26 protein-coding genes, 1 tRNA gene, 1 pseudogene and 1 other annotated feature are annotated in these 41,109 nt (G+C 45.8%); of the genes and pseudogenes, 21 read left to right on the top strand and 7 right to left on the bottom strand.

Annotation, left to right across the window (positions count from 1 at the left end):
- Nucleotides 1-581 precede the first annotated feature (581 nt).
- The 3 genes from QT996_RS16045 to QT996_RS16035 are packed head-to-tail and all read left to right on the top strand — an operon-like array spanning nt 582 to nt 3,640.
- Entirely contained in the window at nt 582-1,634 is a 1,053-nt protein-coding gene (locus QT996_RS16045) for an ABC transporter substrate-binding protein (protein WP_333047698.1), read from the top strand.
- Nucleotides 1,631-3,379 carry an ATP-binding protein gene (locus tag QT996_RS16040; RefSeq protein WP_333047697.1) on the top strand — a complete coding sequence of 583 codons (1,749 nt, stop codon included), beginning with the start codon at nt 1,631-1,633 and terminating at the stop codon, nt 3,377-3,379. The genes QT996_RS16045 and QT996_RS16040 overlap by 4 nt, the downstream gene beginning before the upstream one ends.
- Before the next feature lie 57 nt (nt 3,380-3,436).
- Nucleotides 3,437-3,640, top strand: coding sequence for a hypothetical protein (locus tag QT996_RS16035; protein WP_333047696.1), 204 nt, complete (start codon nt 3,437-3,439; stop codon nt 3,638-3,640).
- On the opposite strand, the gene QT996_RS16030 is transcribed toward QT996_RS16035, so the two are convergent.
- The gene (locus tag QT996_RS16030; RefSeq protein WP_333047695.1) at nt 3,610-9,297 is read right to left on the bottom strand and encodes an AAA family ATPase; all 5,688 of its coding nucleotides are present in this window, start codon (nt 9,295-9,297) and stop codon (nt 3,610-3,612) included. The genes QT996_RS16035 and QT996_RS16030 overlap by 31 nt on opposite strands.
- Before the next feature lie 489 nt (nt 9,298-9,786).
- Between QT996_RS16030 and QT996_RS16025 the strand changes: the two genes are divergently transcribed.
- The 3 genes from QT996_RS16025 to QT996_RS16015 all read left to right on the top strand — a co-directional run bounded on the left by QT996_RS16025 (nt 9,787) and on the right by QT996_RS16015 (nt 13,308).
- Nucleotides 9,787-9,954 (top strand): hypothetical protein, encoded by a 168-nt coding sequence (locus tag QT996_RS16025; RefSeq protein ID WP_333047694.1) that lies wholly within the window; start codon nt 9,787-9,789, stop codon nt 9,952-9,954.
- 386 nt (nt 9,955-10,340) lie between these two features.
- On the top strand, nt 10,341-10,826 hold the full coding sequence (locus tag QT996_RS16020; protein ID WP_333047693.1) for an ester cyclase: 486 nt from the start codon (nt 10,341-10,343) through the stop codon (nt 10,824-10,826).
- A 451-nt stretch (nt 10,827-11,277) separates the two neighbouring features.
- Nucleotides 11,278-13,308 carry a bifunctional serine/threonine-protein kinase/formylglycine-generating enzyme family protein gene (locus QT996_RS16015; RefSeq protein ID WP_333047692.1) on the top strand — a complete coding sequence of 677 codons (2,031 nt, stop codon included), beginning with the start codon at nt 11,278-11,280 and terminating at the stop codon, nt 13,306-13,308.
- A gap of 24 nt (nt 13,309-13,332) precedes the next feature.
- Here QT996_RS16015 and QT996_RS16010 read toward each other — a convergent pair whose 3' ends face one another.
- Both QT996_RS16010 and QT996_RS16005 read right to left on the bottom strand, forming a co-directional pair.
- Nucleotides 13,333-13,893 (bottom strand): Uma2 family endonuclease, encoded by a 561-nt coding sequence (locus QT996_RS16010; protein WP_333047691.1) that lies wholly within the window; start codon nt 13,891-13,893, stop codon nt 13,333-13,335.
- A 107-nt stretch (nt 13,894-14,000) separates the two neighbouring features.
- Nucleotides 14,001-15,779, bottom strand: a complete 1,779-nt coding sequence (locus QT996_RS16005) for an EamA family transporter (RefSeq protein ID WP_333047690.1) — start codon at nt 15,777-15,779, stop codon at nt 14,001-14,003.
- Nucleotides 15,780-16,317: 538 nt separating this feature from the next.
- Here QT996_RS16005 and QT996_RS16000 point away from each other — a divergent pair.
- From QT996_RS16000 to QT996_RS15985, 4 genes are all read left to right on the top strand, one after another.
- Entirely contained in the window at nt 16,318-19,653 is a 3,336-nt protein-coding gene (locus tag QT996_RS16000; protein ID WP_333047689.1) for an amino acid adenylation domain-containing protein, read from the top strand.
- A gap of 32 nt (nt 19,654-19,685) precedes the next feature.
- Nucleotides 19,686-19,865, top strand: coding sequence for a hypothetical protein (locus tag QT996_RS15995; RefSeq protein WP_333047688.1), 180 nt, complete (start codon nt 19,686-19,688; stop codon nt 19,863-19,865).
- A gap of 443 nt (nt 19,866-20,308) precedes the next feature.
- The gene (locus QT996_RS15990; RefSeq protein ID WP_333047687.1) at nt 20,309-20,581 is read left to right on the top strand and encodes a hypothetical protein; all 273 of its coding nucleotides are present in this window, start codon (nt 20,309-20,311) and stop codon (nt 20,579-20,581) included.
- Between the two features lie 354 nt (nt 20,582-20,935).
- Nucleotides 20,936-22,036 (top strand): HAMP domain-containing sensor histidine kinase, encoded by a 1,101-nt coding sequence (locus tag QT996_RS15985; RefSeq protein ID WP_333047686.1) that lies wholly within the window; start codon nt 20,936-20,938, stop codon nt 22,034-22,036.
- Nucleotides 22,037-22,376: 340 nt separating this feature from the next.
- Here QT996_RS15985 and QT996_RS15980 read toward each other — a convergent pair whose 3' ends face one another.
- The gene (locus QT996_RS15980; protein WP_333047685.1) at nt 22,377-23,477 is read right to left on the bottom strand and encodes an alpha/beta hydrolase; all 1,101 of its coding nucleotides are present in this window, start codon (nt 23,475-23,477) and stop codon (nt 22,377-22,379) included.
- A 163-nt stretch (nt 23,478-23,640) separates the two neighbouring features.
- On the opposite strand from QT996_RS15980, the gene QT996_RS15975 reads away from it, so the two are divergent.
- Together QT996_RS15975 and QT996_RS15970 are read left to right on the top strand one after the other, a co-directional pair.
- Nucleotides 23,641-28,449, top strand: a complete 4,809-nt coding sequence (locus tag QT996_RS15975; RefSeq protein WP_333047684.1) for an amino acid adenylation domain-containing protein — start codon at nt 23,641-23,643, stop codon at nt 28,447-28,449.
- Between the two features lie 38 nt (nt 28,450-28,487).
- The gene (locus QT996_RS15970; RefSeq protein WP_333047683.1) at nt 28,488-32,561 is read left to right on the top strand and encodes an amino acid adenylation domain-containing protein; all 4,074 of its coding nucleotides are present in this window, start codon (nt 28,488-28,490) and stop codon (nt 32,559-32,561) included.
- A gap of 206 nt (nt 32,562-32,767) precedes the next feature.
- On the opposite strand, the gene QT996_RS15965 is transcribed toward QT996_RS15970, so the two are convergent.
- Entirely contained in the window at nt 32,768-34,141 is a 1,374-nt protein-coding gene (locus QT996_RS15965) for an inorganic phosphate transporter (protein WP_333047682.1), read from the bottom strand.
- 67 nt (nt 34,142-34,208) lie between these two features.
- Between QT996_RS15965 and rplS the strand changes: the two genes are divergently transcribed.
- The 9 genes from rplS to rplL all read left to right on the top strand — a co-directional run bounded on the left by rplS (nt 34,209) and on the right by rplL (nt 38,821).
- Nucleotides 34,209-34,592 (top strand): 50S ribosomal protein L19, encoded by a 384-nt coding sequence (rplS, locus tag QT996_RS15960; protein WP_333047681.1) that lies wholly within the window; start codon nt 34,209-34,211, stop codon nt 34,590-34,592.
- A gap of 134 nt (nt 34,593-34,726) precedes the next feature.
- A tRNA-Trp gene (locus QT996_RS15955) sits at nt 34,727-34,799 on the top strand.
- Entirely contained in the window at nt 34,770-34,979 is a 210-nt protein-coding gene (locus tag QT996_RS15950; RefSeq protein ID WP_333047680.1) for a hypothetical protein, read from the top strand. The genes QT996_RS15955 and QT996_RS15950 overlap by 30 nt, the downstream gene beginning before the upstream one ends.
- 144 nt (nt 34,980-35,123) lie before the next feature.
- Complete coding sequence (gene secE / locus QT996_RS15945; protein WP_332980948.1) at nt 35,124-35,357, top strand: preprotein translocase subunit SecE; 234 nt, start codon at nt 35,124-35,126, stop codon at nt 35,355-35,357.
- A complete protein-coding gene (gene nusG / locus QT996_RS15940; RefSeq protein ID WP_015174942.1) occupies nt 35,354-35,992 on the top strand; it encodes a transcription termination/antitermination protein NusG in 639 nt (212 codons plus the stop codon). Before secE ends, nusG begins: the two co-directional genes overlap by 4 nt.
- A 3-nt stretch (nt 35,993-35,995) precedes the next feature.
- Complete coding sequence (rplK, locus tag QT996_RS15935; RefSeq protein WP_006635588.1) at nt 35,996-36,421, top strand: 50S ribosomal protein L11; 426 nt, start codon at nt 35,996-35,998, stop codon at nt 36,419-36,421.
- 219 nt (nt 36,422-36,640) lie between these two features.
- Complete coding sequence (gene rplA / locus QT996_RS15930) at nt 36,641-37,354, top strand: 50S ribosomal protein L1 (protein ID WP_333047679.1); 714 nt, start codon at nt 36,641-36,643, stop codon at nt 37,352-37,354.
- 108 nt (nt 37,355-37,462) lie between these two features.
- Nucleotides 37,463-37,601: a sequence feature (ribosomal protein L10 leader region), on the top strand.
- A gap of 63 nt (nt 37,602-37,664) precedes the next feature.
- Complete coding sequence (rplJ, locus tag QT996_RS15925) at nt 37,665-38,291, top strand: 50S ribosomal protein L10 (RefSeq protein WP_333047678.1); 627 nt, start codon at nt 37,665-37,667, stop codon at nt 38,289-38,291.
- A gap of 137 nt (nt 38,292-38,428) precedes the next feature.
- A complete protein-coding gene (gene rplL, locus QT996_RS15920; protein WP_333047677.1) occupies nt 38,429-38,821 on the top strand; it encodes a 50S ribosomal protein L7/L12 in 393 nt (130 codons plus the stop codon).
- 155 nt (nt 38,822-38,976) lie between these two features.
- Here the strand turns inward: rplL and QT996_RS15915 are convergent, their stop codons facing one another.
- Nucleotides 38,977-40,593, bottom strand: a complete 1,617-nt coding sequence (locus QT996_RS15915; protein WP_333047676.1) for an FAD-dependent oxidoreductase — start codon at nt 40,591-40,593, stop codon at nt 38,977-38,979.
- 182 nt (nt 40,594-40,775) lie between these two features.
- Nucleotides 40,776-41,109 (bottom strand): annotated as a pseudogene (locus tag QT996_RS15910) (CopG family transcriptional regulator); the annotation flags it as partial.

Here is a 41,109-nt window from a genome sequence, read left to right as displayed (position 1 = left end):
GTTTTTAGCTGGCATTTTTGTAGAGATTGACTAAACTCATTTTTTATTATACCCTATTTAAAGGCACAACAGCTTACCGAGAGTGCGATCTTTGGAAAGGGCGATCGCGCCGAGCAAGTTTTGATTGGATCGCGCTCTAATAGGCAAAAAAGATAGCAAGAAAACCCCCCAATCCAGTTTAAAAATGGGGTTGGGGGGAATTCGTTGAGGCTGGCAAGCATACTCATCCGGCTGATATCGTTACCGATCGCAATATTGGACGGAATTTTCCTCTGTGAATAAACTGTTGATTGCAGCGTCCCCAGAACCGCCAGAGCAACGAACCCCTCAACTCCCGGAAGCGATTCGCATCGTAATATCGGCCTTGTGTAGAAGTTCTAACTATATTTGCCGACAGATGAATCGGGGAATTCTTATGTGCGGGAATCAGTGACGATTTCTTGATTTTGGTTGGATTTGGTAATGAATTATAAGCGAGGAGAAGAGTTTTATTTTACATTTGTTTTAGGCGTTTTTTCAGGGAATGAGATCCAGAAAAGTTTTTGCTATCATCGAGGAACAAGAGCGTTGAGGCTACATAGATGACTGGCAAAGCTCAGACCGGCACTAGACAATTATTGCGTAGGTATTGGTTGACCTTAACGAAATGGCGATCGCTCAGTGTCCTCTGCGTTTTGACACTGGCGGTTAGCCTGATTATGAATGCTTGTAGCCTTGCACCACAGCCACTAGCTCCTTTGCGCGTTGGCATCACCAGTTGGGCAGGATTTGATATTGTACTTTATGCTCAGGAAGCAGGCTTATTCAAACAGCGCGGATTGGACGTGCAACTCATTCGATTTGAGAATCAACAAGATTCGACTCGCGCCATGCTGCGCGGTACTCTAGACGCGACTTTTGTCTCTTTGTGGGATGTGGTGCAGTCTGATTCGGGTAGTGACAAGCCTGCGGTGCTGATGGTAACAAATATTTCTCATGGGGCTGATGGTATTGTTGCTCAACCTGCAATCAAGTCAGTGGCAAACCTTCGCGGTAAAAGAGTCGGAGCGAAACTCGGAACAGTGAATCATCTGATTTTATTAGAAGCCCTCAAGTTGCACCAGATTAAACCCGAAGAGGTCAAGATAGAAGATATTTCTAACGAAACAGCGGTTGATTTGATGCAGCAGAAACGTTTAGATGCCGCCGTTATCTGGCAACCGCTTCTAGGCGAAACTGCCCAAGCAATCAAGGGGAATATTATTTTTACCACTCAGGAAGTTGATAGTTTAGTTATTGATACGTTGGTTTCTAGCTCAACTATTATTCCCAATAAAAAAGCTGAACTGAAGCAATTTATTATGGCTTGGTTTGATATTATGAGTGCCGTGGAAACAAAGTCTAAGGTCGTGTTTCAAAAAGTTGCTCAAAACCTGGGACAGAAGGGTGAGGCTTTTGCTAAAGATTACGCTGGTCTGAAAAAGGGTGACATTACCATGCAGCAGAAGATGTTTCTGTCTGGTAGGTTGTCAGAGGCGATCGCTCAAATGGCTGAACTATTAAAATCTGACCCCCGTGCCGGACGGATACCGCGTCAGGATGTGGAGATTAATACTGAGCTGGTAACTACAGCGATCAAGGAGTGGCAATTATGACCAAATGGTTGCGTCCCCATAGTTTGTCCCAGCGCTTGCTAGTTAGCGTTGGGTTGTCGATCGCCACTGTTGGACTGGCAACCCTCGGACTCAACTATCGGCTGATGCAGTCTGACTTAGAAACGCAAGTTCATAACCGGGCTCAATCGATTACACAATCTCTGGAGTTTTCTACAGAAGGCTTACTAGAGTTAGAGAATAAAAGCATTCTGCGACGGGTTGTGCAAAATTTTGCCACGATGCCGGGTGTGCTGGAAATTGCGATTGTCGATCCATCTGGAATGGCGATCGCCCGCAGTCCTCAGAATACGACTAATGGGCCATACACTTCGATCTATCCGCAACTGGCGCAAGCGATCGACCAAGCGGCAACCACAAGCGTCGAAGTCACCTACGATATCGTACTAGATGGCAAGCCTGCGATCGCACAAATTCTGCCTTTTAGCAGTACCTTATTTGGCACATCTCAACGACGGGGAGTGGCGATCGCGCTACTCGATCTCAACCAAATGAAGCAAGCTGCCCACAGAACTTTCATTACCTCAACATTGTTATTGCTAGTTGGCATCATCACAATTTTGTTAATCATGGGGATACTCCTTCAGAAGAATGTATTGCAACCTTTGCGGGATTTGACAGAAGCAGTTTCCCACAGTAAAAAAACTGGCATCTTTCCTATGCCAAAGACGATTCCCGCTAACGAAATTCAATTTTTGGCTAGCACATTTGAAGAAGTATTCCGACAATTGGAAATCCACGCGCAACTCACCGCAGAAATAGCTCAACGGAAACAAATAGAAGTCACCTTACGCGATAGCGAAGCCAGAGAACGAGACAAATCTCAGCAGCTTGAGCAGGCAATTGAGACTTTAAAACGAACGCAAACCCAACTGATTCAGACAGAAAAAATCTCATCCTTGGGGCAATTAGTTGCAGGAGTAGCCCATGAAATTAACAATCCGGTCGGGTTCATTCATAGCAATCTAATTCATGTACAATATTATGCTGACACTATATTAAATTTGGTACACTTATATCAAAAGCATTATCCAAACCCAATTGGCGAAATTGAGAAAGAAGCAGAAAATATTGACCTGGATTTTTTGCAAGATGATTTACCTAAAATTTTGAGTTCAATGAGAATTGGTACCGATCGCATTCGCCAGATTGTGCTGTCACTCCGCAATTTTTCCCGAATGGATGAGTCAGATTTTAAAGAAGTTGATATCCATGAAGGAATTGATAGCACGCTGTTAATTTTGCAACATCGTCTCAAAGCGCGACTAGAACATCCAGAAATTAAAGTCATTCGAGACTATGGTGATTTACCGCTAGTTGAGTGTTATGCCGGACAACTTAACCAAGTATTTATGAATGTTTTGGCAAACGCTATTGATGCACTGGAAGAAATAAATATTCAACGGGTAGCTTGCTCGATCGAGAAGCACCCATGTTGTATTACCATTTGTACCTCGGTGGTATATTCGCAGTGGGTTAAAATTGCGATCGCCGATAATGGCAATGGAATTCCAGAATCAATTCAAACACAGATATTCAATCCATTTTTTACAACAAAGCCTGTAGGGAAGGGAACCGGAATGGGAATGGCGATTAGTTATCAGATTATTACTGAAAAACATGGTGGGACGCTGAGGTGTTTTTCAACGCCAGAAAAAGGGACCGAGTTTGAGATTTGTATTCCTGTTAAGCAGCAGGAGTTGACGATGGGGAAAGTTTCGGTATAATTAATCCTTCTAATACTGTAAAATGAAATCGTAAGTTGTCATTTTAGCCAAATATTGATGAAAGTAAAACTCAAAAATCTTGGTGTTTTAAAGCAAGCAGAATTGACCCTTGGCGACCTAACAATTATTTGTGGTGGCCATACTACTGGTAAAACCTACGCTACTTACAGCGGGAACCGCTGTATCATTATCTCTTTAGGACTACAAGAAATACCAACAAAAACTACTCATCAGGTTTGGCTTTGCAAAGCCAATTTTTGATAGTCCTGTCGAATAGGAATCTGAATGATGAACTCTGCCCCCTGACCGGGATGAGAAACACACTTCAACTGTCCGCGGTGTTTTTCTACCACAATCTGGTAGCTGATTGACAGCCCCAAACCGGTGCCCTTCCCTACGGGTTTCGTCGTGAAGAAGGGGTCGAACACCCGTCCCTTCACTTCCTCTGTCATACCCGGGCCATTGTCGCAAATGCGAATCACAACAAATTGGGCAGCTTTCCGGGGGGCGAGGTTGTGGGAATCCACCTCAGCCGAAGAAACTGTAGAGCTTTCCGCAAGGGGGGGATTGGAAATCGGGGATTTTTCTTCTTCCCCATACCCCACTGAGGTGCGAATTGCGATCGTCCGCGGCCCCCTTTGGTCATGGAGAGTGTCAATCGCATTCGCCAGTAAATTTACAAACACCTGGTTCAGTTGGCCGGCATAGCACTCCACCAGCGGCAGCGGGCCATACTCTTTAATTATTTGAATAGCAGACTGGTCTAATTTGGCTTGCAGTCGATGCTGCAAAATCAATAGGGTGTTATCAATCCCCTCATGGATATCGACCTCTTTCATTTCCGCTTCATCCAACCGGGAGAAGTTTCGCAGAGAGAGGACTATTTCGCGAATTCGGTCTGCCCCCAGCTTCATCGAATCGAGCACTTTGGGTAAGTCTTCCATCAAAAACTCTAATTCGATTTCCTCAATATCCTCAACAATCGTTGCTGTGGGATGGGGGTATTGTTCCTGATAGAGTTTCACCAGTCCTAGTATGTTTTCACTGTATGTCCTGACGTGAGTCAGGTTGCCATATATGAAGTTAATAGGGTTATTGATTTCGTGGGCCACTCCAGCCACCATCTGTCCCAGGGAGGACATTTTCTCAGTCTGAATGAGCTGGGTCTGGGTGCGCTTGAGCTCTTGGAAAGAAAGCTCTAGTTGTTCGGCTTGTTTTTTTAATAGCGCTTCTGATTGTCGCAGAGCTTGCTCTATCTGCACGCGATCGCGAATTTCCTGGCTCAGCAGCAGATTTTTTTCCTGTAATTCCTGCGTCCTCTCTTCCACTTTATGTTCTAAAGTCCGGCTGTAATCTTCTAATTGCTCATTGGCTTGTTTCAGGTTGTCAGTCGCCTCAGACAAATTGGCATAGAGTCGAGCATTTTCCAGGGAAATCGCCGCTTGAGAACAGAGTACAGTTAAAACTTCCAGGCGATCGTCCGTAAACGCACTCGTTGTCAGATTATTTTCCAAGTAAAGCAGACCAATGAGCTTTCCTTTATGGACAACAGGCATACATAAAATCGACTTCGGTTGGGCGTTAACGATATAGCTATCCCTGGTAAAAATCCCCTCCTGACTTGCATCATTTAAAACCACATTTTTTTGAGTTCTAGCCACATAATTGAGGAGAGATAAGGGCAGTTTATGACTCGTTTCTCTCGGCGTGGATTGCAGCACTACTACCTCATTATTATCTATGCTTGCCGTGCCTTCTACCACCAGTTGACCATCTTTTTCTAAAATGAAGTAACTTTTTTCAGCCCCAGCATTCTCGATCGCAATTTTCAATAACTTAGAAAGCAGGCTTTCCAGAACAATTTCGCCAGAAATAGCTTGAGAAGATTTCATCACAGAGGCGAAATCCAGTGCTGCAAAACTCCCCGTAGTCGTCGCGCTAGTTGTCCGTGATACGTCGATGCTGGGGGCTTCTTTAGCCAGTAGTCGCCAGAAGAATTCAGGATATTCTTCTGATAAATCTTTCACTTTTGCTTTCGCTCCCCAGCGAATATAGCCATAGTAAGCATCCGTCAAATAAATCTCCGCTATCTTATCCCGACCGCGAGAGAAATAAAACTCGGCTGCGCGTTCATTAGCTAGGGCTTCTTCCTGAATGTATCCCTGTTCTCGGGCTCCTTGAATGCTGGCGTCATAATACTCCATCGCTTTGCCAATTTTTCCCAAGACTCGCGCTTTCTCTGCCTCCACTAACTCGTACTTGTGTTGATAATTCATCGGCCCATGTATAGCCCATTCCTGCATTTTTTCCTGATTTTTAGCCACTTGCTTCAAGAATTCTTCTTGTTCGCTGCTGGAAACTTGGGGATATTGACCAAGGAGGGCCAGAGAATAGTAGAAATTGTGTTCCGCACCACTCATCAGCCCAGGTACACCTTCTTTGTATTTTTCTGATTCGCGGGCGCTTTTCACTGACTGAGCGTAATCTTTGAACAGGTAAAATCGAATTAACTTTGTCAAGTAACCAACAAAAATAAACATATGTTTATTGTCGGTAAGTGACTGTTGCAGGAGTTCTTCTTCATTCAAAACTTCGCCTTTAATCGTATAGTCTTCTTCAGGAGCGGCGAGTAATTGTAATACCATTACTCTCCATGTTTTTAAATAACGAATATGGGAATCTTGTTTAACATTTAGAAGTAAATTAAGATATTGCGCCTGCTTATGAGCCACAATCTCCAGCGTTTGGCCTGTAAAAAGTATATGATCGCAATAGTAGATAGAATTGTAACCAGCATATTCTAAATCTCCTGTTTCCAGACCGCTTTTAAGGCCCTCAAGCAATGGTGCTAAGGTTTCTTTTCCATGCTCTTTCCAGTGTCTAATATGAGCATTAAAAACTACAAAGACGTGAGATTTGATTTCCTTGGCCTCAAATCTCTCCAACAAATTTAAAGCTAGCTGTCCAAATCGATATCCTACCTCAATTTCACCCAGAGGCCCGCACAAAAATAAGCCATAAATACCATAGCCGGAAGCAGCTTGGGGTGAATTACCATATTGAATACAAAGATGAATCATTGTAAATGGGAATTGCGGAAATAAGGCAGGAGTCACATGATGAGCAAGAGGGGCGGATTTCCATAATACCCCCATAGCAACCCGCTTATTGAGATCCGTCATTTCTGGCAGATTAGCTAAGGCCTCAGTATTCGTCTCTTGTGGAGGCTCTGGACAAAGGGAGACGCCCAGCATACCCAGAACTTGCAGCCCGATATCTAACGCTACTTGCATCTGGTTTTGCAGGGAATAAAACTGCATTTGGATTTCATAAACTTTGACTTTTTCGAGCAGACTTTTCGCGTGCTTAAGAGCATCCTCAGACAGCATTTTTGCTCGCTCGAAGTTGATGTTTAGAAATTCCACCGTCGCCGCTTCCACATACAGAGGGAACGTCAGGTCATAGTGAGTTTCCCAGCTATCTTCTCTTAGGAGTTCTAGCCCCACCCGTAGTTGTCTGGCGGCAGTTTCATAAGCTGTTGCTGCCTTAGCTTTTTTGCCTGCTATCAAATTTAATCTGGCTAGACGATCTTTTTCTCCCTGATCCGTGATGCAGTCAGTTCCAACATTTAACTGATTGACAATCTCAAAAATATTTTCTTCAATTTCCTCTGCTGGAGTATGCTCTAGTAGCAGTTCACCAATTTTTACGTGGGTCTGTTGTTTCTGAGATTCGGGGATAAGAGAATAGGCCGCTTGCTGCACCCGATCATGGAGAAATTTGTAAGCGATAGGCGCGTGATGGCTGTAAGAAAAAGGGGTAGGTGAGCATGATAGCAGAGGAGAATCTGGAGCTATTCTCTCCTCTGCTATCATGCTCATTTCATCGGAGGTAAAAACGAGAGGGATTTTGTAGGCTTCGCTCAGGGGTAAAACCAAGCCAGCCTGAAGAGCTTCCCACAAATCAGCCGCCGTTTCCAACAGAGATTTTTCATTGACAATAGCCAGAACGTCTAAATTAAATTTGTCTCCAATACAGGCGGCTAATTTTAAGACATCCTGCGTCTCCTCCGGGAGTTTTTGAATATTTCTGGAAATCAATTCGACGACATTATAATCCGTGATGCCTACCGATTGAATTTCGTTTAATGACCACTGCCAGCACCCAGCACTGAAATCAAAGGTCAATAGCTTTTCTTGATGCAGAGTAGCGAACATCTGAGTCAAGAAGAAAGGATTGCCCTGGGTTTTATTGAAAAGTAGCTCGGACAATTCAGAAACCCGGTTTCTCGGAGCGGAAGACTCATTCAGGGTATCGGCTACCAGCAAGCTGACGTTGCCAATATCCAAAGGACGGAGGGTGATATTATTTACAACCGCCCCATTGTTTTGAATCTCATCCAACGTCAGCATCAACGGATGCGTCGGACTAACTTCGTTATCTCGATAGGCTCCCATCAGCAGTAAATATTGGCTGTCCGGGTCACAAATCAGCAGATGAATCAACTTGAGCGATGCCGAATCTGCCCACTGTAAGTCATCCAAAAAGACGACGAGGGGGTGTGATCGTTTAGTAAATACATGAATGAATTCTTTAAACACGCGATTAAAGCGATTCTGGGATTCAGATGGCCCCAATTGCGGAACAGCTCTTTGAGGGCCGACAATCAGTTCGACTTCGGGAATGACATCTACTATGACTTGGCCATTGGAGCCTAAAGCTTCTAAAAGTTGCTGTTTCCAAATCGCTACTTTTTCCGAACTTTCTGTTAACAGATGTCGCATCAAGCCGGCGAAAGCTTGAATCAAAGAAGCATAAGGAATATTTCGCTTGAATTGGTCAAATTTACCGGATATAAAATAGCCACGCTGCCGGAGAATGGGTTTTTGAACTTCATTGACTAAGGAAGATTTGCCAATTCCTGAGTAACCGCTCACTAGCATCATTTCGCTGTTTCCCCCGGAGACTCGCTCAAAGGCTTCCATCAAAGTGGCTACTTCTTGATCGCGGCCATAGAGTTTTTGGGGGATGAGAAATTGTCCAAATTTATCCCTCTTACCGATTGAAAACTTGTCAATTTTTCCCTGCTTTTGCAGTTGATGCTGGCACATTTGTAGGTCAGCTTTTAGTCCCCTAGCGCTTTGGTATCTGTCTTCCGCAGTTTTGGCTAATAATTTCATTACGATGTCAGAAATGGCTTCGGGAATCTCACCGATTTGCTGATGGGGTGGCACTGGTCTTTTAGCAATATGGCAGTGAATTAATTCCAGGAGGTCGGTGGCTTGATGCGGCAGCTTTCCAGTCAGAATTTCATAAAAGGTGACACCTAATGAGTAAAAGTCGGTACGGTAGTCAATTGAGCGATTCATCCGCCCAGTTTGCTCTGGAGACATATAGGCGGGGGTGCCTTCTAGCAAGTTGGGATTGCTGAGGCTCTGGTTTTCTCGCTCTAGGTGCGTGGCAATGCTAAAATCGATGATTTTTATTTGATCGGTTTTGGGGTTGATAATAATATTCTGCGGTTTAATATCTTTATGAATAATCTTATTTTCATGCAGTTGAGCTAGGGTTTCTGCCAGATGAATTGCCAGACTCAGAAATTCGCTTATTTCAAGGTTTTTAGCTGCGATTAGGTTTTTCAGGGAGTCCCCCCCAAAATCTTCTAATGTCAGCGCCAGACCGTTATTATGCTTTTCCAAAGAGTGAGCTTTGATAATCCCTGCTATGTCCAGAGTTTTTAGGATTTTATATTCATGCCTCAACCGCGCGATTTCTTCTATTGTGGGATACTCGGCTTTGAGGGTTTTTACTATAACCGGAGTTAGGTCGGACTCTCTAACCCCGCGATAAATAACTGTATTGACACCTTCATGAATGGGCAACGATAAGAGTTTGTAACCGGGCAGCGTGGTTTTCATATTTGTTTTTTCGATGAGTCCGATTATTCTGGTGTGGAATTGATGGATGGGAACCTGAGACAGCGATGTTCGATCGCCTGTAGGGAAAAATTAAAGGAGCAGGGAATCATCTTATTAGCAAGTGGCAATATTTTCTCCGCTTATTCAATACTCAAGTGCATCCTGGTTTGAGGTTTAACTATCATTCTTCTGGTGGAGTTGGACAAGCAAGAAGGCGCATCCACATAAATTATCCGATCGCACTACCTCAATCATCTGTTTAAAGGTCTCTCGCTGTACTCCGCACAGATGCTTAAAGTTTTCAGAACTCAGGTTTTTTACATCCCAGTAGCTTACCTGTTTCAGCATGAATTATTTCAACTTACTATTATACCTCCTACTACAACATATTTGCAGAACTGCGACCGGGCGCGAGCGTTCGCGTCGTGCAAAACATTTGTATGAGAGCAGCATCTCCCAAAAATTGAATTAGAAGATAATCTTGGCAAAATGGTGATCCTTGATATAGAAACAGGCGGCTCTAAAGTTGATGAAAATGGTTTACACGCTGCTGATTACCTGAGTGCGAAACATCCAAATGCTAGACTTTTGGGTATCCCTATTGGATCTAACGTTGGGGCATCTCTAGGTGGTGTCATGGATGGTGTTTTTAAGTAATTTTACTTAGAGAGCTTGATAGATAGGCTAAAATTAATTTTATGGGATTTTGCTTAAAAGTCAAGCTGTTTGAGTTTAAATTTATGATAATCTTCACTGCGCTGGTTTAGAAAAATGCTGACACTGCTTTATATTATGTAGCCTATATTACAGGTTTCTAAGAGAGCGCATTCTCAAGGAGAAACTTTAGACGAGCTACAAGCAAACCTACGTGAAGCGATTGAAATACTGTTGGAAAATGAGAATATAGCCTTCCATCGTTCTTCAATTCAGTACGATCGCTCTTTTAGTTTCTAGCCTTATTGTTGTGCGAAGAGTGCCAGCTTTGATTGGGCGATCGCACGATCGTAAGTCGCGTTACAATTTAGTTCAAAACAAAATTATGTATGCTGACTGACCAAAACAAAGCAATCGTTCTCCAGTTCTACAAAGCGTTCGACGATCGCAAAATGGAACAAGCCTTAGAGCTTCTAGCGCCGAATTTTATTGCTCACATGGCGGGAATGCCAAAGCCATTGGACGGGGAGGGGTTCAAGCAGTTCGGGATGTCGTTTTATTTAGCTTTTAGTCAGGGTCAACACGTTTTTGATGAGGTCGTGGTTGCAGACAATAAAGTGGTGACGTGCGGAACGTTCACAGCAAAACACCTCGGAGAATTTCAGGGTCTGCCGCCAACGGACAAACAAATCAGCTTGGCGATTATGCACATCGATCGAGTCGAGAATGGCAAAATCGCGGAGCATTGGGGGCACGGCGATGCACTTGGATTAATGCAGCAGTTAGGGATTGTGTTCTTGCCGGGTCCAAAGTTACTACCGCACATTTTGAGAGGTGCTGCGTCCAAACTGTTTAAAAAATCCGCCCATAAATAAGATTGTCAGAGCTTGTAGTTGACAGTGGCACAACAAGTCATGGTAACAGTTACGTCGATCTCGCCGCATAACACATTGCGCCCTCACCGGAACAAAGCATGAATTATCTGTTGAATTACAATGGTTGTCGCCGTCCGGTTAGTCCAAACGCGCCCAAGAGCGATCGCAAAACCCAATACTTCAAAATTACCTGTGGATCGATATGTCGATGTCGGCTTCACAACATTAGGCCGATAATTCTAGAGTGTTTGATTTAATACTAAATGCTACGGATGTCGATCGGGCTACTATTTTTTATTTTCAAATCGATTTCTTATAACTCTTCTCGGGTGGCAGGAGAGCCCGCCTGAAAGCTTAAATTTAAATGTAGAACAGCTTGCAAATTTTTACTGCTCCATGAGGAAGCCAAAAAGATATATCATAACCTTAACCAGATCATTTCTTCCCAGATATGTTCTACTGTTCTAATCCAAGGTGTTCCCATCCTTTCAATCCCGACAACTCTAAATTTTGTCAAAGTTGCGGCAAGTCCGACCTCACGCCTCTATTCAGAAACCGCTACCGCGTGATTAGACTGTTGGGGGAAGGGGGATTTGGCAGAACTTATGAAGCGGTAGATACCGATCGCATGGACGATCCCTGCGTAATCAAGCAGTTTGTACCCCAATTTCAAGGAACCTCCGCACTTGAAAAAGCCACAGAATTGTTTAAAGCAGAAGCAAAACGACTTTACGAACTCGGCGAACATCCCCAAATTCCTCGATTAATTGCTTATTTTGAGCAAGACAAGCGACTTTATTTAGTACAAGAGTTAATTGAGGGGCAAACTTTACTAGCAGAATTAACTCAGCAGGGTGTTTTTAGCGAAGAAAAAATTTGGCAGTTACTCGCAGATGTACTGCCGATTTTGAAATTTGTGCACGATCGCAATGTCATTCACCGAGACATCAAACTTGAGAATATCATGCGCCGCCGCACCTCTGTTAGCTCATCCCTGCCAAAGGCGGGGAATTTTCGCAATTCAGCTTTCCGAAGAGGAGGGCGCGGAGAGTTAGTTTTGATAGATTTTGGCATTTCCAAACAAGTGACGGGCTCGCTGATGAGCCAAGTAGGCACGACGGTAGGAACGCCCGGATATTCGCCGATAGAACAAATGCGCGGTCAAGTTTTCCCCGGAAGCGATTTGTACAGTTTGGGAATAACTTGCCTAAGACTGCTAACTCAATGTTTGCCAAAACTTGACGGTTCCGATGACCTTTATGACCCGATAAACGGCGGCTGGATTTGGAGAGAACGGTTGCCAGTCGGCACAAAAGTCAGCAGCGAGTTGACAAAAATTTTAGATAAATTAATTGAAGATTATCTCAAAAATAGATATCAATCTGCTGATGAAGTAATCAAAGCTTTAAATCTCTATTCTTTACCTCCCCAACCCCCTTTTGTCAAGGGAGGACAACTTGCTTTAAATTCTGCTGTGACCAAGGGAGGCCCACTTGCTTTAAATTCTGTTGTGACAAAGGGAGGGTCACTTGCTATTAATACTCCGCTCAATCACAGCGGGCCAATCAATAGCCATATCTCTGTTAATCCCAGGGTGAAACCCAACCCCAATCCCCTTCCGAACAAGTCATCGCAGAGAACTGCCGCTGTCAAAAGCACTTTTGAGTTTCAGGTGGTGACAGTAGACAAGCGCGGGAAGCAAACTAATCTTAACAGCGGCAAAGCGCGTTTTTTTGAAGAACATCTTGGTAGCAGTACAGTGCTGGAAATGGTATTTGTTGCCGGCGGTACTTTCCTCATGGGTTCTCCAAAGCAGCGGGGTGACAGCGACGAAAAACCGCAGCACCCAGTAACTTTAAGATCTTTCTATATTAGCAAATTTCCAGTCACTCAGGCCCAGTGGACAGCAGTTGCAGCGCTGCCAGAAATTAAAATATTTCTCAATCCCGATGCTGCTCGTTTTAAAGGTGCAAATCGACCTGTAGAAAATGTATCTTGGTACGAGGCGGTGGAGTTTTGCGATCGACTTTCTCGCAAAACGGGTAAGAATTATCGCTTGCCTAGCGAAGCCCAATGGGAATATGCTTGCCGGGGGCAAACTACGGGGCCGTTTCACTTTGGGGAAACGATTACCAGTGAGTTAGCCAATTACAACGGAAATTCTAATTACGCTGATGCGCCGAAGGGAGTTTATCGCTTTCAAACGACAGATGTTGGCAGTTTTAAACCTAATGCTTTTGGATTGTACGATTTCCACGGTAATGTTTGGGAATGGTGCGCGGATTCTTGGCACAATAATTATAACGGTGCGCCTGCTGATGGCAGCGTTTGGGAATCGGACGGTGACTCTTCGCTGAGGTTGTTGCGGGGGGGTTCTTGGAACGATCATCCTCCCAATTGTCACAGCGCGTGCCGCCTCAGATATCAGCCGGATTGCAAGGCTAGTATTGTGGGTTTTCGAGTGGTTGTTTCTGTTGTTTAAGAATGGCTGTCACGCCTTTTTAGCTTAACTAAAACTTAACCAGCTAAAAACAGTTTCAACTGTCAATTCTAACTCAATTCCATTAAGTATTGGTAAATCACTTGCACCTTCGTACACTTCCACTCTTTGCCCGGGAAATACTGCTAAAATAATTTCTTCTTCTGGAATCATTAACCACCCCAATTCAGTACCTTGTTGCGAACAAGCAAGTAATTTAGCAAGCACTTTAGTTTGGCTTTGTTCGGGAGAAAGAATTTCGATCGCCCAGTCTGGATAAATTTCAAAACGGTTAGCAATGCTACCAGATGGTAGAAAGGGAATTCTTTCCCACCGGAATACTGCTAGATCTGGGACGAGTGATGCACCGCCAAAAGTGCAACGCAACTCTGGAAAAGCATAAGCAATTTTTGGTGTTTCGACTATTTGGTTGATGACATTACAAAGCTTACCCTGCAATCTGCTATGTTCACCTGGAGGTATGGGTTTTTGAATGATTTCTGCGTTGAGATATTCTGAAGCTGGCTCCGTTTCTGGAAGTTTTAGGAACTCGTCTAAGTTGGGCGATATTTTAATGACTGTAGTCATAGGTCAAGTAGATTTTAGATTTGAGATTTTAAATGGGATAAATATCAGAACCCCGACTGTTTAAAAGTCGGGGTTCTGATATCTATTCTGAAGGATAAATTATTGCCTTAACTAGCCTTCTTCTGAGGAGCCACTATGCGTTCCACACTCATAGCAGCTACGCTCAACGTCACCACAGCCATGCCCAGAATTGCCACAGGCTGCAACTTCTCATTGATAATTATGAACGCAAAAAGTCCCGTCATCGCCGGCCCCAAAGTGCCAATAACTGACGCTAAGGCTGCCCCCGCAAAGCGGATGGCAAAATTATTCAAAAGATAGCTAAACAGCGTCAGCACGCCTAAAACAACGCCTCCCACAATCAAACCGGGCCAAACATTTTGATCGATGTTAGGAGCAAAATTGTCCGACAGTGGCACCCACAAACTCAGGGCCGAAAATACAAAAATCGCGGCAAAATTAACTAAACTAAAAGGAATTGGGTGTAGCTTGCCCGCAGCCATTTGTGTCAGCAATACGTAACCTGCAAAGGTAATCCCAGAAGCCAGTGCGGCCATGACTCCCACCCCGACATTGCCACCGATCCGAGCAGGGGCAGCAAAACTCGGCGACCCAGCCAAAATTAGGCCTGCGGTAATTCCCAACATTGCCCAAAAGCCGACTGTGCTGGGGCGAGAGCCAAACAATATCCAAGAACCTAGTACAGTGACGATCGGATAAATAAAGAAAATCGTAATCGCAATCCCCGCTGGAATATTGCCGATCGCCAAATAAATCAAAACCTGAGATAAAAACAGAAAAAATGCGCTTCCTAAAACCTTGCCCCACAAAGCTCGATCGCCCGACTCGAACAACCGCCTAATATCTTTCCATACAGAAGGATACAGAAATGTCGCCAATATCGGCATCAAAGCCATCACCACGATCAGCCGCATCAACAAAATCAACAAAGAATTTCCAAAACCTGGAGTTACCACCCCCGGAAATTCAAACAACCCAAAAACCATCCGAGGATGTCTGCCTTTAATCAGAATTCTTAAACAAACATTAAACAGCGACAATACCACCGCCGAAGACAAAGCCAGCACCAAACCTGTCTGCACTTGAGAAGCTACTTTAGCGGGTGCCGTCGGTGGCGCTGAAGAAGGCTGTGGTAGGGGTTCCCGCGGCGTTTGCACAGGTGTTGGCTGGAGAAATTGCGGGCGAACAGAATTAACAGAATTAGTTGATTCCTCGACATAGGAATCTTGAGCATCGAAAGGATTCTCCAGATATTCTTCTTCTGATTCGAGTTCTTCCCTGATGCGGTTTACGAGATTTTGTAACAGCTCTTCCCCTTGCAGTTCCAGGGTTTTCATATTGTTGAGCCGCACGGAAAGCTCGCTTTCATAGCTGCTCAAATCTTGTTCCAGCATCTGGAAACTGCGATCGATCCTTTCATCCAATGCCGCCAGCAACTGCGAGGCCCGTTCGTCGTAGTTGCTCGGCGGCAGGGGTATTGGGAACTCGCCGCTGGGAATAGGGCTGCTGAGAGAATTTCCCGAGTTAGCGCTGAGTTCGTTGAACCGCTGCACCAACAAATCCTGCAAATTGTGAGCCAAAACTTGAGCCAACTGCTTGAGCCACAATTGCTGCTGCTGAATGTATCGCCCAGACAGAGATTCCATTTGCTGAGACTGCAATTTTCGATATTGCTCCCGGAGGTCTTCAATATCCTCAATCAGGTGATTTTTTTCAGTTTGCAGCCGAGTAATGTCTTGATTTAACTGGCCTTTGACATTTTCATGCAAAGCGTCCAGTTCTTGCATTACTGAGTGGAGGACTTCTTCTGCTGATTGTGCATCCTCTGGCTCGCCCTTTGACGAGTATACGTTCCGCTGCGCCATTAGCCTATAACCTCTAATTTAAACTGCACGTTCAGTGTTCTTAAGTATTTTGCCTGCATCAGGTCGCAAGTTATAGTGAGTGGATCTAAAAGATTGCGAACACTGTTTAATCAATAGTAGTCGCTAAGCTAGAAATGTGAGAAAATTGCGTGAAGCAAAGCTATCCCGCTCTTAATCCCCCCAAGAACACTTTGTGCAATAAGAAATCATACTACAGCTTGACCTCTCCACGGATTGCTCCCGGTAATTCTCGCATCTAACTTGGCCGATTGCACCCGAATCACAAGCCTAAGAGTCCGTTGGGCGACTAAATTTAATTGGGGGGTGGCACTCCTAGCCCCTTAACGGATAACTTGATCCTGCGGCCAGAAATCCGGTTTCTTTTGCCCGCCTTTCTCCCGCACTCCCGCACCCAGGTTTATGATTTTAACAGTTCCGATCTTTTGCTCGCGAAAGTTTTAAGAGGCGATCGCCCCCTCAAAAACTAACCCCGCGCCATCCAAAAATTAACACATCCCATCCTCGAAGAGCAACAGATATGGCATCCGAAATTTATGACAATTCCTTTACAAGCGATCGACAAAGCCTGAATATTTCTGAGGATGCGGAGGTGTGTGTCTTTCCGGCATCATTTGCCCAGCAGCGCTTATGGTTTCTCGACCAATTCGCACCGGACAACCCTTTCTATAATGTAGTAACAGCACTGCGCTTAACTGGTTCCCTCAACTTAACAGCCTTAGAGCAAACCTTCAACGAAATAGTGCAGCGACACGAAACTTTGCGAACCACTTTTGCAGCGGTATCAGGTCAACCAGTGCAAATAATCTCTGCTGCTTTCAAGACTCATTTAAAAGTATTAGACTTGCAAGATTTGCCGCCCGAACAACGGGAAACAGAAGCAAAGAAACTCTCCGCCGCCGAATCTCTTCGCCCTTTCAATTTATCCACCGGGCCGCTGATGCGAATCACCATCCTGCGGCTGACGGAGACCGAGCATATTCTATTGATAAATATGCACCATATAGCCTCCGATGATTGGTCGATAGGCGTGCTAATTCGAGAAATAGAAGCTATCTATACAGCTTCGATCGATCAACAGCCATCTCCCCTGCCAGATTTATCACTTCAATATGCCGATTTTGCCGAGTGGCAGCGCGAATGGCTGCAAGGTGAAGTATTAGAAACTCAGCTAGCTTATTGGCGGCAGCAATTGCACGGGATTTCTGTGTTAAATTTGCCCACTGATCGCCCTGCACCAGCTCGGCAAAATTATCGCGGAAAAACTCAATATTTAGAACTGCCCAAAAAGCTGAAAGACGCACTTTTAGCGCTCTCGCAGCGAGAAGGAGCGACTTTATTTATGACAGTCCTCGCAGCATTTCAAACTTTGCTTTACCGTTACTCGCAACAAGAAGATATTGTGGTAGGTTCGCCGATCGCCAATCGCAACCGCAGCGAAATAGAAGCATTAATCGGCTTTTTTGTCAATACTTTAGTGCTGCGAACAGACTGCTCGGGAAACCCGACATTTCGAGATTTTTTGAGACGGGTGCAGGAAGTAACCCTGGGAGCTTACGCTCACCAAGATTTGCCTTTTGAGAAGCTAGTCGAGGAATTGCACCCAGAGCGATCGTTGAATCGCCACCCGCTATTTCAGGTGGTATTCGGGCTGCAAAATGGGCCGGTGGACGAGCTAGAATTGCCAGAATTAAAGTTGAGTTCTTTTCATTTGGAGACTCAAACAACCCGCTTTGATTTAGAGCTGCATTTGTGGGAAGCTTCGGATAAGTTTAGGAGCAGATACGGCGAACAGTGGAAAGATTCGGAAGGGCTCAGAGGCGTAGCTGTGTACAATACGGATTTATTTGATGAAGTTACGATCGCCCGAATGCTGAGGCATTTTAAAACGCTGCTGGAAAGCATTGTTGCTAATCCAGAACAAAGAATCGCTAACTTACCTTTATTGAGCGAGGATGAAGTGAATCAATTATTCAGAGAATGGAACGATACTCGCACAGATTATCCTCAAAATAAGTGCATTCATCAGTTATTTGAAGAGCGAGTCCAGCAGCATCTGGAGGATGTCGCCCTAACTTTCGACAGCCAGCACCTCACTTACAGAGAACTCAACAGTCGCAGCAACCAACTGGCGAATTACCTGCAAAAACTGGGCGTGGGGCCGGAGGTTTTAGTGGGGCTTTGTGCAAAGCGATCGATCGACCTAATTGTCGGGATGTTGGCTATACTGAAAGCGGGAGGAGCTTACCTACCGTTAGATCCGAGCTATCCGCGCGATCGGCTAAACTTGATGCTGGAAGATGCTCAAGTTAAAGTCTTGCTAATTCAGGATAAATTGATTGAGAATTTCCGAGACTTCTCAAACTCGGTGATTTACTTCGATCGCGACTGGGAAGACATAGCCAAAGAAAGCGCCGAAAATCCCGCCAACACCGTAACAGCAGACAACCTAGCTTACGTTATTTACACATCTGGCTCAACAGGAAAACCCAAGGGAGTTGCTGTCACCCACAAAGCAGTAAATCGGCTGGTACTCAACACCAACTATATAAAAATAGAACCTACCGATAAAATTGCCCAAGCATCAAACGCTTCATTCGATGCAGCCACATTCGAGATTTGGGGAGCCTTGCTTAACGGCGCTCAACTCGTGGGAATTAGCACAAATATTACCCTTTCGCCTCACGATTTAGCCTTAGAACTGCGCCAACAAGGCATCACCGTTTTGTTTTTAACAACTGCCTTATTTCAACAAATTGCTAGAGTTTTACCGCAAGCTTTTGATTCGCTGCGCTGCTTGCTGTTCGGGGGAGAAGCGGTCGATATGAGATGGGTTAAAAAAGTTCTCAAACAAAACCCAAGCACTCAATTAATTCACGTTTACGGGCCGACAGAAAATACCACATTTTCGGCTTATTATTGCGTGCAAGACGTACCAGAAACCGCAACATCTATCCCCATCGGCCGCCCGATCGCCAACACGCAAATTTATCTCCTTGATGCGGATTTGCAGCCGGTGGCGATCGGTGTTATAGGTCAATTGTACGTCGGCGGTGACGGATTGGCGAAAGGCTACCTCAACCAGCCTGATTTAACTGCTGCTGCATTCATTCCTAATCCTTTTAGCAATAAATTTGGTTCTAGCCTTTATAAAACAGGTGATTTAGGTCGCTATTTAGTTGACGGCAACATTGAGTTTTTAGGCCGCATTGACGACCAAGTAAAAATTCGCGGCTACCGCATCGAATTGGGAGAAATTGAAGCGGCTTTGTGCCAGCATCCACAAGTGCGCGAAGCAGTAGTAATTGTGAGCGAAGACATCCCAGGCGATAAACATTTGGTAGCTTATGTTATTCCTGACGGCCTTAAGGAAAAATCACAAATTCACAATCTAAAATCAAGTGAGTTGCGCCAATTTTTGAAAGAAAAGTTACCAGGATATATGGTTCCTGCAACTTATGCAGTGTTGGAGAATATGCCACTGACGCCTAATGGCAAAGTAGACCGCCGCGCCTTGCCTGATATAGATACAGACAGCGAGGATCTAACAGAAAATTATGTAGCGCCTCGGACCGATCTCGAAAATGCGATCGGGAAAATTTGGGCTAAGGTTTTGGGAAAACAGCAGGTTAGTATATACGATAATTTCTTTGAACTAGGCGGGCATTCCCTGCTAGCAACTCAGTTAATTTCTCGCATCCGAGACGTTTTGCAAGTCGAGTTACCTGTCAGCAATTTGTTTGAGGCTCCGACTGTGGCGAGTCTGGCAAAATACATTGAAACAATGCGCTGGGCGGCGACTGGTTTGGATACTCCTAGAACAGACGAAAATGAGCGAGAAGATGTGGAATTTTAAGGCTTTACTACATAATTGCTGGAGGATTTTGATTGTTTGGTGGAATTGGCGTCCGGCAGCATCTCACTTTTGCAGCCAAGCTAGAAATTGGAGTTTTGAGGCAGGAGGCAGGAGGCAGGAGGAAAGAGGAAGAAGGAAGGAGCCAGAAGAAGTGTTTTTACAAATATGAGATGCTCCCGGATGACAATCCTCCTCAAACCCTGATGGAGTAAAGATTGAGCATCGCTTATGCTAAAAAAAGATAGGCAGCCTTAACTCAACCGTATTGAATTATAGATAACATTCTAATTTAAACTGTTCCCAGCGATAGATGATCTCTAAATTTTTAAATTTTACTATCAAAGAACAGGCTAACCACTCAACATCAATGATAAAAACACTCATAAAAGTGGAATGATCCTAATAAAAACATGAGCTATCCTCTACCAAAAGCTTCCTTAATGCAAGTTCCCTCTAATTCGGGGATGCTGATGCTGGGAATGGCTGGCAGAGATGTGATAAAAACTGGTAGATAAATTCTACGCTCATGTGGTGGTCATCACTGTTTTTTCTTGGCAATAATCTGATAATGGCTCGGATTCGTTGTTATCAAGAAAAATTTGTGTAATTCATTGAAGTCAATTCATACCTTTTATTACAGTGAGAGCAGAAACTCATGGAAAATACATTGTTCGATCGCACATTCCGGGACAGCGAAGGCAATATTGTTATAGCTCAGCCGCCAAATCTACCACTGAGTGTCGGGATTGTAGCTAGTTTATTAAAGCTCATTGTTACAACAGGGCAAATTAATTTAGCGTTGGATCTAGTAGCTTTTGGTTCTTTGTTTACTTGGGCTTGGGAAGAATTATTTCAAGGCGTCAATTACTTTCGTAGAGCATTAGGTCTGATTGTGCTTGTCGGTCTGATTGCCTCGAAACTTTTATAAGGAAGTGAGCATAAACAAATCGGAACCACCATGATTTTACCTCAACAATCTACGCCAACTTTTATTTTGTTATTGGCATGATGAGTGAACTTTCAGATGTACAGATGACCTCGCGCTCGCTGAGGAGATTAGCTTGATTCCATAGCATTCTCTCCTTTCTCTTTAATACCGCAATTGTTGCCATGAGTATTCATACCATTGGCGGTTTAATTCAGTAATTACCGCAGATTTCACCTTTATAAACTACCCCCCAGAAGCCGAGTTTCTTGCGGAAACTCGGCTTCTGTGTACCTCCCTTATCTGAAAAGTGCTGTATAATGCTCTCTCAACAGCGAGTCATCCCGAAAATCCGAAATGATGTCCAACCAAGCGTCTGACCGTCTTAAACAAAATGCTGAAAAAATTATGGCGATGTGGGAGAAGCGGGCGCGTGAGGAAGTCGGTGCATCAACGCATCAAACTTCTCTTGTCTTGCAAGATTCCCTACCTCTGTACTTAAACCAACTGGTAGATGAACTCTCAAACAGAATTGTCAGGACATCTGCCCGAATCACAGCCGACGAGGTAGAAAGCACCCGGATTGGCAAGAAGCACGGGCATGAACGGGCGGGGTATGCTGACTACTCTATGACTCAACTCATTTTGGAGTATCAGATCCTCCGTCAAGTAATATTTCAAGTTTTAGAAGAAGAAGCACCTTTAGGAGTGGAGGATCGAGACATTATTATCGGCTCCCTTGAGCAAGCGGTTAATGACTCTGCCACTCAATTCTCCGAAACGCTGCGAGATATTCAAGAACTATTTATGGTGACGCTAACTCACGACCTCAGAAATCCCATCAATGTCGTAAAAATGGGAACTCAACTAACTCTGCGGCGGCTGGAACGAGGAGATACCCACGTGGATGTGGCGGCGAGGATGCTCAGTGCGATCAATCGGCTGGATTCCATGATTCAAAATCTGCTTGATGCGAGTCGGCTGCGGGCAGGGCAGAGCTTAAAGATGGAATTGGAAGAATGCGATTTTTTGATGCTAGTCCAAGACGTGGTAGAAGATTTGAGCTTCGCGTATGGAGATCGGTTTGTTGTGGTATCTGAGTCTGAAATTAGGGCTTTTTGCAGCCGTAAAGAAATACGGCGGGTGATTGAAAATTTAGCAATTAACGCTGTGAAATATGGTGCGCCTAGTACGCCGATTACACTCACACTCCAGCAAACAGAAACGCAGATCAGCCTTACTATCCATAATGAAGGCGAGCCGATCGCCCTAGACGCTCAATCCATCCTATTTCAACAATTTCGTCGAACCATTTGCGCTGAGGAGCAAACAGGCTGGGGATTAGGATTATTTTTAGCAAAAAATATTACTGAAGCCCATAAAGGGACACTTGCGGTTGAAAGTGCAGAGGGCAAGGGGACAAGCTTTATTATCAACTTACCTAAAGTTCTTCTTTAGTTGGCGACATTCAGACTAAGAATAAAAATAGGTTATAAAATAATGAATCCACAGTCCACATTTTGAGCTGACCCAGAGAGGAAGCGCTTCAGCAAAGGCGATCGCTCTACACCTGCTATTTTTAAGCCGTCTGTCGTGCGAAACAACGCCTTTCGGAATTGACAAATCAGAGATATATCTCAATACCGTTCAGTTAAGCCCGATCCCCCCTAGCCTCCCTTAAAAAAAGGGGGGGACAAGAACTTGCTCAAAGTCCCCCAACAATCAGGGGGATGCGAGGGGATCTCCGAGGAATAAACAGTTTTAACTGAACCTACAGGATTTTAACTCACATTTTTAGTCACGAAATTTCAGTGCAGAATGCCCTGACAGCTTCTGCAAACTGCTGGTTATGCTCCATTAATGCCATGTGTCCTCCTTTCTGTATAGTAACTAGCTCTGCTTGAGGTAATTCTGCTTTCATTCGCAGGCTAGCTGGGGGGGTAGTGGCGATATCTGAATCGCCGCATATTACCAACACAGGAATGTCAATTGATGGCAAAGTTTTTGTTTCGTCAAATTTGAGCATTCCCAGTGTGCCGCGAGCGAGAACGCCGGGAGAACCCAAGGCTGATAAGAAAGCTGAAAACTCTAATTGACCGCGCGTTTCAGTGCCTTTAAATCCCGATAATTCTACACTGATGTGCAGTGAACCATTGAGATAGCTCAGCCAAGTCATTCCCCACATAATGGGTTCAAGAGCTATGGTGAGGTAGAGCATAGGTTGGAGCAGCGGCTTTTGCAAAGCGCGTAATAAACGGCTAAAAATAGCGGTTTTGACGGGATTAGTATAAGTCGTATCTACCAGAATTAAACCAGCTACTCGGCTACCGAGAAGTTCTGGGAAAAGCCGACTGAATGTTAGAGCAATCATGCCGCCCATGCTGTGTCCGAGTAGGATAACAGGTTTAGTTCCTGCTATGGCAATTACGGCTTCGAGATCGCGGGCAAATTTTTCTAGGGAGTAGTCGCTATTTTTTGGTCGAGTGGATTTTCCTAGACCTGGAAGATCCCAAACAATCACTCGGAAGCGATCGGTTAGTTGTCGTTTTGCGTAATACCAAACCATACTGTTCGGCCCCCAACCGTGGGAGAGGATAATCGGCTGTCCGTCCTCTGGGCCGTAGAATTCTACTTGTAAAATAGTGCCATCAGGCCTCTCTACCCGCTGCACCGTACCCGTCCGCGTAGGCTTCGGTTCGTCAGCACCGGGGCGGCGGAACAACGGCAAACTGATAAAGCGGCCGCCAACAGACCAAAGAAGCATCAAGACTCCGCTGACTAAGTAGGAAATCCCTATAAGTTCGCCGATGTACCATTCATAGAGAATGTATATACCTCCGCCAAGTACCCCGACGGACAGCAGTCCCACCAGCCATAGGAACAGGAAATTGAAGGGCATGAACGGCATAAGCTGAAACCTTGGGTAGAATTTGGGTTGCGGATTAAAACAGAATCATACTCAGGTTAGGCCACAGTAAGCAAGCGGTAAGTTAAGCTCTTAATTTGTGCGCTGGTGGAATTTAATTTATTGATCTGCCCAAGTAATGACAGGATAACTCAAAATGCCCGAGCCAAAAATATCGAGTTCATCGCCAAATGCCAGAGATTCTGTCAGGGTGGAGTTAGTTGAGTTTTTATCTTACCTTCGCAGTCTAGATATTAATATTTTTATTGAGGGATCTCGCCTGCGCTGCAACGCTCCCGAAGGAATTATTACACCCGAACTGCGCGCGGAAATTTCTCAGAGAAAAACCGAAATAATTTCATTTTTAAAAGCAGCTAATCGTACTTCTAGTTTCACTCCTACACCGATTGTTCCTATGGGGCGGGACGGAAATCTACCGCTTTCCTTTGCACAGCAGCGCTTGTGGTTTCTCGACCAGTTAGTCCCGAACAATCCCTTTTATAATGTTCCCGCAGCATTGCGTTTAACAGGTTCGCTCAATTTTTCGGCGCTGCAACAAACCTTCAATGAAATTGTGCGCCGCCACGAAGCTTTACGCACGACTTTAGCAGTAGTTTCGGGCCAAGCTGTTCAGAGAATAGCTGCCGCTTTCCACCTCCCGATTAATGTAGTGGACTTGCGAAACTTGCCAAAGGAATCTCGACAAACTGAAGCAAACAGGCTCACTGCCCAGGAAGCTCAACGCTCTTTCAATTTGTCCAATGACTTGTTGCTGCGAGTCACATTATTGCAGTTAGATGATACCGAATATTTATTAATGCTGAATATGCACCACATTGTCTCCGATGGTTGGTCGATCGGAGTGCTAATCCAGGAGTTAGGTGCACTTTACACGGCATTTGCTAGCGAAAAACCTTCGCCTTTACCGTCTTTGTCGATCCAGTATGCTGATTTTGCAAAATGGCAGCGCGAATGGCTGCAAGGGGAAGTTTTAGAAACGCAGCTTGCTTACTGGCGGCAGCAGTTAAACGGTATTTCTATGCTAAATTTGCCTGCGGATCGACCCAGACCAGCAATTCAAAGTTACCGAGGCAAAAGGCAATTTTTGCAACTGCCAAAACAACTGAGCGAGGCTTTAGAAACGTTGAGCCAGCGCGAAGGAGTGACGCTGTTTATGACAATGCTGGCAGCTTTTAAAACGTTGCTTTACCATTACGCGCAGCAAGAAGATATTGTTGTAGGTTCGCCGATCGCCAATCGCAACCGCAGTGAAATTGAAGCATTAATCGGTTTTTTTGTCAACAGTTTGGTGCTGCGTACAGATTTGTCGGGAAATCCAACTTTTCGGGAACTTTTAAACCGAGTCAAAGAGGTAGCATTAGGAGCTTACGCTCACCAAGATTTGCCGTTTGAGAAGTTAGTAGAAGAACTGCACCCCGATCGCGCGTTGAACCAAAATCCCTTATTTCAGGTGGCGTTTGCGCTGCAAAACGCGCCGGGGAATCACTTAGAATTGCCAGAATTAACACTCAGCCCGCAGCAGTTAGATGTGGGTACAGCGCGGTTTGATTTGGAGTTTCATTTGTGGGAGCGATCGCCCAACAGCTCGGGAAGCAACCAATCGCCCAGCAATAAGCTGTGGGTTGATAGCTCCGAGGGCATCAGCGGCATGGTTATTTACAGCGCCGATTTATTTGATGAAGCTACGATTACCCGCCTGATCGGGCATTTTCAAACCTTGTTAGAAAGCATTGTGACAAATCCAGAACAGCGCATAGCAAACTTGCAATATTTGAGCGCCCAAGAGCGCGATCATTTGTTAGTTGAATGCAACAATACTCAGGCGGATTATCCGCAAGATTTGTGCATCCATCAGCTATTTGAAATGCAGGCGGATCGGACACCCGATGCGGTGGCGCTGGTATTTGGAGATGAGCGAGTCACCTATCGAGAGCTAAATCTCCGCAGCAACCAACTAGCACGTTATCTGCAAAAAATGGGGGTTGGGGCGGAAGTTTTAGTCGGGATTTGCTGCGGGCGATCGCTCGATCTGATCGTGGGGATGTTGGGTATCCTGAAAGCGGGAGGAGCTTACCTAATTTTAGATCCGAGCTATCCTGCTGAGCGATCGAGCTTTATGGTAAAAGATGCTCAATTATCTGTTGTGTTAACTCAGCAGCAATGGGTAGAGAATTTACGCTCGCCCAATTTACAGATAGTTTGTTTAGACACAGACTGGGAGATAATTTCCCAAGAAATCGCCGACAATCCCACCAGCGCAGCCACAGCGGAAAATCTGGTTTACGTGATTTACACCTCCGGTTCCACGGGAAAGCCGAAAGGAGTGGAAATTGAGCACGGGAGCTTGTTAAATCTCGTTTTTTGGCATCAAAGAGAGTTTGGGGTGTCAGCGGGCGATCGAGTAACACAAATTGCAGCGATCGGCTTTGATGCTTGCGGGTGGGAAATTTGGCCTTATCTCGCCGCAGGAGCTAGCATCTACTTTCCCGAAGATGACATCAGGCGAGATCCTGAAAAACTGCAAAACTGGTTAGTATCAAAAGCAATTACAATTAGCTTTTTGCCAACACCTTTAGCTGAGAAAGTTTTGCTATTAGATTGGCCTCAAACAACAGCGCTGCGAATCTTGCTCGCAGGCGGCGAAAAACTGCAACAACATCCTTTAAAATCCCATCCATTTAAGCTAGTAAATAATTACGGGCCAACCGAGAACACCGTCGTCACAACTTCCGGTTATATTCCTGCAACAGAGCAAACAGACATCGCCCCGACAATTGGCCGCCCCATTGCTAACACTCAAATCTACATATTAGACAAATATTTGCAGCCAGTACCAATGGGGGTTGTTGGCGAATTGTACATCGGCGGAAACGGACTCGCTCGCGGCTACCTCAACCGCCCAGATTTAACCGCACAACGCTTTATTGTCAATCCTTTTAAACCAAATTCAGGAGAGCGAATTTACAAAACTGGCGACTTAGTGCGCTACAGAGGCGATCGCAACCTTGAATTTTTAGGACGCATTGACGAACAAGTAAAAATTCGCGGTTTCCGCATCGAATTAGGAGAAATCGAGACAATATTAACTCAACATCCGGCCGTGCAGCAAACTGTAGCAATAGCTTCGGAAGATGGACAGGGAGATAAACGTTTAGTAGCTTATATTGCCCTGAATCCCGAATATAGCAATGCCAGCGAAAAAAACCAAATAATGCAATTGCAGGACGAACAGGTTTTGCAGTGGCAAATGCTCTACAATGAAACTTACAATCAACCTGCTGTTGAGTCAGATCCAACCTTTAACATTGTCGGCTGGAATAGCAGTTATACCAATCAGCCAATCCCAGCAGAACAGGTGCGCGAGTGGGCGAACAATCAAGCCGCCCAAATTTTAGCTTTGCAGCCTAGCCGAGTGTTAGAAATTGGCTGCGGCACAGGTTTGTTGCTGTTCCAAATTGCCCCTCGCTGCACTCAATATTGCGGTACAGACTTTTCACCTATTTCGCTCAACTATATTCAGCAGCACTTGGCAAATCAAGAGTTAGCTAATGTAACGCTACTTCAGAAAATGGCGACTGACTTTGAAGGAGTAGAGACAGCAGCTTTTGACGCAGTAATTCTAAACTCTGTCGTCCAATATTTCCCGAATATCGACTATCTCGTGCAGGTGCTAGAAGGTGCGGTGAAAGCAACTGCTCCCGGCGGCTTTATATTCATCGGAGATGTCCGCAGCTTGCCGTTGCTGGCAGCTTTTCACGCTTCGGTACAACTGTATCAAGCCGAACCTTCTCTCGCTGGAGAACAGTTGCAGCAGCGAGTACAAATGCAAGTTTTTCAAGAAACAGAGTTAGTTATTGAACCCGATTTTTTTAGCGCATTAAAGCACCGCTTTCCGCAGATTGAGGGCGTAGAGATGCAATTAATTCGCGGTAGTTATCACAATGAGTTAACTGATTTTCGGTACAATGCTATTCTGCATATTACGTCGGAAACAGCAGGCCCAAAATCATCGCCAAAAGGGGAGGGGCGCGCCGAAAAACGGCTGAATTGGTTGGAGGAAAATCAGAATCTGACTGTTACCAAGGTGCAACAAATATTATTGCAAAATGAACTCGATGTTTTAAGAATTGCTAATGTGCCTAATGCGCGGGTAATGGCAGCAGTTAAGGCGGCAGAATTGCTGTCTGTTGTCGATAAATTTCCCACAGCAGGTCAGTTGCAGAAAGCCGTGGAAAAAGTCGAGGATTTAGGAGTAGATCCTGAAGCGTGGTATGCTTTGGAAGTTCCGTATAATGTTAATATTAGTTGGTCTAACTCCGACAGTCAAGGGCGCTACGATGTAGTGTTTGCACGGGGCGAAACCAGAGATTTTGTGCCAGAAACCAGAAGCGATAACTTGCGTCCTTGGCGCTCTTATGCTAACAATCCCTTACAAGCTAAAGCAGCGCGTAAATTAGTGCCGCAGTTGCAGGCTTATCTAGCAGAAAAACTGCCGGAATATATGGTTCCGTCGGCTTTTGTGGTGCTGGAGTCACTACCGGTGACGGCTAACGGAAAGGTCGATCGCCTCGCTTTGCCTGTACCGGAGCCGATTAAGTTAGAATGGGCTGGCGGTTATGTTGCGCCTCAGACTTCTATTGAGGAAGTTTTAGTGAAAATATGGGCTGAGGTTTTGGGGATAAAGCGAGTGGGTATCCGGGACAATTTCTTTGAATTGGGAGGCCATTCGCTGCTGGCGACTCAGCTTGTTTCTAGAGTGCGAGATGCTTTCGGGGTAGAGTTGCCTTTGCGCCGCGTTTTTGAAGCACCGACAATTGCAGAATTATCTAAGATTGTTGAGAGTTTGAAAGAGAGCGATGCTAATATTAAAGCTCCTGCTTTAGTGGCGATTTCTCGGGACAGTCGGCGGATGAAGCTATCATCTTTTAATCAAGAAAGTAAATAAAAAGGAGCGCTGTTGAACAGGGTACACTTTCGATAAATATGCAGCAAGAAACAGAGGTTTTCGTCTTCCCCGCATCATTTGCCCAGCAGCGGCTTTGGTTCCTCAATCAATTAGCACCTGGCAATCCTTTCTACAATGTCTCAACAGCGCTCCGCTTAACAGGTTCCCTCAACTTAAAATCCTTAGAGCAAACCTTCAACGAAATTGTGCAGCGGCACGAAACTTTACGCACCACTTTTACGCTTTTGGAAGGGGAACTCGTACAAATTATTGCTCCCATTTTAACCGTATCCCTCCCCACAATAGACTTACAAAATCTCTCGCCAAATCAGCAGCAAACCGCAGCGCTGCAAATCGCAACCGATGCAGCGCAATGCCCTTTCGATTTAGCCGCCGGGCCGTTATTTAAAGTAACGCTGCTACAACTCAGTGAAACAGAACATATATTGTTGCTGAATTTACATCATATTGTGGCTGATGGTTGGTCGATTGGAGTGCTAATTCGAGAGCTGGGAACGCTATACACAGCATTTGTAAAAAATGAGCGATCGCACTTACCAGCACTGCCCGTGCAGTACGCCGACTTTGCAGAATGGCAGCACCAATGGTTGCAGGGCGAAGTATTAGAAACCCAGTTAGCTTATTGGCGGCAGCAGTTAAACGGAATTACCACACTCAATCTACCAACAGACAGGCAAAGACCTGCCGTTCCATCCTACCGAGGCGCTAAACAATTTATAACACTATCACCTGCTTTGAGCGAGGCGCTAAAGTCATTGAGCCAGCAAGAAAGCGCGACTTTATTTATCACTCTACTAGCCGCTTTTCAAACTTTGCTGTACCGCTATACAGGACAAGTAGATATTGCAGTAGGAACGCCGATCGCCAATCGCAACCTGAGCGAAGTAGAAGCATTAATCGGTTTTTTTGTCAACAGTTTGGTGCTGCGTGCAGATTTATCAGGAAATCCAACTTTTCGGGAACTATTGCATCGGGTAAAAAACGTCGCAATGGCAGCCTACGCGCACCAAGATTTGCCCTTCGAGAAGTTGGTTGAGGAAATGCACCCCGATCGCGAGTTGAGCCGCAACCCCCTATTTCAAGTTAGTTTCAGCCTGCAAAACACTCCTGTAGCAGCGCTAGAATTGCCGGGAATCCTTGGAGAGGCGATCGACTTTGACGCGGGAACCGCCAAGCTAGATTTAGAGTGCCACTTGTGGGAAGATGCAGGAAGTATTCAAGGGCAATTTGTCTACAGCACAGACTTATTTGATAGCGGCACAATTGCGCGCATGGCGGGACATTTCCAAACGCTGCTCGAAGCCATTGTTGCCAATTCCAAACAGCACCTCAGCGACTTGGCTTTGCTGACAGCGCCAGAATACCAGCAATTATTAATCGATTGGAATGACACTCACAGAGATTATCCGCAAAACCAATGTTTCCATCAGCTATTTGAAGAGCAAGTCGCCCGATCGCCCCATGCTGTCGCCGCCGTCTTTGAAAACCAGCAGTTAACCTACCGCCAACTCAACAGCCGAGCCAACCAACTTGCACGTTACTTGCGGCAATTGGGAGCAGCACCAGAAGTTTTAGTGGGCCTTTGTGTAGAACGTTCCTTAGATGCGATCGTCGGATTGCTAGGCATTATCAAAGCAGGCGCAGCCTACCTGCCTTTAGATCCAACTTATCCTCAAGAGCGGCTTAACTTCATGTTAGAAGATGCTCAGGTGTCGATTTTGGTAACTCAGCAGCACTTAGCAAAAAACTTGACGCAGCCGGAAAATTACGGAGTTTTTTCAGTAGTCTGTTTGGACTCCGACAGAGAAATTATCGCCCGACAAAGCCCAGAAAACCCAACTACAAATATCCTCCCAAAAAACCTAGCCTACGTCATTTACACATCTGGTTCAACCGGAAAACCCAAAGGCGTTTTGATCGAACATCGGGGACTCTACAACTTAGCCATAGCTCAAATAGAAGCTTTTAAATTAAACTCAAATCACCGCATTTTGCAATTCGCCTCCCTGAGTTTTGATGCCTCAATCTTTGAGATTGTCATGGCATTAGGAACCGGAGCAACACTTTACTGTGCCAAGAAAGAATCTTTGTTGCCCGGACAAACATTAATCCAATTTTTGCAGGATAATGCTATTACTCACGCTACCCTCCCGCCCTCGCTGCTAGCTGTCCTCCCAAACGCCGAACTTCCCGCACTGCAAACAATCATCTGTGCTGGCGAATCTTGTTCCCCGGATATTGTTAAACGCTGGGCTTCCCGGCGCAGATTTTTTAACGCTTACGGCCCTACAGAAGCTACAGTCTGGTCAAGTTTTGCCGAAATTGGCGATTCCCTGCGGGATAGCTTCGCTTCACACAAAAAACCGCCAATCGGCCGCCCAATAGCTAACACTCAACTCTATATTTTAGATAAAAATTTACAGCCTGTACCCGTTGGAATTCCCGGTGAATTGTACATCGGCGGCAGCGGATTGGCGCGAGGCTACCTAAACCGCCCCGAATTAACCGTCCAGCGATTTATTGCTAATCCGTTTAGCCAGAAAGCAGGAGAACGAATTTATAAAACTGGTGACTTAGCTCGCTATTTTCCCGACGGCAATATTGAGTTTTTAGGTCGCACTGACGAACAGGTAAAAATTCGCGGTTATCGAATAGAATTGGGAGAAATTGAAACGCTGCTGGTTCAGCATCCAGCAGTAAAAGAAGCAGCGGCGGTTGCTGCGGATGATTTGTCTGGCAACAAACGCCTAGTTGCTTATGTCGTCCCCAATCACAATCAGACGCTTAATCCTAGGGAAATACGCAATTTCCTCAAACAACAACTGCCCAATTACATGATTCCCAGTGCTTTTGTGGTGATGGATTTTCTGCCCCTAACTCCCAATGGCAAAATTGATCGCCTGCGCCTACCTGCACCGGGAAATCTAACTAGCAATTCAATAGATAAAAGCTGCATTGCACCTCGCACACCAACCGAGTCAGCCCTCGCCCAAATTTGGGCCACAATCCTCAACGCAGAGTGCGTTGGCATTGGCGATAACTTCTTCGATTTGGGTGGAGATTCCCTGCTGGCAATCCGCCTCATCAATGAGATTAACCAGCAATTTGAGCGCGAGTTGCCGCTGTCTGCTCTTTTTTTAAATCCGACAATTGAAGGTTTAGCCGATTTGCTATCTTCAGAAACAAATTCTCTGGAATGGTCGCCTTTAGTTGCAATTAAGCCTCGCGGTAAAAATCCCCCGTTTTTCTGCATCCATCCCATCTTTGGTGTTGTATTTCCTTATTGCGAGTTAGCGTTTCAGCTAGGAGAAAATCAACCGTTTTACGGGCTGCAACCAAAGGGTATTGACGGCGAAAGTTCTCCGTTAACTAGCATTGAAGACATGGCGAATGATTACATCGCAGCCTTGCGTACCGTTCAACCAAAAGGGCCTTATTTTTTAGGAGGCTGGTCTTTTGGAGGTTTGGTTGCTTTTGAGATGGCTCAACAGTTGCTGGCAGCGGGGGATGAAGTGGCTTTACTTGCTGTGCTGGATACTTTAGCTCCGGTTTCTGCTAACAAACCTTCTTTTTGGGACGGTTGCAAGTTTATTCTGACTACTGTTTCGCGCTCTATATGGCCTTTTGTAGTAGATTATTTTCGCTTGGTGGCTGCTGCGGAAAATGTTCAAAGTGGCGGTATGGCTGCCAAATTTCCGAAATTAAATAAGATGCTTAATTTGGCAGCTAATTTGTTGCATCGCTGGAATTGGAAACAGGCAGTTATGGTTAGCATCCTATCTCAGGAGTCAAAAGAACGGAGCTGGCGCGAGCTGGCAATCCCCTCGATGTTAACTGTATTTCAGGCTAATAGTCAAGCAACTCTCAGCTATATACCGAAAATTTATCCGAAGCGAATTACTCTGTTTAGATCGAGGGAACAGCTAAGCATGAGTAATCAAGATCCGACTCTTGGCTGGAGCGAATTAACGGCCCAAAAAGTAGAGGTGATTAGTGTTCCTGGGAATCACCTGACTATGTTGAGAAAACCCTGCGTCGAGGTGCTGGCTCAACAGCTAAAGCATTGCTTGGAGAAGGAATTAAGTGATTGAGTGGCCCGCGTGCTGGTGTGCCGCAACCGGGCTTGATGTGCGAAAGCGCTATTAGTCCTGAATCCGATCTTCATCTGCGTGAATCAGCGTCCATCCATTGTCATCTGCGGTTTACATTCTCTTTCTTTAACCGCAGATGAGGGCAGATAAACACAGATTAACGCAGATGAATTCTATCAATTTCGGTTGCACCATTCATCTAAAATCTAAAATTGCCCAATGGATTGCGCGATGCTGAAGATGATAGCAGCCAAACCTGCTGCGATCGGAATTGTCACTAGCCAAGCCGAACCAATTGACAGCAAAGTTTGCAAGCGTACTGTTTTCCAAGCTTTGATCAGGCCGACTCCGACGACTGCACCGACTAAAGCGTGGGATGTGGAAACTGGCAAACCGAAGCGGGATGCTAGCAAGACTGTGGTGGCTGTGGCTAATTCCGCGCAAAATCCGCCGCTTGGTTGGAGTTCGATGATCTTTTCGCCGACTGTGGCAATTACCTTTCCGCCCCAGATGGCTAAACCGATGACTATTCCTGCGCCTCCGAGGACTAAAATCCACAGGGGAACGCTGAAATCTTCTGAGGGAAAGGAACCTGTGCGCCGGATGTAGGCGATCGCAGCTAGGGGAGCAACTGCATTGCCTACGTCGTTGGAACCGTGGGAAAATGCTACAAAACAGGCGCTTAAGACTTGAAATCTCGCCATTTGTTGCTCGATGAGAGAATGACGTAGTGTCGGAGTGGGGGAGGAGTTTGTACTTGCGCCGAATCCCTTATCTCCTTTTCCTTCTTCCTTCTTCCTTCTTTCTTCTTCCTTCTCAACTGATTCTAATTTCTTCCAGCTATTGAGTGTCAGGACGATCGCGCCAATACTCCCGATGCCAATGACAATATCGTGAATTGGCAGATTCCAGCCAAATCGATCGTGCGCGGCGGCGATCGCCCCTGTCTGCACCAAAGCGACATTCACAACAGACGGCAGTACAATTACGCCAAATACGCTCAGCATTGCTGCACTCAGCCAAGGTATCCACTCGCGCATTTGAGATAGAGGATCTGGCCGATCGAGAATCGAATACTTCACGACACTGTAAAATAGTGCGGCTAAAGCACCGCTAGCAAAAGGTGTCGCCACCCAAGTTAGGGAGATGGTGCCGATGGTTCCCCAATCAACTGCATTAATTCCGGCTGAAACACAGCTAAAACCCGCGATCGCGCCCACCACTGCATGGGATGAAGAAACCGGCAAACCTCGACTGGTAGCGATTTGCAGCCATATCCCGCAAGCTATCAGCACTGACACCATCCCGATTAAAAATACTTGCGGTTTGGCCACGAACACATCTGCATTCACCACTCCTGTTGCCAGAGTTTCGGAAACTCCTTGCCCGAACAGCACTGCGCCGGAAAACTCCAGTATGCCTGCAACAATTATTGCCTGCCGCAGCGTTAGCGCCTTCGAGCCTACGGATGTTCCCATCGAGTTAGCGACATCGTTGGCCCCCAAGTTGGCGGCGACGTACAAGGCCAGTGCAGCAATTGCCCCCAGTTGCAGAAATAGGACCTCAGAGGTATTTAACATAGAATTTTTGTGACATAAAACGGGCATTTCGATATATGATAAGGGATTGTGAGTTTTGGTAAATCCCATGAAAGGCGCAGAAATAATCCGTTCAATCGAGACGGCAGAAATAAATAGAGTCAAGGTAGAACTCAGCAAAGTTCTTCCCGAAATTTACGTGGGCGACACAGTGCGAGTCGGCGTAAGAATTAAAGAGGGTAACAAAGAACGGGTTCAGCCCTACGAAGGGACTGTGATTGCCATGCGTAACGGCGGGATTAATGAAACAATCACCGTCCGCCGCGTGTTTCAGGGCGTAGGAGTGGAACGGGTGTTTTTGATTCACTCGCCCCGCATCGCCACGATCCAAGTGATGCGCCGCGGGAAAGTCCGCAGAGCAAAACTTTACTACCTGCGCGATCGGGTGGGCAAAGCTACTCGCGTCAAACAGCGGTTCGATCGCTCCCTGTAGGAATGCACCCAGCTTCCCCTTGGTTCATGGTTCATGGGAAATTGAAAAAAATCAAAAAAAAGTTTTCCATTTACGAGCGCACTGTGTTAAAATAGAAATCTAGGGGTTAAGCGAATTTCAGCAACCTCACCTGTGCGCTCTTAGTTCAGTTGGTAGAACGCAGGTCTCCAAAACCTGATGTCGGGGGTTCAAGTCCTCCAGGGCGCGCTGAATCACCAAACTTTAAATTCTGCCCGAAAGCGCCCGGATTATTGGCTGGCAACAGTCAAAACCGCAAACTTTCGGGTAGAATTAATTTTTGTGGGCGGTTCGCAAAAAATGCCATCAACAAATGCTCGGTGTGGCTTCTTGATCGTCGGTTTCGGCGATCGGCATTTACGCCGTTGATTGGTTGGGCTTGTAAAAAATTCGTGGCTTTGGATTTGAGATTTTGGACTTGAGCGTAAGTGGTTAGTGTCAAAAAATCAGAGAGCCGCGGGCCACTCACACCATCTAAAATCTAAAATCTAAAATCGCAAGGGGGATTAAATCGTGGCGAAAAAAGACGAAGCTCAAGAAACTCAAGAAATAACGGCGCCTGGGTTTAACCCTGCGGGTTTTTTTAAGGAAACTAGAGAAGAACTCGACAAAGTGGTTTGGCCGAGCCGGCAGCAGCTAATCAGCGAGTCTTTGGCCGTGCTTTTGATGGTAATCCTCTCAGCAAGCCTGATCTATTTTGTGGATAATTTTTTTAACTGGGGCGCGGGAAAGGTGTTTGGGCCATGACTTTTGCATCAGAAGAATCTGAGTATTCCACAGAAGCGACGGGACAGGCAGCATCGCCAGATGTGCCGGAGATTGATGCTCGCTGGTATGCTGTTCAAGTTGCCTCGGGCTGCGAAAAGCGCGTGAAGGCCAACTTGGATCAGCGGATTCAAACTTTGGATGTTGCCGATCGCATTGTTCAAGTAGAAATTCCGCAAACTCCGGCGATCAAAGTCGGCAAAGACGGTTCCAGGCGGCAGTCAGATGAAAAAATCTTTCCCGGCTACGTACTCATCCGTATGTTTATGGACGAGGATACGTGGCAGGTGATCAAGAATACCCCGAATGTAATTAATTTTGTCGGGGCAGAGCAGAAACGCCGCTACGGGCGCGGCAGGGGTCACGTCAAACCGCTACCTCTGAGTCATTCGGAAGTAGAACGGATCTTCAGAAACGCTCAGGAATCAGAACCAGTTGTCAAAGTATCGATGTCTGCTGGAGACCACGTTGTGGTACTTTCCGGGCCGTTTAAGGATTTTGAAGGTGATGTGATTGAAGTTAGCCCGGAACGAAACAAGCTCAAAGTTTTACTCTCGATTTTTGGGCGCGATACGCCTGTAGAATTGGAGTTCAATCAGGTTCAGAAACAGAACTAACTAATGGCAAAGAAAGTTGTTGCAGTAATTAAGTTGGCGATTACGGCGGGAAAAGCCAACCCAGCTCCTCCGATCGGCCCAGCCCTGGGTCAGCACGGCGTCAATATTATGATGTTTTGCAAGGAGTACAATGCTAGAACCGCAGACCAAGCAGGTCTAGTGGTTCCGGTAGAAATTTCGGTTTTTGAAGACCGCAGTTTTACGTTTATTCTCAAAACCCCGCCGGCGTCGGTTTTGATTCAAAAAGCGGCTGGCATTGCTAAGGGTTCGGGAGAACCTAACCGCAAGCAAGTAGGGACGATTACACAGGCTCAGTTACGAGAAATCGCTGAAACCAAAATGCCTGACCTCAATGCTAATGATGTTGAGGCTGCTATGAAAATTGTGGCAGGAACGGCTAAAAATATGGGCGTGGCGATCGCGGATTAAAGTCAGTTGTCAGTTGTCAGTTGACAGTTGGGAGTTGTCAGTAATTCAGGATTTTGAAGCTAAAATCTTCAAGCTCAAATCGCAAATCCTAAGTCGGTTCAGGGGGAGAAGCAAAGCTTCGCTAGTAACCGAAAACGAGTAGATTTTAAGATTGTCCGATAGGTTCAATCTAAAATCTAAAATCTAAAATCTAAAATCGACTGACCCCAGGAGATAACAATGGCAAAGAAAGTATCACGAAGACTGCAAGAACTTCAAAAGAAAGTTGAAGACAGACCTTATCTACCGCTGGAAGCTCTGCAACTTTTGAAAGAAACAGCAACCGCTAAGTTTGGCGAAGCTGCTGAAGCTCACATCCGTTTGGGAATTGACCCGAAATATACTGACCAACAGTTGCGGACAACTGTATCGCTACCAAAAGGAACTGGTCAAGTAGTCAGAATTGCGGTGATTGCTAAGGGCGAAAAAGTTAAAGAAGCTCTGAGTGCCGGCGCGGATATTGCTGGTTCTGAAGAGTTGATCGATGAAATTCAGAAGGGCATGATGGACTTCGATTGCCTGATTGCTACCCCAGACGTGATGCCGTTGGTGGCAAAATTGGGTCGGTTGTTGGGCCCGCGTGGTTTGATGCCTTCTCCGAAAGGTGGCACGGTGACGACTGACCTTGCTCAGGCGATCAACGAGTTTAAAGGTGGTAAACTAGAATTCCGTGCCGATCGAACTGGCATCGTTCATGTTATGTTTGGCAAGGCAGCTTTCTCAGCGGAAGATTTGCTGGTCAACCTTCATGCTTTGCAAGAAACTGTTGACCGCAACCGTCCTTCTGGTGCTAAAGGTCGCTACTGGCGTAGTTTGTACGTATCCGCAACAATGGGCCCGTCGATCGAAGTCGATATCAGTGCCCTGCGCGATACCAAACTTGATGCTGCGTAGAAAGAATTAAGCAGAAGGCAGAAGGTAAAAGACAGCTTCGGCTGTCTGTGTAAATCTCTCACAAGATTTGCGTCATAGCCTTGCTATGTCTGCCTTCTAGTGATAGCCTAATCAAAAATCAATAAGCTGAAGACCGCAGGTGCCGATCGCTTAATTTCCTGCCGAGGCTGAAGAAATAAAAACTCAAGATTCAAAGATTAAAAATTTTCTATTTTTAATTCTGACTTGTTAATTTTTAATTCTCTGCCCCGGCTCGAAGGTCGGGGTTTTTGACGGGCAATTTTCGATCCTAAAAGGAGGTGAAATAAGTATGGGCAAAACTTTAGCAGTAAAAAATGAGATTATTGCAGACCTCAAGCAAACCTTGAGCGAATCTCAATTGGCGATCGTGATTGACTACACAGGCTTAACTGTTGCTGAAATTACAGATTTGCGTCGGCGTTTGCGTCCGAAAGGCAGCAGTTGCCAAGTGGCAAAAAACACGCTGATGCGAATTGCGGTTGAAGGCAACGAAACCTGGCAGCCGATCCAGGAATTGCTGACCGGTACGTCGGCGTTTCTGTTCGTGCAAGAAGATATTGGCGGCGCGATTAAAGCTTACCAAGAATTCCAAAAAGTCTCTAAGAAGACTGAACTTCGCGGCGGCGTGATGGAAGGACGGGTGCTGAAAGAAGCTGATGTTAAAGCATTAGCTGATCTGCCGTCGAAAGAACAACTCATGGCTCAAATTGCTGGCGCTATCAACGGTGTCGCAACCAAGTTGGCTGTGGGTATCAATCAAGTTCCTACTTCGATCGCTCGCGGTCTTAAAGCTTATGCTGAAAAAGACGGCGATTCAGCAGCAGTAGAAGCAGAAGCACCAGCAGAAGCTGAAGCAGAAGCACCAGCACAACCTGAAGCAGAAGCACCAGCAGAAGCTGAAAGCACATCTGCGTAAGTCATTAGTAATTAGTCACGAGTCAAGAGTCGTTAGTTTTGAGAAACAAACTCATGACTGGAGACGAGAAACTCATAATTAATGAGCAATCCACAATCCACAATCCACAATCTACAATCGAACTAGGAGTTCAAACAATGTCTACTGCAACTGATGAAATCTTGGACAAACTTAAGTCTTTAACTTTGCTCGAAGCATCTGAATTGGTCAAGCAAATTGAAGAAGCTTTCGGCGTCAGCGCCGCTGCTCCTGTAGGCGGCATGATGATGATGCCCGGTATGGCTGGTGGAGCCGCTCCTGAACCAGTAGAAGAGCAAACCGAGTTTACTGTCATGCTGGAAGAAGTTCCTGCTGACAAGAAAATCGCTATTCTGAAGGAAGTCCGCGCAATTACTGGTCTGGGCCTGAAGGAAGCAAAAGACTTGGTAGAAGCCGCACCGAAGGCAGTTAAGGAAGCTATTGCTAAGGAAGCTGCTGAAGAAATGAAGAAACAGCTTGAAGCTGTGGGCGCAAAGATTTCTATCAAGTAGTCAGAGAATGTAGTTGATATCAATTCCGGTGACACCGGAATGATGGTTAACACTTAACAGTTAACTGTTAACTATTCCCTAAAATTAATCGCGCGATAGTTACATCTCTCGCGCGATTAATTTTAGGGGTAGGGAAACGGCATTGCCGTGTCCTATTAGATTTTAGAGGTGGCTGCCATTTGCCGCACGACTGTTAAAGCAGAATAGGAAACACCGGCAGTGCCTTCTCCGGGATGGGTGGAGTCGCCTACTAACCACAAATTTTTAATTGGTGTGCGGTTGGCAAATCCGAAGGGGCCGAAGGTTGGTATTCGCTGCCCGATGCCACCCACAACGCCTCTATCTCTGGCTGTGTAGCGGGCAAAGGTGCGGGGTGTGGCGGCTTCTTGGTGTACGATCGCCTCTGGCGTCAAATTGAAATATTCGCTCAAACGCGCGATCGCCCCTGCGGTATATTTTTGCTTTAATCCTTCATAATCAACCGAATTCCACCACATTCGAGTATCAGTAAATGATGAAGCGATAATTGTCGCCATTCCCTTCGGTGCTCGGCCATCTCCCGGATGGCTGACAGAAACAAATAATGAATTATTCTCCCCAATCTCGCCGTCGTAATCGTAGAGAAACTGAAGGTGCGGCGGACAATTGGCCGGAATTGCGCTTTCATGTACTCCCAAATAGATGACAAATGCACCGGATGCGGGCGGCAATTTATCGACTCGATATTTGTAGCCTGCCATTTGATTTGGGAGTTGGTTTGTTGTCTTTGAAGTATCTGATTTAACCGATAAATTCTCTGTTAAATTTCCGACAATCGGCTCGCTTGACAACAATTTTACTAAATTTTGCGCGGTCACGTTGGCAACAATGCGATCGGCAGTTTCTGTCCAAACTTCCCCGGTTTTTTGATTGCGAATCACTGTACCGGTTGCTTTGCCGTTGGCGCTGACAATACTTTCAACTGTATGCCGCAACAGGACTTTGCCGCCGTCTCGTTCGATCACCTCTACAAGTCGATCGCTCAATACCTGCATACTTCCTTGTAGATGATACAATCCCTGTGGCTCTTGCGAAACTCCTAAAGCTGTCGCCGCGTAAAGTAGCGCCGTTTCTTCGGTATCCACTTGAGAATATAATTTTAACTGCAAATCCAGAAAAGTTTTCAATCGCAAATTGTCTCCCAACCCGCAAAGCCGCAAAGCATCTCCCACTGTCATAAAAGTGAAAGGCAAAGTAATTAAAGTATCGGGGCGAACTGCTTGAATTAATTGCCAAAAATCCCAGAAGTTTCTGGGCGGTAAAACTGGATCGCGCCCTTGAAATTTCCAGCTAGCTTTGAACAATGCCGACAATAATTGCCAAAAAGGTTCGCTTCCAGGAAACTGCCGCTGCCTTTCTTCCTGCCACTTTTGCGGATCTCGCCACACGCTAATCGGTGCGGTTTCTCCCGGCAAAAACACCGCACAAGCGGGATCGCAGGGTGTCGCGGCGGGAAGTTCTATGTCTAATTCTGAGAATATTCGGTGGTGAATGCCTCCGGGTTCCAATCCTGCAACCTGCGTGGCGCCGACATCGAAGGTAAAGCCTTTGCGTTTGAAGGTGGAAGCGCATCCGCCGGGGATGATCGCCTGGTCTAAGACTAGCACTTTGTATCCTCTGCGGGCTAGCAGGGCGGCGGCTGTTAGCCCGCCGATGCCGCCTCCAATTACCGTGACGCGGCCCTTAGTGTCTGCTGGATTGGATTTGCCAAAAGGGGTGCGATCGCCTCTCATAATTTATTTTTTGTAATATTTCTTAATAGTATGCTCACATTTTGCAATAAAAAGCTCTTGTAGCGACAGGTTGAAATCTATCGCTACAAGAGCACTGGTCCGAGTTGACAGGACATTTCAGGGGTAAGGTGCAGCCGGATCGCCCCAAGCAACCCGAGTTTTTGCCGTAGCCGATTGGAGAATCAGGGACGCCGCCACTTGTTGAGATAAGCTTCGCCAATCCCAGCCACAGCCTGCATTTGAGCTAGCTGTTCCCGTAAAGCTTTGATGGTTCTTAGCTGTTCTTGAGACTGTTGCTGCAAAGCGTCGTAATTTCGCTGTATCGCTGCACTCTGGTTCAATTGATTTTCCAGATATTGCAACTTGCTCAGTTGAACTTGGAAGTCGCCGATCGCACTTGACTTTTCTGCTAACTGATGCTGCAAAGATTCGTAGCTCGACTTCGACACGGTTTCCTGGAATTGGCTTTCGAGATTTTGCTTTTCGGTGGCGAATTGCTGCTGCAAAGATTCCAGA

Source organism: Microcoleus sp. S13C4 (assembly GCF_036700865.1).
In the GTDB taxonomy this organism is placed as follows: Bacteria; Cyanobacteriota; Cyanobacteriia; order Cyanobacteriales; family Microcoleaceae; genus Microcoleus.
This window is presented reverse-complemented; position numbering and strand designations above follow the sequence as displayed.

Coding starts and splice junctions, on each gene's coding strand:
- rplL (WP_333047677.1), top strand. CDS start 38,429: ATGTCTACTGCAACTGATGAAATCTTGGACAAACTTAAGTCTTTAACT.
- rplS (WP_333047681.1), top strand. CDS start 34,209: ATGAAAGGCGCAGAAATAATCCGTTCAATCGAGACGGCAGAAATAAAT.
- QT996_RS16025 (WP_333047694.1), top strand. CDS start 9,787: ATGGTGATCCTTGATATAGAAACAGGCGGCTCTAAAGTTGATGAAAAT.
- QT996_RS16040 (WP_333047697.1), top strand. CDS start 1,631: ATGACCAAATGGTTGCGTCCCCATAGTTTGTCCCAGCGCTTGCTAGTT.
- rplA (WP_333047679.1), top strand. CDS start 36,641: ATGGCAAAGAAAGTATCACGAAGACTGCAAGAACTTCAAAAGAAAGTT.
- rplJ (WP_333047678.1), top strand. CDS start 37,665: ATGGGCAAAACTTTAGCAGTAAAAAATGAGATTATTGCAGACCTCAAG.
- QT996_RS16010 (WP_333047691.1), bottom strand. CDS start 13,893: ATGACTACAGTCATTAAAATATCGCCCAACTTAGACGAGTTCCTAAAA.
- QT996_RS15975 (WP_333047684.1), top strand. CDS start 23,641: ATGCCCGAGCCAAAAATATCGAGTTCATCGCCAAATGCCAGAGATTCT.
- QT996_RS15980 (WP_333047685.1), bottom strand. CDS start 23,477: ATGCCCTTCAATTTCCTGTTCCTATGGCTGGTGGGACTGCTGTCCGTC.
- QT996_RS15950 (WP_333047680.1), top strand. CDS start 34,770: ATGTCGGGGGTTCAAGTCCTCCAGGGCGCGCTGAATCACCAAACTTTA.
- QT996_RS15985 (WP_333047686.1), top strand. CDS start 20,936: ATGATGTCCAACCAAGCGTCTGACCGTCTTAAACAAAATGCTGAAAAA.
- QT996_RS15990 (WP_333047687.1), top strand. CDS start 20,309: ATGGAAAATACATTGTTCGATCGCACATTCCGGGACAGCGAAGGCAAT.
- QT996_RS16020 (WP_333047693.1), top strand. CDS start 10,341: ATGCTGACTGACCAAAACAAAGCAATCGTTCTCCAGTTCTACAAAGCG.
- QT996_RS16005 (WP_333047690.1), bottom strand. CDS start 15,779: ATGGCGCAGCGGAACGTATACTCGTCAAAGGGCGAGCCAGAGGATGCA.
- rplK (WP_006635588.1), top strand. CDS start 35,996: ATGGCAAAGAAAGTTGTTGCAGTAATTAAGTTGGCGATTACGGCGGGA.
- QT996_RS15965 (WP_333047682.1), bottom strand. CDS start 34,141: ATGTTAAATACCTCTGAGGTCCTATTTCTGCAACTGGGGGCAATTGCT.
- QT996_RS16045 (WP_333047698.1), top strand. CDS start 582: ATGACTGGCAAAGCTCAGACCGGCACTAGACAATTATTGCGTAGGTAT.
- QT996_RS16030 (WP_333047695.1), bottom strand. CDS start 9,297: ATGAAAACCACGCTGCCCGGTTACAAACTCTTATCGTTGCCCATTCAT.
- QT996_RS15915 (WP_333047676.1), bottom strand. CDS start 40,593: ATGAGAGGCGATCGCACCCCTTTTGGCAAATCCAATCCAGCAGACACT.
- QT996_RS16015 (WP_333047692.1), top strand. CDS start 11,278: ATGTTCTACTGTTCTAATCCAAGGTGTTCCCATCCTTTCAATCCCGAC.
- QT996_RS15970 (WP_333047683.1), top strand. CDS start 28,488: ATGCAGCAAGAAACAGAGGTTTTCGTCTTCCCCGCATCATTTGCCCAG.
- QT996_RS16000 (WP_333047689.1), top strand. CDS start 16,318: ATGGCATCCGAAATTTATGACAATTCCTTTACAAGCGATCGACAAAGC.
- QT996_RS16035 (WP_333047696.1), top strand. CDS start 3,437: ATGAAAGTAAAACTCAAAAATCTTGGTGTTTTAAAGCAAGCAGAATTG.
- nusG (WP_015174942.1), top strand. CDS start 35,354: ATGACTTTTGCATCAGAAGAATCTGAGTATTCCACAGAAGCGACGGGA.